Annotated in this window: 74 protein-coding genes and 1 pseudogene; 35 read left to right on the top strand and 40 right to left on the bottom strand. The window is 36.3% G+C overall.

Going from position 1 to position 54,105, the window contains the following annotated elements:
• Positions 1 to 168 precede the first annotated feature (168 nt).
• The gene (locus GJU32_RS05540; protein ID WP_155590949.1) at positions 169 to 324 is read left to right on the top strand and encodes a YjcZ family sporulation protein; all 156 of its coding nucleotides are present in this window, start codon (positions 169 to 171) and stop codon (positions 322 to 324) included.
• Positions 325 to 706: 382 nt separating this feature from the next.
• Here the strand turns inward: GJU32_RS05540 and GJU32_RS05535 are convergent, their stop codons facing one another.
• Together GJU32_RS05535 and GJU32_RS05530 are read right to left on the bottom strand one after the other, a co-directional pair.
• The gene (locus GJU32_RS05535) at positions 707 to 1,588 is read right to left on the bottom strand and encodes a gluzincin family metallopeptidase (RefSeq protein WP_155590948.1); all 882 of its coding nucleotides are present in this window, start codon (positions 1,586 to 1,588) and stop codon (positions 707 to 709) included.
• A 684-nt stretch (positions 1,589 to 2,272) separates the two neighbouring features.
• Entirely contained in the window at positions 2,273 to 2,995 is a 723-nt protein-coding gene (locus GJU32_RS05530; RefSeq protein ID WP_155590947.1) for a hypothetical protein, read from the bottom strand.
• A 702-nt stretch (positions 2,996 to 3,697) separates the two neighbouring features.
• On the opposite strand from GJU32_RS05530, the gene GJU32_RS05525 reads away from it, so the two are divergent.
• Entirely contained in the window at positions 3,698 to 3,844 is a 147-nt protein-coding gene (locus tag GJU32_RS05525; protein ID WP_155590946.1) for a hypothetical protein, read from the top strand.
• A gap of 89 nt (positions 3,845 to 3,933) precedes the next feature.
• Here GJU32_RS05525 and GJU32_RS05520 read toward each other — a convergent pair whose 3' ends face one another.
• Positions 3,934 to 4,518, bottom strand: a complete 585-nt coding sequence (locus GJU32_RS05520; protein WP_155590945.1) for a hypothetical protein — start codon at positions 4,516 to 4,518, stop codon at positions 3,934 to 3,936.
• Positions 4,519 to 5,302: 784 nt separating this feature from the next.
• Positions 5,303 to 5,785: an HXXEE domain-containing protein gene (locus GJU32_RS05515; protein ID WP_155590944.1), complete on the bottom strand. Its 483-nt coding sequence runs from the start codon at positions 5,783 to 5,785 to the stop codon at positions 5,303 to 5,305.
• 615 nt (positions 5,786 to 6,400) lie between these two features.
• Here GJU32_RS05515 and GJU32_RS05510 point away from each other — a divergent pair.
• Both GJU32_RS05510 and GJU32_RS05505 read left to right on the top strand, forming a co-directional pair.
• Positions 6,401 to 6,688: a hypothetical protein gene (locus GJU32_RS05510; RefSeq protein WP_155590943.1), complete on the top strand. Its 288-nt coding sequence runs from the start codon at positions 6,401 to 6,403 to the stop codon at positions 6,686 to 6,688.
• 67 nt (positions 6,689 to 6,755) lie between these two features.
• Complete coding sequence (locus GJU32_RS05505) at positions 6,756 to 7,226, top strand: DinB family protein (RefSeq protein WP_155590942.1); 471 nt, start codon at positions 6,756 to 6,758, stop codon at positions 7,224 to 7,226.
• 45 nt (positions 7,227 to 7,271) lie between these two features.
• Here the strand turns inward: GJU32_RS05505 and GJU32_RS05500 are convergent, their stop codons facing one another.
• On the bottom strand, positions 7,272 to 7,892 hold the full coding sequence (locus tag GJU32_RS05500) for an HAD family hydrolase (RefSeq protein ID WP_155590941.1): 621 nt from the start codon (positions 7,890 to 7,892) through the stop codon (positions 7,272 to 7,274).
• Between the two features lie 11 nt (positions 7,893 to 7,903).
• Positions 7,904 to 8,302 carry a pyrimidine dimer DNA glycosylase/endonuclease V gene (locus GJU32_RS05495; RefSeq protein WP_155590940.1) on the bottom strand — a complete coding sequence of 133 codons (399 nt, stop codon included), beginning with the start codon at positions 8,300 to 8,302 and terminating at the stop codon, positions 7,904 to 7,906.
• 81 nt (positions 8,303 to 8,383) lie between these two features.
• Here GJU32_RS05495 and GJU32_RS05490 point away from each other — a divergent pair, with 81 nt between their 5' ends.
• The 3 genes and pseudogenes from GJU32_RS05490 to GJU32_RS23740 form a co-directional block, all read left to right on the top strand.
• Positions 8,384 to 8,845 (top strand): GNAT family N-acetyltransferase, encoded by a 462-nt coding sequence (locus tag GJU32_RS05490; RefSeq protein WP_155590939.1) that lies wholly within the window; start codon positions 8,384 to 8,386, stop codon positions 8,843 to 8,845.
• A 276-nt stretch (positions 8,846 to 9,121) separates the two neighbouring features.
• A complete protein-coding gene (locus GJU32_RS05485) occupies positions 9,122 to 10,066 on the top strand; it encodes a bile acid:sodium symporter family protein (RefSeq protein WP_155590938.1) in 945 nt (314 codons plus the stop codon).
• 205 nt (positions 10,067 to 10,271) lie between these two features.
• A pseudogene (locus GJU32_RS23740) lies at positions 10,272 to 10,346 on the top strand (YjcZ family sporulation protein); the annotation flags it as partial.
• A 481-nt stretch (positions 10,347 to 10,827) separates the two neighbouring features.
• On the opposite strand, the gene GJU32_RS23095 reads toward GJU32_RS23740, so the two are convergent.
• Positions 10,828 to 11,202 (bottom strand): hypothetical protein, encoded by a 375-nt coding sequence (locus tag GJU32_RS23095; RefSeq protein WP_196426608.1) that lies wholly within the window; start codon positions 11,200 to 11,202, stop codon positions 10,828 to 10,830.
• Positions 11,203 to 11,339: 137 nt separating this feature from the next.
• On the opposite strand from GJU32_RS23095, the gene GJU32_RS23090 reads away from it, so the two are divergent.
• From GJU32_RS23090 to GJU32_RS05470, 3 genes are all read left to right on the top strand, one after another.
• A complete protein-coding gene (locus GJU32_RS23090; protein ID WP_196426607.1) occupies positions 11,340 to 11,510 on the top strand; it encodes a hypothetical protein in 171 nt (56 codons plus the stop codon).
• Positions 11,511 to 11,672: 162 nt separating this feature from the next.
• Positions 11,673 to 11,846, top strand: coding sequence for a hypothetical protein (locus GJU32_RS23085; RefSeq protein WP_196426606.1), 174 nt, complete (start codon positions 11,673 to 11,675; stop codon positions 11,844 to 11,846).
• 176 nt (positions 11,847 to 12,022) lie between these two features.
• Entirely contained in the window at positions 12,023 to 12,472 is a 450-nt protein-coding gene (locus GJU32_RS05470) for a DinB family protein (protein WP_155590936.1), read from the top strand.
• Between the two features lie 851 nt (positions 12,473 to 13,323).
• Here GJU32_RS05470 and GJU32_RS05465 read toward each other — a convergent pair.
• Complete coding sequence (locus GJU32_RS05465; RefSeq protein WP_155590935.1) at positions 13,324 to 14,181, bottom strand: PhzF family phenazine biosynthesis protein; 858 nt, start codon at positions 14,179 to 14,181, stop codon at positions 13,324 to 13,326.
• A 405-nt stretch (positions 14,182 to 14,586) separates the two neighbouring features.
• On the opposite strand from GJU32_RS05465, the gene GJU32_RS05460 reads away from it, so the two are divergent.
• The 4 genes from GJU32_RS05460 (at position 14,587) to GJU32_RS05445 (ending at position 17,202) form a co-directional block, all read left to right on the top strand.
• A complete protein-coding gene (locus GJU32_RS05460; RefSeq protein ID WP_155590934.1) occupies positions 14,587 to 15,459 on the top strand; it encodes a DMT family transporter in 873 nt (290 codons plus the stop codon).
• A 186-nt stretch (positions 15,460 to 15,645) separates the two neighbouring features.
• Positions 15,646 to 15,843: a hypothetical protein gene (locus GJU32_RS05455; RefSeq protein ID WP_230874946.1), complete on the top strand. Its 198-nt coding sequence runs from the start codon at positions 15,646 to 15,648 to the stop codon at positions 15,841 to 15,843.
• Between the two features lie 77 nt (positions 15,844 to 15,920).
• Positions 15,921 to 16,424: a DinB family protein gene (locus tag GJU32_RS05450; RefSeq protein WP_155590932.1), complete on the top strand. Its 504-nt coding sequence runs from the start codon at positions 15,921 to 15,923 to the stop codon at positions 16,422 to 16,424.
• Positions 16,425 to 16,671: 247 nt separating this feature from the next.
• A complete protein-coding gene (locus tag GJU32_RS05445; protein ID WP_155590931.1) occupies positions 16,672 to 17,202 on the top strand; it encodes a GNAT family N-acetyltransferase in 531 nt (176 codons plus the stop codon).
• Positions 17,203 to 17,247: 45 nt separating this feature from the next.
• Here the strand turns inward: GJU32_RS05445 and GJU32_RS05440 are convergent, their stop codons facing one another.
• On the bottom strand, positions 17,248 to 18,048 hold the full coding sequence (locus GJU32_RS05440) for an SDR family NAD(P)-dependent oxidoreductase (protein WP_155590930.1): 801 nt from the start codon (positions 18,046 to 18,048) through the stop codon (positions 17,248 to 17,250).
• A gap of 181 nt (positions 18,049 to 18,229) precedes the next feature.
• Between GJU32_RS05440 and GJU32_RS05435 the strand changes: the two genes are divergently transcribed.
• Positions 18,230 to 18,430 (top strand): hypothetical protein, encoded by a 201-nt coding sequence (locus GJU32_RS05435; RefSeq protein ID WP_155590929.1) that lies wholly within the window; start codon positions 18,230 to 18,232, stop codon positions 18,428 to 18,430.
• A 113-nt stretch (positions 18,431 to 18,543) separates the two neighbouring features.
• On the top strand, positions 18,544 to 18,771 hold the full coding sequence (locus GJU32_RS05430; protein WP_155590928.1) for a hypothetical protein: 228 nt from the start codon (positions 18,544 to 18,546) through the stop codon (positions 18,769 to 18,771).
• 442 nt (positions 18,772 to 19,213) lie between these two features.
• Here GJU32_RS05430 and GJU32_RS05425 read toward each other — a convergent pair whose 3' ends face one another.
• The 5 genes from GJU32_RS05425 to GJU32_RS05405 form a co-directional block, all read right to left on the bottom strand.
• Positions 19,214 to 19,510, bottom strand: a complete 297-nt coding sequence (locus GJU32_RS05425; RefSeq protein WP_155590927.1) for a hypothetical protein — start codon at positions 19,508 to 19,510, stop codon at positions 19,214 to 19,216.
• 44 nt (positions 19,511 to 19,554) lie between these two features.
• The gene (locus GJU32_RS05420) at positions 19,555 to 19,758 is read right to left on the bottom strand and encodes a hypothetical protein (protein WP_155590926.1); all 204 of its coding nucleotides are present in this window, start codon (positions 19,756 to 19,758) and stop codon (positions 19,555 to 19,557) included.
• 46 nt (positions 19,759 to 19,804) lie between these two features.
• Positions 19,805 to 20,356 (bottom strand): DUF1697 domain-containing protein, encoded by a 552-nt coding sequence (locus GJU32_RS05415; protein ID WP_155590925.1) that lies wholly within the window; start codon positions 20,354 to 20,356, stop codon positions 19,805 to 19,807.
• A gap of 94 nt (positions 20,357 to 20,450) precedes the next feature.
• On the bottom strand, positions 20,451 to 21,488 hold the full coding sequence (locus GJU32_RS05410) for a threonine aldolase family protein (protein ID WP_155590924.1): 1,038 nt from the start codon (positions 21,486 to 21,488) through the stop codon (positions 20,451 to 20,453).
• 41 nt (positions 21,489 to 21,529) lie between these two features.
• Positions 21,530 to 21,994: an NUDIX hydrolase gene (locus GJU32_RS05405; protein WP_155590923.1), complete on the bottom strand. Its 465-nt coding sequence runs from the start codon at positions 21,992 to 21,994 to the stop codon at positions 21,530 to 21,532.
• 217 nt (positions 21,995 to 22,211) lie between these two features.
• On the opposite strand from GJU32_RS05405, the gene GJU32_RS05400 reads away from it, so the two are divergent.
• On the top strand, positions 22,212 to 22,709 hold the full coding sequence (locus GJU32_RS05400) for a DUF2798 domain-containing protein (protein ID WP_155590922.1): 498 nt from the start codon (positions 22,212 to 22,214) through the stop codon (positions 22,707 to 22,709).
• Between the two features lie 80 nt (positions 22,710 to 22,789).
• Positions 22,790 to 22,912 (top strand): hypothetical protein, encoded by a 123-nt coding sequence (locus tag GJU32_RS23550; RefSeq protein ID WP_274381804.1) that lies wholly within the window; start codon positions 22,790 to 22,792, stop codon positions 22,910 to 22,912.
• Between the two features lie 379 nt (positions 22,913 to 23,291).
• Here GJU32_RS23550 and GJU32_RS23080 read toward each other — a convergent pair whose 3' ends face one another.
• The 3 genes from GJU32_RS23080 to GJU32_RS05385 are packed head-to-tail and all read right to left on the bottom strand — an operon-like array spanning position 23,292 to position 27,407.
• Positions 23,292 to 23,534 (bottom strand): hypothetical protein, encoded by a 243-nt coding sequence (locus tag GJU32_RS23080; RefSeq protein ID WP_196426634.1) that lies wholly within the window; start codon positions 23,532 to 23,534, stop codon positions 23,292 to 23,294.
• A 55-nt stretch (positions 23,535 to 23,589) separates the two neighbouring features.
• Positions 23,590 to 25,434: an ABC transporter ATP-binding protein/permease gene (locus GJU32_RS05390; RefSeq protein WP_155590920.1), complete on the bottom strand. Its 1,845-nt coding sequence runs from the start codon at positions 25,432 to 25,434 to the stop codon at positions 23,590 to 23,592.
• A complete protein-coding gene (locus tag GJU32_RS05385) occupies positions 25,434 to 27,407 on the bottom strand; it encodes an ABC transporter ATP-binding protein/permease (protein ID WP_196426604.1) in 1,974 nt (657 codons plus the stop codon). Before GJU32_RS05385 ends, GJU32_RS05390 begins: the two co-directional genes overlap by 1 nt.
• Before the next feature lie 340 nt (positions 27,408 to 27,747).
• Between GJU32_RS05385 and GJU32_RS05380 the strand changes: the two genes are divergently transcribed.
• Positions 27,748 to 27,936: a hypothetical protein gene (locus tag GJU32_RS05380; protein ID WP_155590918.1), complete on the top strand. Its 189-nt coding sequence runs from the start codon at positions 27,748 to 27,750 to the stop codon at positions 27,934 to 27,936.
• A 247-nt stretch (positions 27,937 to 28,183) separates the two neighbouring features.
• On the opposite strand, the gene GJU32_RS05375 is transcribed toward GJU32_RS05380, so the two are convergent.
• Together GJU32_RS05375 and GJU32_RS05370 are read right to left on the bottom strand one after the other, a co-directional pair.
• A complete protein-coding gene (locus tag GJU32_RS05375) occupies positions 28,184 to 29,656 on the bottom strand; it encodes a sensor histidine kinase (protein WP_155590917.1) in 1,473 nt (490 codons plus the stop codon).
• Positions 29,646 to 30,308: a response regulator transcription factor gene (locus tag GJU32_RS05370; RefSeq protein ID WP_155590916.1), complete on the bottom strand. Its 663-nt coding sequence runs from the start codon at positions 30,306 to 30,308 to the stop codon at positions 29,646 to 29,648. The genes GJU32_RS05375 and GJU32_RS05370 overlap by 11 nt, the downstream gene beginning before the upstream one ends.
• Before the next feature lie 316 nt (positions 30,309 to 30,624).
• Between GJU32_RS05370 and GJU32_RS05365 the strand changes: the two genes are divergently transcribed.
• The 6 genes from GJU32_RS05365 to GJU32_RS05350 all read left to right on the top strand — a co-directional run bounded on the left by GJU32_RS05365 (position 30,625) and on the right by GJU32_RS05350 (position 34,381).
• The gene (locus GJU32_RS05365; protein WP_196426603.1) at positions 30,625 to 31,236 is read left to right on the top strand and encodes a hypothetical protein; all 612 of its coding nucleotides are present in this window, start codon (positions 30,625 to 30,627) and stop codon (positions 31,234 to 31,236) included.
• Positions 31,237 to 31,397: 161 nt separating this feature from the next.
• Positions 31,398 to 31,619: a TetR-like C-terminal domain-containing protein gene (locus GJU32_RS23825; protein ID WP_476638807.1), complete on the top strand. Its 222-nt coding sequence runs from the start codon at positions 31,398 to 31,400 to the stop codon at positions 31,617 to 31,619.
• 37 nt (positions 31,620 to 31,656) lie between these two features.
• Complete coding sequence (locus tag GJU32_RS23545) at positions 31,657 to 31,791, top strand: hypothetical protein (protein ID WP_274381803.1); 135 nt, start codon at positions 31,657 to 31,659, stop codon at positions 31,789 to 31,791.
• 68 nt (positions 31,792 to 31,859) lie between these two features.
• Positions 31,860 to 32,567, top strand: a complete 708-nt coding sequence (locus GJU32_RS05360) for a DNA alkylation repair protein (RefSeq protein ID WP_155590914.1) — start codon at positions 31,860 to 31,862, stop codon at positions 32,565 to 32,567.
• A 147-nt stretch (positions 32,568 to 32,714) separates the two neighbouring features.
• Positions 32,715 to 33,206: a DUF2975 domain-containing protein gene (locus tag GJU32_RS05355; protein ID WP_155590913.1), complete on the top strand. Its 492-nt coding sequence runs from the start codon at positions 32,715 to 32,717 to the stop codon at positions 33,204 to 33,206.
• A 566-nt stretch (positions 33,207 to 33,772) separates the two neighbouring features.
• Positions 33,773 to 34,381 carry a stalk domain-containing protein gene (locus tag GJU32_RS05350; protein WP_155590912.1) on the top strand — a complete coding sequence of 203 codons (609 nt, stop codon included), beginning with the start codon at positions 33,773 to 33,775 and terminating at the stop codon, positions 34,379 to 34,381.
• 44 nt (positions 34,382 to 34,425) lie between these two features.
• On the opposite strand, the gene GJU32_RS05345 is transcribed toward GJU32_RS05350, so the two are convergent.
• Both GJU32_RS05345 and GJU32_RS05340 read right to left on the bottom strand, forming a co-directional pair.
• On the bottom strand, positions 34,426 to 34,710 hold the full coding sequence (locus tag GJU32_RS05345; RefSeq protein ID WP_155590911.1) for a hypothetical protein: 285 nt from the start codon (positions 34,708 to 34,710) through the stop codon (positions 34,426 to 34,428).
• Positions 34,711 to 34,825: 115 nt separating this feature from the next.
• Positions 34,826 to 35,602 (bottom strand): N-acetylmuramoyl-L-alanine amidase, encoded by a 777-nt coding sequence (locus tag GJU32_RS05340; protein ID WP_155590910.1) that lies wholly within the window; start codon positions 35,600 to 35,602, stop codon positions 34,826 to 34,828.
• A gap of 399 nt (positions 35,603 to 36,001) precedes the next feature.
• On the opposite strand from GJU32_RS05340, the gene GJU32_RS05335 reads away from it, so the two are divergent.
• Positions 36,002 to 36,928, top strand: coding sequence for a phosphotransferase family protein (locus GJU32_RS05335; protein WP_155590909.1), 927 nt, complete (start codon positions 36,002 to 36,004; stop codon positions 36,926 to 36,928).
• Here GJU32_RS05335 and GJU32_RS05330 read toward each other — a convergent pair.
• The 4 genes from GJU32_RS05330 to GJU32_RS05315 form a co-directional block, all read right to left on the bottom strand.
• Positions 36,909 to 37,727 (bottom strand): DnaD domain protein, encoded by an 819-nt coding sequence (locus GJU32_RS05330; RefSeq protein ID WP_155590908.1) that lies wholly within the window; start codon positions 37,725 to 37,727, stop codon positions 36,909 to 36,911. The two genes, GJU32_RS05335 and GJU32_RS05330, sit on opposite strands and share 20 nt — an antisense overlap.
• A gap of 100 nt (positions 37,728 to 37,827) precedes the next feature.
• The gene (locus GJU32_RS05325) at positions 37,828 to 38,247 is read right to left on the bottom strand and encodes a hypothetical protein (protein WP_155590907.1); all 420 of its coding nucleotides are present in this window, start codon (positions 38,245 to 38,247) and stop codon (positions 37,828 to 37,830) included.
• Positions 38,248 to 38,354: 107 nt separating this feature from the next.
• Positions 38,355 to 38,663 (bottom strand): hypothetical protein, encoded by a 309-nt coding sequence (locus tag GJU32_RS05320; RefSeq protein ID WP_155590906.1) that lies wholly within the window; start codon positions 38,661 to 38,663, stop codon positions 38,355 to 38,357.
• A 728-nt stretch (positions 38,664 to 39,391) separates the two neighbouring features.
• A complete protein-coding gene (locus tag GJU32_RS05315; RefSeq protein WP_155590905.1) occupies positions 39,392 to 39,676 on the bottom strand; it encodes a DUF5316 domain-containing protein in 285 nt (94 codons plus the stop codon).
• A 119-nt stretch (positions 39,677 to 39,795) separates the two neighbouring features.
• Here GJU32_RS05315 and GJU32_RS05310 point away from each other — a divergent pair, with 119 nt between their 5' ends.
• The 4 genes from GJU32_RS05310 (at position 39,796) to csaA (ending at position 41,320) form a co-directional block, all read left to right on the top strand.
• Complete coding sequence (locus GJU32_RS05310; RefSeq protein WP_155590904.1) at positions 39,796 to 40,281, top strand: NUDIX hydrolase; 486 nt, start codon at positions 39,796 to 39,798, stop codon at positions 40,279 to 40,281.
• 14 nt (positions 40,282 to 40,295) lie between these two features.
• Entirely contained in the window at positions 40,296 to 40,640 is a 345-nt protein-coding gene (locus GJU32_RS05305; protein ID WP_230874945.1) for a DUF7668 domain-containing protein, read from the top strand.
• A 77-nt stretch (positions 40,641 to 40,717) separates the two neighbouring features.
• Positions 40,718 to 40,894 carry an asparagine synthase gene (locus GJU32_RS05300; RefSeq protein ID WP_155590903.1) on the top strand — a complete coding sequence of 59 codons (177 nt, stop codon included), beginning with the start codon at positions 40,718 to 40,720 and terminating at the stop codon, positions 40,892 to 40,894.
• A 93-nt stretch (positions 40,895 to 40,987) separates the two neighbouring features.
• A complete protein-coding gene (gene csaA, locus GJU32_RS05295) occupies positions 40,988 to 41,320 on the top strand; it encodes a chaperone CsaA (protein WP_155590902.1) in 333 nt (110 codons plus the stop codon).
• 22 nt (positions 41,321 to 41,342) lie between these two features.
• Here csaA and GJU32_RS05290 read toward each other — a convergent pair whose 3' ends face one another.
• Positions 41,343 to 42,227, bottom strand: a complete 885-nt coding sequence (locus GJU32_RS05290) for an AraC family transcriptional regulator (RefSeq protein WP_155590901.1) — start codon at positions 42,225 to 42,227, stop codon at positions 41,343 to 41,345.
• Between the two features lie 393 nt (positions 42,228 to 42,620).
• On the opposite strand from GJU32_RS05290, the gene GJU32_RS23075 reads away from it, so the two are divergent.
• Positions 42,621 to 42,896: a hypothetical protein gene (locus GJU32_RS23075; protein ID WP_196426602.1), complete on the top strand. Its 276-nt coding sequence runs from the start codon at positions 42,621 to 42,623 to the stop codon at positions 42,894 to 42,896.
• A 155-nt stretch (positions 42,897 to 43,051) separates the two neighbouring features.
• Here the strand turns inward: GJU32_RS23075 and GJU32_RS05285 are convergent, their stop codons facing one another.
• The 3 genes from GJU32_RS05285 to GJU32_RS05275 all read right to left on the bottom strand — a co-directional run bounded on the left by GJU32_RS05285 (position 43,052) and on the right by GJU32_RS05275 (position 44,640).
• The gene (locus tag GJU32_RS05285) at positions 43,052 to 43,609 is read right to left on the bottom strand and encodes an isochorismatase family protein (protein ID WP_155590900.1); all 558 of its coding nucleotides are present in this window, start codon (positions 43,607 to 43,609) and stop codon (positions 43,052 to 43,054) included.
• A gap of 64 nt (positions 43,610 to 43,673) precedes the next feature.
• Positions 43,674 to 44,312 (bottom strand): O-methyltransferase, encoded by a 639-nt coding sequence (locus tag GJU32_RS05280; RefSeq protein WP_155590899.1) that lies wholly within the window; start codon positions 44,310 to 44,312, stop codon positions 43,674 to 43,676.
• The gene (locus GJU32_RS05275; protein ID WP_230874944.1) at positions 44,296 to 44,640 is read right to left on the bottom strand and encodes a hypothetical protein; all 345 of its coding nucleotides are present in this window, start codon (positions 44,638 to 44,640) and stop codon (positions 44,296 to 44,298) included. The genes GJU32_RS05280 and GJU32_RS05275 overlap by 17 nt, the downstream gene beginning before the upstream one ends.
• A gap of 150 nt (positions 44,641 to 44,790) precedes the next feature.
• Between GJU32_RS05275 and GJU32_RS05270 the strand changes: the two genes are divergently transcribed.
• Positions 44,791 to 44,991, top strand: coding sequence for a hypothetical protein (locus GJU32_RS05270; protein WP_155590898.1), 201 nt, complete (start codon positions 44,791 to 44,793; stop codon positions 44,989 to 44,991).
• Between the two features lie 192 nt (positions 44,992 to 45,183).
• Here GJU32_RS05270 and GJU32_RS23070 read toward each other — a convergent pair whose 3' ends face one another.
• From GJU32_RS23070 to GJU32_RS05260, 4 genes are all read right to left on the bottom strand, one after another.
• Positions 45,184 to 45,339, bottom strand: a complete 156-nt coding sequence (locus GJU32_RS23070; protein WP_196426600.1) for a hypothetical protein — start codon at positions 45,337 to 45,339, stop codon at positions 45,184 to 45,186.
• Positions 45,340 to 45,507: 168 nt separating this feature from the next.
• Positions 45,508 to 45,681 (bottom strand): hypothetical protein, encoded by a 174-nt coding sequence (locus GJU32_RS23065; protein ID WP_196426599.1) that lies wholly within the window; start codon positions 45,679 to 45,681, stop codon positions 45,508 to 45,510.
• A gap of 16 nt (positions 45,682 to 45,697) precedes the next feature.
• Positions 45,698 to 46,318: an NAD(P)-dependent oxidoreductase gene (locus GJU32_RS05265; RefSeq protein WP_155590897.1), complete on the bottom strand. Its 621-nt coding sequence runs from the start codon at positions 46,316 to 46,318 to the stop codon at positions 45,698 to 45,700.
• Between the two features lie 88 nt (positions 46,319 to 46,406).
• Positions 46,407 to 46,793, bottom strand: coding sequence for a hypothetical protein (locus GJU32_RS05260; RefSeq protein ID WP_155590896.1), 387 nt, complete (start codon positions 46,791 to 46,793; stop codon positions 46,407 to 46,409).
• 239 nt (positions 46,794 to 47,032) lie between these two features.
• On the opposite strand from GJU32_RS05260, the gene GJU32_RS05255 reads away from it, so the two are divergent.
• A complete protein-coding gene (locus tag GJU32_RS05255) occupies positions 47,033 to 47,641 on the top strand; it encodes a hypothetical protein (RefSeq protein ID WP_155590895.1) in 609 nt (202 codons plus the stop codon).
• Between the two features lie 114 nt (positions 47,642 to 47,755).
• Here the strand turns inward: GJU32_RS05255 and GJU32_RS05250 are convergent, their stop codons facing one another.
• Both GJU32_RS05250 and GJU32_RS05245 read right to left on the bottom strand, forming a co-directional pair.
• Entirely contained in the window at positions 47,756 to 48,115 is a 360-nt protein-coding gene (locus tag GJU32_RS05250) for a hypothetical protein (protein WP_230874943.1), read from the bottom strand.
• Positions 48,116 to 48,442: 327 nt separating this feature from the next.
• Positions 48,443 to 48,643 carry a hypothetical protein gene (locus GJU32_RS05245; RefSeq protein ID WP_155590894.1) on the bottom strand — a complete coding sequence of 67 codons (201 nt, stop codon included), beginning with the start codon at positions 48,641 to 48,643 and terminating at the stop codon, positions 48,443 to 48,445.
• A gap of 76 nt (positions 48,644 to 48,719) precedes the next feature.
• Here GJU32_RS05245 and GJU32_RS05240 point away from each other — a divergent pair, with 76 nt between their 5' ends.
• A complete protein-coding gene (locus GJU32_RS05240; RefSeq protein WP_155590893.1) occupies positions 48,720 to 49,016 on the top strand; it encodes a transposase in 297 nt (98 codons plus the stop codon).
• 2 nt (positions 49,017 to 49,018) lie between these two features.
• Here GJU32_RS05240 and GJU32_RS05235 read toward each other — a convergent pair whose 3' ends face one another.
• Genes GJU32_RS05235 through GJU32_RS05225 form a run of 3 tightly spaced genes read right to left on the bottom strand, consistent with a single transcriptional unit; the run spans position 49,019 to position 50,892 of the window.
• Positions 49,019 to 49,702 (bottom strand): DUF1963 domain-containing protein, encoded by a 684-nt coding sequence (locus GJU32_RS05235; RefSeq protein ID WP_155590892.1) that lies wholly within the window; start codon positions 49,700 to 49,702, stop codon positions 49,019 to 49,021.
• A complete protein-coding gene (locus GJU32_RS05230) occupies positions 49,692 to 50,267 on the bottom strand; it encodes a DNA-3-methyladenine glycosylase I (RefSeq protein WP_155590891.1) in 576 nt (191 codons plus the stop codon). Before GJU32_RS05230 ends, GJU32_RS05235 begins: the two co-directional genes overlap by 11 nt.
• A gap of 28 nt (positions 50,268 to 50,295) precedes the next feature.
• On the bottom strand, positions 50,296 to 50,892 hold the full coding sequence (locus tag GJU32_RS05225) for a class I SAM-dependent methyltransferase (RefSeq protein WP_155590890.1): 597 nt from the start codon (positions 50,890 to 50,892) through the stop codon (positions 50,296 to 50,298).
• A gap of 167 nt (positions 50,893 to 51,059) precedes the next feature.
• Here GJU32_RS05225 and aac(6') point away from each other — a divergent pair, with 167 nt between their 5' ends.
• A complete protein-coding gene (gene aac(6'), locus GJU32_RS05220; protein WP_155590889.1) occupies positions 51,060 to 51,494 on the top strand; it encodes an aminoglycoside 6'-N-acetyltransferase in 435 nt (144 codons plus the stop codon).
• Positions 51,495 to 51,556: 62 nt separating this feature from the next.
• Here the strand turns inward: aac(6') and GJU32_RS05215 are convergent, their stop codons facing one another.
• Positions 51,557 to 51,748 (bottom strand): hypothetical protein, encoded by a 192-nt coding sequence (locus GJU32_RS05215; protein ID WP_155590888.1) that lies wholly within the window; start codon positions 51,746 to 51,748, stop codon positions 51,557 to 51,559.
• Positions 51,749 to 52,205: 457 nt separating this feature from the next.
• Entirely contained in the window at positions 52,206 to 53,765 is a 1,560-nt protein-coding gene (locus GJU32_RS05210) for a right-handed parallel beta-helix repeat-containing protein (RefSeq protein WP_155590887.1), read from the bottom strand.
• Between the last annotated feature and the right edge of the window lie 340 nt (positions 53,766 to 54,105).

Here is a 54,105-nt window from a genome sequence, read left to right as displayed (position 1 = left end):
CAAAAAATGTTTTTTTGCATCTATTTCTTTACTTTAATGAAGTTAGATGGATGGCTATTTTTCTCTCTCATGCAATATTACCGAAAATTTTTTCATCACATAGGGTAAATAACATTTCCCTTTTCTACAACCATACATATTATAGGTTGTAGAAAGGGGGGATTTTCAGTGGGATACAATGGAAACGTAGGTAATTACAATACAAACTGCTATTATGGCGGCGACTCTGGTGGTAGCTATAACGGTTCAACATTCGTTTTAATCGTAGTTCTATTCATTTTATTAATTATCGTGGGCGCTTCTTTCATGCAGAAAGATTATTAATATTTCCCATTAGCACCTTCTACACTGCCAAAGTAGTGTAAGATACTTCTATCAGCCGATTAAGGGTCGCTTTACCAGCCTAGTGACCCTTTTACTTTTCGGCTACCGTCAAACTGAAGTGGAGAATAGAGATGAATTCATACTTGTTTAACTACATACTAAGAATGATAAAAGGAGTAATTGGAATTGTATTGATAATGATTGGTCCGATGTTGATCGTCATTCCTGTTGACGATACTGTATTGCTTAAAAATATCTGTTTAAGAATCTTCGGTGTCGTGTGCATTTTGATGGGTGTGAATTTAGTACATAGGCAATTTCATCCGAATCAATACAAAAAGTAAAACCAGGTATCTGGTTTTACTTGATGATCTAGGAAAAACTATTCCTTGGCAAAATATGTTGGATCTAGTTGAATAATTATTGTATTTTTACCATAAAAATAACCCGATTTTAATTTTTCTTCATGGGTAAATCCTTTTTGAATATGAATAAATGCTAACCAGTCCTTCTCTAATTCACGACTATTTTTTCCGTATACTTCCTCCATTTTATTAGCTAGGTCCTTCTCGTTGTATAGTTGTTCAAACTTTTCTAGTCCATAGGTATCAATTAAATATTTTATAAATGAAGCAGCATGCGTATAGCTCATCCACCTAAGGGTGTCCAGCTCTTCTATATTTGTAAGGTCTGGACGAAAATAAGCATCGTCTTGATTAGGATCGATCAACTTGCTAATGGGAATTAATTTGTCTGAATCCATAAAATGCTTCATGTACTTTTCGAGATATAAGTCATTTTTTCCATATTGATCTTCCATATAACTCGCAAAACCCTCTTGTGTAAAATAACCACTACTTGCATCAAAATTGTTGCCATAGCCAAGTAAAGAATGTGTCAGTTCATGGACAAGCGGATATTGATCTTCTTTAACGCCAGTTAACTCGATTTTTGACGCAAGCCCCCAGGAATTTTGATTGCCTTCATTGAGGTATACTTTTATCTTCTCGGATGGAACATATGAAGTATGTATTGTCTGCTGAATGTCATCATAGGCCGTCAGGAGTTCATCTTTTATAGCATCTACTTTGTCTTGCGAAACATTAATTTTATTAATAATCTCGAAGGTTAGTTTTCCATCCTCTGTCACGACCATATTATTATCTTTTTCTTCTTGTATTTGTTCTTTAGGATCAACGGTTTCCTCTGTACAGGCAGTTAATAACAAAATACTTAGAAGAAAGGAGCCTCTCAATTTAAACATGTTTACCTCCAGAAAAACGTATTTTTCTGTTTATACGAGACTTAGAATCCAAAAGTTTCATGTTAAAAAGAAAAATAAGGAAAAATAGTAAAATTAATTATATGAACTCTTTTTCTATGCTATCTTTATTAGATACTAATTAAGGGAGCATCCCATGAACAAAAGTAAATATATTCATTACAACGCTCGTTATGGATGGGATTTAAATGATGATGCACAACGAAGACAAGTGACCATTCTCAGCTATGGTTGTGACTTAGATAATGGCACCATCAAAAAATTGTTCGGAAATACTTGACTTCAAAAAGCTCAGACGTTGCAGAAACAACAGCAGAAATCAGATAGGATACATATGATGCCAATGCGAATCCAACAAAAGGGCCAGATTGTTGAATAACGTTTTTCCAGGGGAGTGTTAGAAAAACTGTATATTCATAGCGATAAGAGATTTACTATACAAGTTTTTATGCAAATTAAAGAACAAGCCTAGCAAGCACAAACATCGTTGCATCAACCATTTGTGCCATCTGTATAAAATGCTGCATAACCAATGTTCGAAAAAAAGCCCAAACGCTGATTTAACAACGTTCGTGGCTTTTTCGTGTATTCCAAAACTTGCATTTGGGAACGTTTATTAGGTTTATTTTGTATGCTTTATAAATCCTTGTTGCACTAAAGTGCCCGTTAGCGGAACATTACCTCTGAAGAAATCTTTTCATCGTTGGTAAAGAAATCCACAATAGGGATTTGGATAGGTGTTCTATATGAACGCAAATGCACTTCTGCTGTTGATGATATTCTTGGTTTTAATGTTACTACGTCCTTTGTAACACTTATTGATGAAACCAAAAAGTAAATATCTTTATACTTTTTAAGTTTAGTAAGTACTTTCTTCATACTAACACCTGTAATTTTATCAGTATATTCAACAAATGAAATAGAAGCCTTGTTCAATGGTCTTATCTGATGGCTAATAACGACTTTATATTTTGCCGTTTCCTTTTCCTTATGAACAATTTCCAATTCGGTTTTATATTTTAGCATCATTTTCTTGACCTTTTTTACTATTTCAAAGTCAAGTCCGTCTCTTTCACAAAGGGCACGTAGGACTTCCGTAGTCAATTCAATTTTAAAAATGAATTTTTCATCTGGGTTTAACCTATTGAATTTATTAACGGAAACACCGATGTTAACGTAAATAAACCAATTATCATTGAGATTTGGTGTAATCTCTACATGACCTTCTTGTAATGAATCAACAAAATTGATGTAAATATGGTCATAATCTCCTGTTTTAAAATCGAATTCACGCAGTTTTCTTGCATATCTGTCTCCAATGTAAGGAATATCAAAGTGATAATCTTCTACCCCATAATACCTTATATCAATTATTGTTTTGTTTTTCATAAGAACTCCTAATAAAATTTTTGCCGTGCTTCAATGCTTTCGTTTCAACTATTCTGCCAGTTAACTCAACGAGGCACCGATCCCTATCCCTATATCGGAGCAGTATCGAGCTATCGTTCTCCGTTAGCGTAACGTGTTTTTTATCTCACTAAGTTCCTTTAACAGATAGTTGGATAATTGTTTATTTTGGGGATCGTCTCTATCCTTGAAATTAGCACCTCCAAAAAAATCATAGTGAATATTCATAATCCGCTTTTTTACTTCTTCTTCCTTTTGAGTGCATTTTATCTCATAAAAATCATTTAATCGTTACAGCTCTGACTGAGGGAAACCAATGAACTCAATACCTACCTCAAAAAGAAAAATGATTTCTAAGGCATTTTCCTTGAACTCATCGTTGTAAGTTGACTCATCATGCGATCTCATCATACACCCCACTTCAACTATCCTGCATCGTTCGTATTATAAGGTCAGCCAGATATTTCTGGTTGACCATTTTTTATATAGTTTTATTATAGCAGTAGCCAGGGTAGAACGTACCTGCTCGTGGGGCATGATCCCGTCAACTAAACCGTTCGCCCCCTACTTGCAGAAACATGATTGAGGCTGGTTGGGACTTAGCTCTCGTATAACAAGCGAAGCTATGACACTGCATGGAGGATTAGGGGTAACTGCAAATATGATTCTAGGAGGAGATTAAGAATGAATCCAGTCGTTGGTCTGGATATTTCAAAAGGAGAAAGCCAGGTTCGGGCATTCTTAGATAAAGGCAAACCGTATCGTAAAAGTTTTAAGGTTACGGGTGGGGATTTCTATCACCCACGACTGGGTGGCTTCGCCGCCACTTAGCCTTGCAGGGTTGTCTGCCTGATAAATGCCTTGGGCAGACGCGGTGTAGATATGATGTTAGGCGATGCTCTCGTCCGTTTCAATTACTCCTACATTGAATCTATCCACATTACAAATTCCCTTATACAGTCTTCTGGATTGATATCCTGGTTAATTTCTATAAACCTTTCATAATACTCTAGTTCATGAATAATTAATGGTAAGACTTTATTGAATTTTCCAATAATCACACCTTCATTGTGTAATCGTTTAACAACATTTTTAATTATTTCATAGAAATCTTCTACTATTCTTTCTCCTAATTCTAAAGTTCGATCAAAATCCTCTTCCTCATCTGTATCCGTATAAAACCATTGTGATTCTCCGACCCATTGATCCCTTAATTGTAGTTCTTCTTTGTTAGTACCCTCGTTGTTCTCTCCAATCACGATTTCTTCATTTTGTAGCCAAAAAGCATAATTCCACTTCGCTTCACATTCATCAGTGGCTTGTGAAATATTAAACGTCAAATTAGAGTTTGTATTGTACCCCAAAGTAAGCCTAGGCTTTCTCATATCGTCTAATTCACAATCAATATAAAACGACAATACATAAATATCTTTGATAATATCATCACACCAACCATCAATCCGTTTCTTAACTTTGTCATAAATTATTTGTTCTAAATTATTCATTTCTGTCCCTCCATAATATTTAAGGTCTTAGAACTTCACTTCATTTTTTATAATGTCCTTCGAGAGTTTCGCCTAACGTTAGTGTATCTACGAACCCGAAAGGCTTAAAGGAGCGTAGCGACTGGGTGGCTTCACCACTTAGCCTTGAAGGGTTGTCTGCTGAATTTTCTTCCCCGAAAATTCTCCGGCAGACCAAGGGGGCTCCTTTATTCCAATTACTTTTCTCAAGTTTAGACATTTTTCTAAAGAATTTCATTTTTCCCCTCCACAATATACCTTGTATCCGTACAGTTCTATTAATGCACTTTAGCCATCCCACTATACTTAAATATAATACCATTATTTTACCAAAAACTATGATTCCTTCTTCAACTAAACTGCTGCGTTAGTTGAAGTATAACCTTCTCAAAGCGTCGTTTGGTACCATCTTTTTACCTAACATTGTATATGTATAAATCTGATGCCACCCTTATGCAACGATTGGGCGCGATTGTTGCATAAAATTTAGATTTGTAAACGACTTGATTGTTATATTTTTTAGTGTAGAGAAGTATCTACATCAAAAATTAAAAAACTATATTATTAACCTCGTCCTTGCTTAGAACGGGGTTATGCTTGTTTGAGGTTTTTAGATTAAATGACTTGATTGTCACGTTACACTAAATGGTTTAGAATTTTCCACACGTGTATTAAGAGCGCTCGATTTTCCATCTAATTATAAGCAGGAACTAAAAGGACGCTATCTATTAAGTTTTGGCACCATTTAAACTAGCTCTTTATTTGATTAAAAATTTATTAAGCTACCTCCGAGAGTAAATAGTAAAGGAATCATTGCTAATAAAAGAATCCCTACAATAACTGTTGAAATAATAATTTCTTTTAGTTTAATAAAATTTTTCTTATGTAATGAATGAAGAATTACAGTATTAATAGGTACATTCAATAATAAAGCTGTAATAAGTCCTGGGGAATATGTTTTCATTACTATTGTGACAATTAGATGCGGAAAAAATGCATTAAAAATCATAGAGCCTAAAAATCCAGTAAATGCCCATTTTATTAATTTTGACTTTGGAAAACTTAAAGTTAAAAATGAAACTAAATAGGCTAGTGCAGTAATAATCAATACTGCAAAATGAAATTCATTTGGTGTTACAGGTTTTTGAAATGATGAATCAATTTGAGACCATTGAGGTAACCATAACGCTTCTTCTAAATTGTGCAATGTGACTGCTAAACAGAAAAATATAACATAAAAGGCTTTCATACAACCCCCCCTTATCAATAATTGTCCATTAAACTTTTCTCTTTAAGCTAAAATATAGAACTTTAATTTTGGATAAAACTACCTATATTATAGTATAAAAATAAAATAAAGAAATGGGAACTACATGTAAGGAATTGGGTGCAGCTATCTTTCAAATACGAGCTGTAATTTAGCTTATTTATTTTTTAAAGACGATGGTCTACAAAACCAAGTTACCCTATCATATAAATAGTATTGTTAAGCGCATTTCGTTTAACATGATACCTCCCGATTTGTTACTAAGGGGCACTTCCAACAAGTGCCCCTTCCATCTTTTTAAAGCAATAAAATGTCTTCAACTGCAAGACATAAAGAATGCCGTAGCACCTATTTCCAATAAGGGACGAATTTAATTAATTTGATTTGGTCCTTGTTACTCTTCAACATATAGGTAATGCAAATATCGGCTATAAATACACTCCCTACTATCGATTCTTATGGAACACCTCGCTTGAGTATTCTCTGTAGAAGCATGTGTAAAACTATATGTTTGTTAATGTCCCATTTTTTAACTATTGAATAACCCATCCCCTTCTATTAGTATAGTTAAGTATTTTTAATGGAAGGGTGTATAACTTGTTGTATTTTATTTTTGAAATTTTAACTGATGCTTTTTCTGTAAGTACTACCACTCTACATACAAGAAAAATCGATCGTAATATTGAACGTTTACAGCAATATGACTGGTTTAAAGACATTTACCACGATGATCAGTATCGCAGATTATTTTTTGCCAACCGTCACGTCAGAAAATTCCTTGAAAGTAATGTTCGTGTGAATCGGATGATAAAGAAAAAGCAAGTACAAGAGAGGTTTATCTATTTTTTAAGTAAGCAATTGAAAAATCATCCTCGAAGTTCATAGAAAATGCTTCCAAACGAACGTATATTCTTATATAATTTTATTACTATTAACGAATGGAGGATGAATGATGAGCGCAATTGATTTGATTATAGTAAATTTCAACGAAGTGCGAAGACGTAGTATCAAGGTGTGGATGTCTATCCCCCAAGAGAAATTGCATTGGAGACCTGATGATGAAGCCATGTCTTGCATTGAAATGATAAGACATGTTCTAGAAAGTGAACATTATTACCACCTGGCAATAAAAAATAAAGGAAGTTTAGCTGCATTTGATTCGCCTTTTGAAAAACAACCCTACTCCACAGTGGAAGCAGAATTATTGTTTGCAGCACCTTTTAGAGAGGAATTTATCAAAACAATTCAATCTTTTTCTGCTGAGGATTTAGCAGAGATACAGATTGACCGCTCAGATGTTGGATACATACGAGAATTGGGAGATATGTTGCTAAGAATTGCGTATCATGAGTCAGTCCATACGGGCCAATTACTGGATTATTTACGCACAGCGCAAGTTGCCATCCCAAATATTTGGGATTAATGTTTTTAGGTGTAGCACTGAGGTGCTACACCTTTTTAACTTCTCTTAAAGGATGTTCAAAATATCCTGTGGCTCACGTAAAACGTAATCTGCCTCCCCAAATCCATTTGTGGTTTTGGCACCCCATAGGGCAAGGGCAAATTTGGCTCCTGCTTGCTTTGCACATTGTAGATCATATTTAGAATCCCCAATATAAATGGCTTCTTCTGGTGCTACTTGTAATAATTCTAGACATTTTAAAAGTGGTTCTGGATGAGGTTTATGTTTCTCTGTATCACTGGCACTCACAACCTGCTTAAAATAATCACTTAACCCAAACGGATCAAACTCATCTACTACCTCTTGTTTTGTTTTAGAAGTCACGATGCCTAGGTGTACTGGTTTTGTTGCTAAGTATTGTATGATTTCTGCTAGATTGGCAAAAACAGAAACTTCCTGTGAAAAATCAAGAACAGCCGCAGACCACTTTTTATGAACAGTCTCTATGTTGCTGACTTCTAGTCTCTGTAATGCATCTAACCCCGGAATGCCTAAAGCAAATCGTAATTCCTCAAACGTATAATCTTTTTGCGTTTCTTCTCGTAACGTTCTTTGTAAAGACTGTAAGATGGCTTGCTCTGTATCCAAAATAGTCCCATCTACATCAAAAATAATCGCTTTCAACATAATGAACCCTCCTATTTAAGCACGCCATTAACGTATGTGCATAATTGTTGATACATTTCTTCTTCATAATCTTTCTGACCACGTATAAATTTCTCCTTTAAATTATAAAAACAAATTTCAAGATATTCCTTATCATGATGATGCTGAAAAGGTTGTATATGCTGAACTTGTCCTAAATCTTCAAAGTATTTATTCATTTTTTCGTATGCTCTAATTTGATAACCACGCTTCTTCATTTCACCGATGACTTTTTCTGTATACCTATACAAATCGTCTTTAGGATATTCGTAAATATAATTAATAAGAATATGTTGGTCTTCTTTGGCAAATATGCTATTTAGTTCTCTCCACTGTGAGAGTAGTTGTCCTTTTGGTAAATAGGCAATTATATCAACATGCCATAGTCTCATTCTCGCTCTCCCCTTTCTATTAATCACCCAATAATGTAATATATTACTTAATACTATTCTAATCAAAGACGGAGGGATAGGATGGAAATTAAAATCGCTACATTAGATGACATTCAACAAATTGAGGTTTTATACCAAGAGCTTTTTTTAGAAATGTCAATTCTACAACCTAAATATATCAGACCTGCTAAACAAGATGTGAACTTTATCCGATATACCATAATTGAAGACGATTCAGATATTTTCATTGCTTGCATCCATAATCAAATCGTGGGCTTCTTACTAGTTCAGGAAACAACCACCCCATCTTATTCCTGTTTGGTTGAACATAAATATGCTTTTATTATTGATGTTATCGTCGGAAAGCACTACCAAAGTCAAGGAATTGGGTCCGCATTATTAGCAGAGGCAAAAAAATGGGCTAACGATCGGAAATTGGATTACTTAGAGTTAAATGTTTTGACTGAAAATAAAGGGGCTAAAACTTTGTATGAAAGACATGGGTTCAAAGATACGAACCAGACTATGCGTTTAGAGTTCTAGGAAAAAGTAGTCCCTGCTAGTGTATCGTATCGTGGATTGCGATGGTTGCAAAAAAAAAATTAAGCTTAGTCCTTGCCTTATGTTTTCAGCCCTAACAAGTAAATAGTTGCTCCATCAAAAAGTCGCCCATTTTAGGATGAGCGACTTTTCTTTATTTATTGAACGAATTGGTTTTTAATGCATGAAAACTACTAATGCTAGGCATGAAATTTAGTTAGCATTTTATTAAATAATTATGCTAAAGTTAAAAAATAATCTAAAAAAGAAGGTCTTTGTATGTTAGAAAAACTAAATGTATTTCTCCAAAAATACATTGCGATCCTGACACCAGCAAGCTTAGTTTTAGGTGTTTTCTTAGAAAGCGTTGGACATCATTTATTATTCCTTGTGGCCTGGCTATTTGCTTTCATGACATTCTCAGGAAGCTTAACGATGAAATTTAAAGATGTAAAAATTTTCATGAAGCATCCAGCACTGATTGTATTCTCCATTATTTTTCTTCATCTATTGATGCCTTTATGGGCTTATTTCTTATCCACTGTTATCTTCGATGACCATTTGTTGACGGTTGGTTTTGTATTAGCTGTCGCACTCCCAACTGGCGTAACAAGTGTGATTTGGATTAATATTTGCAAGGGAAATTTACCATTAGGCTTATCAATTATTTTAATTGATACGCTACTTTCTCCGTTCATCCTCCCTTTCATACTGTATATCGTTTCGGGTGAAAAAATTGAACTGGATGTTGCTTCACTGATTGTGAACTTACTGCTGATGATTGTGTTACCTACGATTTTAGGCATATTGGTGAATGAACTTTCAAAAGGGGAAGTACCAAAGAAATTTGGAAAGAAGCTTGCTCCATTCTCGAAGCTGTGTCTATTTGCGGTCATTATGATCAATAGTAGTGCGATCTCTCCCTACTTAAAAGATATCAACTTTCACCTATTTTTTGTGATACTTTTAGTGTTTATGCTAGCTGTATCAGGCTATATATTTGCTTTCATCATTGGTCGGACGATTTTAAAGGACGATCCTCAAATGACGACCTTTGTCTTTACAGGTGGCATGCGAAATATTGCTGTTGGTGTCATTGTTGCTACAACATACTTTCCAGGTAAAGTAGCAATGCCTGTTGTGTTCGGTATGCTTTTTCAACAAGTTCTCGCTTCCGTTTTCAGTAGAGTAATAACAAAAAGAACAGTTATCCAAAATAATTAGCATAGTAGTTTGTTCAATGACTTGTGGACACCGTTATTCTTTTTCAAACTAAGTAATAGAATATTTATTTTTACAATAAGGATCGAAGGAAGGATTAGATGAATAGCATCTCTCCTATCTATAACATGACATATTCTAGATTATAGAAAGGAGGGAATTTACTATGGGAAATGAGCTTTATGGTACGGACCATGGCAAGCATGATAAATTATCATTCGCTTTAATTGTTGTCCTATTCATTCTTCTAATCATTGTCGGCGCTAGTTTCAGGCATAAATAACATCTTCATTACGAACAACAGTAAAAAATCTCCATAACACCTTCTACAAACTATCATAATAATAGTGAACTACTTATTTATCACCCTTATTCACTCTTGTTATGACCAAAGGGTCGTCGCTCATCCAGATGACCCTTTTCTTTTATTTCTTGAATACATAGTCACAACAACTCATTGCCTGTACATTTTGCTCGTATTGTTCAGAAGTTTGCTGTAGTGTGTGACGACGTTGCGGCTTAATTATGATAAAATTTACATATATTGCACAATGAGGTGATATTTTGGAATTTGTCAGGAAATATATCTATATATTCTACTTTTTATTTCTGTTTTTAACTTTATTGGTCCGGGATTATGTCAAAAATGGTACTTGGGATTTGCTTAATAGCCTTTTCTTTTCTTTATGGGCAGTATTTTTCTATGCTTTCTTTAATTGGGCATGGAATAGTAAAAAAAATGAAAAGAAATAGCAAACTGTTCATTAACCTTCACACATTAAAACGTGTTCTACATATTTGTCATCTTCTTCATCTATATCATTCATTACGAACGTTTTTCCACAATATGGACATTTTGCACTACCCCCTAACCCAAACGCTTGAACTGGCATATCATTCACCTCAAATTGTGCAGATAGAAATTGTAAACATCCGTCTTTAAAATAACGCTTTAGTTCTCGTTTGCTAACAACAATTTCTCTACTGTCACTTTTTAAAATAACATGCGTACTATTCTTCGTTAGTTTGAAGGTAAACACTTCGTTCTCTACTCCTTTAAAGCCTATCGAATACGTTTTGCGGTACTGTAATTTACTAGGTAACCAACCGATTTTATGGTGAATGATAAATGGTTTCATAAACATATCTCCTTCACTACATTTTTTTATCAACTAATCCTTAAAGTGTTCAGTAAATGCACAATTCATAGTACTTGAAACTTTTTAACTATGTTATCCTTTTATAACCCACACTCCAAATATTAGGAGGTTTCAGAATGACTCTAAAAATTGTTAAAACTCTTTTATCTATCATTCTTGTATTCATGTATTATTTGGGCTTTTGGACTGCAAACGCTACTACAAAAATTGCGCTTTTCTTTCTCATGGTCATCTTTATTTTCGAAGTAGGCGTTGCAAATGGGAAGAAGCAAAAGAACCGTAACTAACAGGAGTTCCTTGACCATTTTTTTATCATTTGTACTTACCTATATTCGATTACTTTCTCATTGTCGAATATTCATACCTCATAACTACCAATTTTATGAATAAATTTCTTTTAATTTATCCATACAAACCATATAATTAATAAACTAAAAGGAGGCTAAAAAATGAAACATCATCCTTTACATCAATGGCAAAAAGAACATCATAAACGAGTAAAAGATTTCCATAAAAATCACGCTTTAGAATTAGAAAATGGCGAGAATGGAAATGGATTTTTAGCTAAGTGGGAAAGATTTGTATACAACAAAGGGAAAGTTTTATTAAAATCTGTCAAATAATTTTTTTATTAATTAGCTGTTCATTTCAGAGCAACTCTTTTTTGATTTCAAATCCCCTTGTTGAACATATACTTTTCGAACTGTGAAATACAGTATTTTTTAATTTCCAAACCCCTTCTTATCTATTGTTCATTCATTTAAAATAAATTTAATAATATATGAAAGGATGTATTTATTTGCTGTTTTCATATCGTAATGATATTAGGAAAACGTTGATACCTTACCTAAACAAACTTGATGAGGAATTTTGGTTTAAGAAATCAGATGTCTATCCAACTAATCTAGCTTGGATTATTTCACATATATCAAGTAGCGAAGACTATTGGGTTAATGAAATTGGACTTAAAAAGAGTTGTTTTTTAAAGCTTAACGATGATTGTTCGCCTAAAGAAATAGTAGATAGCTATATTCAAATTAGACATTATACTGATGACATTCTACATACGTTAGACGATTCGCAACTCAATCAATTAGTCGAAGTTCCTAAGTTTTCTGATGGATGGACGCCACCTTCAGTACCTACTCTCAATTGGTTGTTTAATCATGTTTACACGCATGAAGCATACCATGTTGGACAAATCTCTATTATCGCCCGCATTAATGGGTTTCAAAAGCCATTGTTTTAATTAAGCTTTAGGGGAAAATTAAATACAGTATGATTGGAGTGGCAACAAAAAAAAACAAGCGAAAGGTATTATTCCTTTTGCTTATTTTTTTTGTTGTCCTTGATCGCTAAATATAATGAGAAACTTATCGCCACGACCATTATTACAGAAAAAACAACCGAGAACGTGGCTTTATAGTAGACGGATGTAATAGCCATGACGATTGAACTGATGATAAGGGCTATACGTAATAATCTATCTGTTTTTTCACTGAGATTAAAAAAATCTTGAAGAATACCAAATAAATAAGCTAATCCGAAAAATATAATGTACTCATAAACAAAGATAGGCTTCACATAATCTGGAATTCCAAAATACAGTAATTCAACTATGAGAAAAAATAATGCTACATATTTATAATATTTAGAGGAGTTATTCGACAAAATATCACCCTTTTTTATACTATATTAATATTATTAAACAATTATTGTGATAAATTTTTTTATTGTAGAGACTAGCGTAAATTGTTGATAACAACTAATCATTTAAATACTCCTTTTCATAGCTGTAATATCAATGATACTTCCATATCTTGTATTTTACTAAATTATATAATCATTGTATATTTTGGAAGGTGATTAATTATTTGCACTTTAAGCATAAGCTTTTGTGCTATTTCGATAAGCTTCCAATTGTTTTATAATCAGCATCTGGTTAAGATTGAGGATTGGTCTGCTCTAATGGATACAACTAGTAGTTCAGTATTTGCTGTAACCATCTTACTAATCAGCACGATTAGGAGATCACGTAGTAGTGTGGAGCTACTACGTGTTTTACTTTTCATCAATCTCCTTTATCCAGTTGGATAACACTCAGTATAGTTCACCTTTTGTCAATATTACTGCATGCCCACCTACCATCACTCTCGGATTATTTTTATTAATTAATTTTGTCATGATCGTAGAAGGTCTGCCCATACTATACCCTTGCTTGAACGTATACTCTTGATAAAATGTATTCAATACATGGTTCTTAAAAAGATAATAGGTTAATGCCCCATTAGAAGTACCTGTTGCTGCTTCCTCGTCAATACCGTAGAGTGGACAAAAGTTTCTACTCTCTGCTAGGGCATTGTTTGTGTCAAGCGTAAATGCATGGAAGCCCCCTACTTTATTCATCTTTGAATATTCAGCAAGTGCTTTAAAATCCGGATTTAAACTATACAAGGTTTCCTTTGTTTTTAGTGGCAGCATGATATCCCAAAGACCAGTGCTTGCGGCTTGAGGTACTAGACTGAAATTTTCATCTCCTATTTGACTTTTATCAATTTTAAAAAGGTCAGACAAATAATCATAATCGTCAACTATTTTTCCTAGCTTAGGTTCAGCTTGCTCCATCATGATAAAGGATTGATTTACTTGAACGGAAAGTGTGCCAGCGTGTGTTTTCATATAATAGGTATTGTTATCTTCTATAAGATGGCTGTCCAATAGGGCTTTGAAGGATGCGACTGTAGCATGTCCACAAAGATCAACCTGAGCAGTCGGTGTAAAAAATTTAATTTCAAAAGTTTTATTGTCTATCTTCTTAATAAATGCTGTTTCTGAAAAACGAACTTCTGCAGCAAATTTCTGCATAAACTCCTCGTTTAAATTTTCATAGATTACAATGCCAGCTGGATTCCCACCAAATTTTGTTTCTGTAAATGCATCAATTACATAATATAACAAATCAAATTCCCCCATTTTTTAGACCTTCATCACATTAAAGCAATACTTTTACTAGTGAATGTCATGTTTTTATATGTATCGTATCATTTATTATCTCACTCTGTAGTCAATTACGATAATCACATATGTTTCTCCTGGTTAAATGCTCGATCGTCCGTTTGACATATAGATTTTTTCATCTTCCCCTTTAAACACTAGGTTTCAACTAGTAAATGACCATAATAGCCTCTATGAAAACTATGAATATTCCATTATACTTATAAAAAATGAAAATAGGATGGTGTGATAACTATGATGTTTGCTCCATTATTCGAACAGGACGTACCAGCACTTCTTCTTCCTTAACGGTAGAAGCGCTTTTTCTCCGTTAAGGACATAGGTATCTATGAAAACGGAGGAAAAAACATGAGAAATAAAGTAATCGGCGCCATCTTTTTATCGCTTGCAGCGAGTATATGGGGTGCTATGTATGTGGTTGTTAAAGTAGTGGTGGATGTTGTGCCGCCATCGGAACTAGTTTGGATGCGCTATTTAATTGCGGTGGTGGCCCTTGGCATTATTGGCATCGTCATGAAGCAATCTTGGAAAATAGCTAAAAAAGATTGGTTGTTCATTTTCCTTGTAAGTTTAATTGGAAATACGATTTCGATTGTTACGCAAGAAATGGGCACGATGCTATCCACGGCTCAGATGGGAGCGATTATTACAGCTACAACTCCTGCTTTTATGGTTGTATTCGCACGTTTGATTTTGAAAGAAAACATAACCCTAAAAAAATGCTTGTCCATTGTTCTCGCAACGATTGGCGTTGGTATCATAGTAGGCAATGGTCAAATCGACATGACACAGCAATTAGGTGGCATCTACTTACTAATTGCAGCATTAACCTGGGCATTGATGTCTGTGTTAGTGAAAAAAGTTCCGAGCCATTATTCGCAAATTGTAGTCACGACCTATACATCTACGATTGCCGTTTTGTTATTGACACCTTTAGTACTTCCAAGGTTAAAAGATTTGGATATGACAAGTGTGTTGCAGCCAACTATTTCAGGTGGCTTACTTTACTTAGGCATTGTTTCAACAGCGGGTGGGTTTTTATTGTGGAACAAAGGGCTTCAATTAATGAATGCTTCTAGTGGAGGGTTATTTTTCTTCTTTCAACCAATTGTCGGCACATTTTTAGGCTGGCTTTTATTAGGAGAGACGATCGGTCTATCCTTTTGGTTGGGTTCCCTATTAATTTTTAGTGGTGTTTTTATTGTCATTCGAGAAGAATAAACGAAAGTGCGTCTCTATCATGTATAGAGGCGCACTTTTTATTTTGATGGAAGCAGAAGACACCTTCCTGCTCAAATGCACGCAAAATCAAGACACATATCAACGGGCTCGAAAATGAGGCGTGATGGATAGTCATGTTACCATAGGTTAGCTCATATATTGCAAAAGCCTAAAGGAGCTGATAATTTGATAACCTTTTTAGGTAACTTAAAGGATCTAGCTTTACTACTCATTTTGTTTTCTAGTTTTGTGTATCGGAGACAGCTTAAATTAGCGAGATGGCAAAGAAAACTGACGATAGGTGAATGGACTATGTATATCATGATTTCTATCGCCATTCCTATTTATGCGATACTTTATGCTGTCTTTCTTTTGGGAACATAAATAATGGAAATGGAACCCTATTAACTAAAAAGAGATTATAATTGGATGGAAGACTTTATTTTCGGGGAGGATTTGTTATGTTTCAAACAGTAGATCATTTTTTACAATCCTGGACATTTGAAGCTGCAGCTACGCAAAAACTACTCAATCATCTCACGGACGAATCACTTGATCAGGCAATAACGCCAGAAAACTGGACTTTAGGACGCATTGCTTGGCATACTGTCGCTGCGATACGTATTATTACGGCTAATACAAACATAGTGTTTGAAGCGCCAGCGACAGATTTTCCTGTTCCTACTTCTGCGCAGTTTATTGCTGATAGCTATCTTCAAACAAGTAATGCCTTTGTGGAAGCATTAAAGACGCAATGGACTGACCATACAATGAATGAAACGATTGAATTTATTGGTCAAGCAATACCCAATGGCTCCCTCTTATTATTTTTATTACAGCACCAAAGCCACCATCGAGGGCAAATGACCGTTTTGATGCGCCAAGCTGGATTAACTGTCCCTGGTATTTATGGTCCAGCCAAAGAGGAATGGGCACAGTTTGGATTGAAAGCCCCACAAATGTAGCGTAAGCAAAATATGTATCAATTAACACTTCTGCCGAAGAGAAAGCATATGTATCAATAGCTGTATTTACCACTCTTCTCCACCATTGACCTCTACAACTTTTTCTCGCTATACTATGAACATACGACATGGGAGGTTTTTGTTTGTTCAACTTATGTTTAAGCATTGTGAGTAAGCTTTCTTCATGCAACCAATGTATGAAGAGGGCACCATTTATAGGATCATTAAAAAGAACAGGAGACTACAAATGGATAGTATGATTAGACAAGAACTCACAGCAGATTATCAAACAACGGAGGCTGTCGTTAAAAGCGCTTTTTTGAATGAACCATTCAGTGATAAAAAGGAGCATTTACTCGTACAGCGTATACGCCAAACAGATGCCTTTATCCCGGAGCTATCATTAGTTGCTATTTTCCAAGATAAACTGGTTGGCCATATTCTTTTATCTAAAATTCACATCATGGACGGTGACAAGGCTGTGGAGTCATTGGCACTTGCCCCTGTCTCTGTCGTCCCTTCCCATCAGAAGTTCGGTATAGGAAGTCAATTAATTCGTGCTGCACTGAAAAAAGCACAAGAACTGGGCTATCATTCCGTCATTCTATTAGGTCACAAAGATTACTACCCCAAATTTGGCTTTCAACCAGCAAGCAAATGGCATATTCGAGCGCCGTTTGATGTGCCAGACGAAGTATTTATGGCGATTGAATTATCGGAAAATGCGCTTGCCAATGTACAAGGTGTTGTACAATATTCAGAAGCTTTTACAGCATAACGAAAGAGGTTGTCCATTATGAGGACAACCTCTTTTGTTGGTGATTTATAAAGTTGCTAGCCAGTTATTTGTATCTGCTATCGTTGGGTTTGCAAGATAGTGCCCGCCCTCAATTTGTAGCGTTTGACCCGTCATAAACTTCGATTCATCAGAGGCTAAAAATACGACTGCATGGCCGATATCATCCGCTTCTCCATGGTATGGTAACGCATTAAATTTGGCATAGATTGCAAGCATTTCATCAGGCATATTGTTTTTGGCAGCTGGTGTTAAAATAAGACCTGGTGCGACCGCATTACAACGAATTTGATCTTTTCCGTATTGTGTGGCAATGTTTTTGGTCATGTTCACCACGCCTGCTTTTGTGGCACCATAAGCTGTACGAATTTGATCACTAGCGAATGCAGCCATGGAAGCCGTATTAATAATCGAACCCCCACCTGCTTTTTGCATATGCGGAATCGCGAAACGGCTACCAAGTAATATAGATTTTAAGTTCACATTAACTAAACGATCCCACTCATCTAAATCAATATTTACCACATCCAAATCCTTTTTCAAGTTTGTTAGCCCCACATTGTTAAACAGAACAGTTAATGTGCCGTATTGTTCAACTGTGAAATTCACCACTGCTTCTATAGATGATGCATCTCCAGCATCAAGGAAAATGGCTGACGCCTCATACCCTTCTTTGACTAGAGCGTCTGCCGCTTCTTTTGCACCATCTACGTTGAAATCAGCAATGACCACTTTTGCCCCTTCTTTTGCTACTAATGTAGCGGCTGATAAACCAATGCCAGAAGCACCCCCAGTCACTAATGCTACCTTATTTTTCAGTCGATCCATTTCAATTCCTCCTCAATTCAATCAATACTATAAAAGAGCAATAGCTCACTTTTTTATCGTAAAATAGTTTAACATTAAACTATTTATTTTTAAACTAACAACACAAGAAAATTGAATTATTTTTGAGTTACTTGAACGCACTATGTTAAAATTTACATATATTTCATAAAGAGGTGATTACGTGGAAAACAATAAACCAGTTTGCAAGGCGTGTGGGAATGACCTATTTGCAACGGGACAAGTTGGTAGTATAACGAGTGAAGGAAACGTCCGCCCAATAGGCTCTATTATTGCTACAGGCTCCCCTCTTATTTTAACGTTCTGTAAAAAATGTGGAGAAGCTGCTTCTATCAAAGTAGCCAAGCCTGAGAAATTTAAATAAAAATGACAAGGAGCATAAGATGATCGTTTTCGATACGGTTACAGATTTTGTTAAAAATTATCAACCTACCGTAAAATATTTGACTGATTATTATGCTAACAAAGAAAAACATTATGAGGAGTATTTTCAATATCATTGCCACCATTTGGAAGAAAAAAAAGCAAGCTGCATTAGAAAAGCATACATTAAAATTACCAGATTTATTGCCAATAAGAGACATGTTTCAAGCATCGATCCCAATCATTACTGTTCAATATGAAAAAATGTATGACATTCATTTTACAAAAGATGCTCATTTACTTGTTGGTTTATATGGGAGTAACGCCTTTACTAAAAGCTAACTAGTTAGGATCATCCATAAGCTTTTCACCTATCTATACAGTCAATAAATAATTATGCTATAATACATGAGATTACCTCAAAGGGCATCAACCAATTCTGAGCTGTAGTGATTCATATCGCTACAGCTTTTTTAGATGTTATGGTTTACCTAAAAGTAAATAATAAGGTGTAAACATGGAAAGTATGTGGTGGCCATTCATTTTCAGTATGGCTATGCTGCCCTGAAACCAGTTGACGCCCTATTTTCTCCTGGCTCTCTCCTTATTTTTTTCAGTCTGTAAACAATGTGGAGAAATTGCCTCCATCAGAGCCACAAAACCCGTAAAAAATTAAAATAGGCGCTTTTTCAGTAAACCTATTCGTAACCTATGTATGTGCTATGACCTCATTGCATTACGAAGTAAAACATTCAATTATCTACTTGACTCCAAATTTAAAATGTTAGGTGGTCATCCACCTTAACATACCAACTATTTTTTTATAAATCCAAATGAACAGTTTAATCATATAATAGAAAAACATTATATTGAGAATAAAACCTATCCAAAGAAAGCTGAAACGATTATTAGGGTATAAATGTAACCAATCAAATGGAAATCCATAGATTGCCTTTAAATATTCTCTGTCACCATGAACATTTAAATTTTCTCTGCTTCCCAAAATAAAAGGTAGACAAATCACTAAAATAATACTAATCAGTAATAGCCATTTATTTATTTTTTTGTTTTCATCTACCATACTTTCCTCCCTACTTTTGAAGTGAAACAATTAAGGGTTTTTACTCATTTTGTCTTCTTTCCCCATTGATAAGGCTTTTTCGCCCAATTCCACATTATAATAAAGATAAATATGAAGATTATCGTGCCAATCATCATCATGACATTTTCTCCCCATGTAATCGGCTCTTGTTTCCTCCATTGATTAATCGTTCTTATAATGAAATAGACAAAAGGATATATGAAATAACTTAATTGATTTCGTCTCATCCTAACACTCCTTTAAACCGCCCCTATCATAAGCGTTATTCTCCTCTTACTGGTCAATTAAAGTAACTAGCTTCATCATCGTTTTCCAATTGCGTACCGTTGTTGGTACCTCCAACTTGTGTAGCTGTTGACTTAGCTTGGCATTGCGGATACTATCGTTAAATAACAAATAAACATCTCTGCCATTGATGATACAACGCTCTTTTTCACTCTCATATGCTAATAACTTAGCACCACTCTCTTCAGTTGGTGCGACTGGTAATAATGCTACATGGAGACTTTCCCCTACTGCTGTGGAACTTGCTACTGCCATGTCTTGCGCTGAAAAAGGACAGTTGTTCACGATATATTTTAGTTCTTCGGCTGTTCGAATAATGACTGTACTCGTGATATTGAATGCTGTTTGGATGGTTTCTTGAATTTTCTGTTGCAAGAGTTCCTCAGATTCGCTCGATTCAAACAGAATATTCCCACTTTGAATATAGGTCCGAATGTTTTGCAGCCCAAGTGGTAACAGGGCTTCTCTTAATTCAGCCATTTTCAATTTATTGTGCCCACCTACATTAATGCCTCTTAAAAGTGCTACATAGTTTGTCATACGATTCCACCTTTCATTTCATCTCTAGTATAACAATAATTAGGGAATAATAGGAAAAAACTGCACCCTAACCGGTTGGGTGCAGTTTGATGAATTATACTAATTGATGGATGTCTTTAATCAAACGATCCACATTTTCTTTTTTTGTAGCCCAGCTTGTGCAAAAACGAACAACCATATGAGTATCATCGAATGTTTCCCAAATAGAGAAAGAATAAGTTTCCCCCAAAGTCGTTAGCATATCATTTGGTAATATCGGAAACTGCTGATTGGTTTTCGACTCATAGCGAAGTGCAAAACCTTTGTCGATAAACGCTTGTCGAATCATCATTGCCATTTCTACAGCATGATGAGAAATATCCATGTATAGGCTATCTTCAAATAACGTTTCAAACTGGATGCCTAATAATCTCCCTTTGGCAAGCAGCCCCCCTCTTTGCTTAATCATGTAGCGGAAATCATTTTGATAAGCGGGATTGACAATGACGACCGCTTCGCCAAACAGTGCACCCATTTTAGTGCCACCAATATAAAATACATCGCAAAGCTGTGCAATATCTTCTAAGGATAAATCACTATCTTGCGCTACTAGTCCGTACCCTAAACGGGCTCCATCTAAAAACAATGGCAAGTTACAATCTTTACAAACTTCACTTAAAGCTGTTAATTCTGCTTTACTATAGGTTGTACCGTTTTCTGTAGGATGAGATATGTACACTAAGCCTGGCTGCACCATATGCTCATGTGTGCTGTCTTGCCAATGAGCATCATAGTATGCTTTCACCTGTGCGGCTGTTATTTTGCCATCATCGCTTGGCAATGTAAGTACCTTATGACCCGTTGCCTCAATGGCTCCTGTTTCATGCACTGCAATATGCCCCGTATTTGCTGCTATTACGCCCTGATGAGGACGCAAGATAGAGGCGATAACGGTTGTATTCGTTTGCGTACCACCAACTAAAAAGTGAATGTCTGCCTGCTCGGCTGCAATCGCTTTTTTTATATAGGCTCTAGCTTTTTCAGAATGCACATCCGTACCGTAGCCTGGTGATTGTTCTTCATTCGTCGCCACTAATTGTTGCAAAATCTGTGGATGTGCACCTTCGGCATAATCATTTTCGAATCGTATCATATCTATTCCCTCCAAATTCTCTCTTTATCTTACTATAGCTCTCACTTATTTTCTTTTACAACCTTATTAACGTAATAATCTAGGATTTGTTGGTCTGGAGGGCTCATCCTCTTGGGTAGCTGATGTAGAGGAAAGAAATCGATAGCAATCGCCTCTTCTACATCAAACTTTAAATCACCAGTAAAACTACGGCATTCATAGGCAGCCACGACATTAAAAACTTCATCCCCATGAGGATATTGATAATAAAATGCCTGACCAGAAAAAACCTTTAGCAGCTCTAAATCATTAGGTGTTAATCCACTCTCTTCATACATTTCCCGAATAGCCACCTCTTCAAGTGACTCGCCTAATTCCATCGAGCCGCCTATCAGACCCCAACATTCATTATCCTTACGTAACTGCAGAAGTAACTCGTTATTTTCATTAATAATGAGGACACTCGCGCCAACCATAATGAGTGGCTTTGTGCCGACATCTTGTCGTAAATCCATTATATAGCCCATATTTTCCCTCCTAATATTGCGTCTCTTTAATCATATATTACGGCATTTTGTTCCAATAGCCCTATTTGTTTATGGAAAAAAAAACTGATATACTAGGAATATCAATGCGCAGTAATGGGGTACATGCTTATTAAGCTTTACCCTCACGCATAGTGTACAAGCCGTCTTGTGTCACAAATCTCTGCCATCTGAAATAAGGAAAATGGAGAGGATATACATGTACAAAGAAGATCGGCTACCACAAAATGCAAAAGAGGGCTTGCTATTTTTATTGATTATATCAATAATTTCAGTTAATACCATATCGCCCATTATTGTAGGACTTGAACGTGGATTCAATAAAGAAGTTTATCTCGAAACGTTAAAAATAATTCCGATTATGTGGATTATCGTTATAATTTTAGTCAGAGGAGTTGCTGGACCAGTGGTTGGAAAAGTAATGCCTCTTTTTGTAGGACAAACGGATGGATTTAATGCCCGAGTGCTATTGAACACATTATTAAATGTGACCGTTTTATCTTTTTGCTTATCCATTATTGGTACATGGGTTGGTACAAAACACATTAGTCTGGCGCCTTTTGAAAACTTTCTTCATATTTGGCCAAGAAATTTTGCTGTAGCCTTTTGGATTGAACTATTGCTGGCACAACCTATTGCCCGTTTCGCAATGAAAAAGCTACATCAAAAACAGGATTTAAAAGCTGAACATTCTTAATAATGAAAAATGCCTAATGATGACGCAGTCACCATTAGGTTTTTTTGTACATTATAGTTATAGGAGGGGTTGCATGAACAATGAAAAGAATGGTAAACCAATCCTCGTTACAATCGGCTCTTTCAGCAAATCCTTTTCAATTATCACTGCTTTTTCATTCCCCAGATGAGCCACATGAGGAATCACTAGTAGTTGAGCTATAATCAGCACAATGATTGTTATCCTGTGAAGAAATTTGTGAATCATTTGTAAAATCGTTTGTTGAATGCATATAGTGTGTGTGCTCGTTCGTTTTGTTGTGGTTTTTACCTACATTGCTAACTATACTAACAATGATGATGATTCCAATAAACATAATAAATAAAGTCATTTATTCCAACTCCTCTCATTTATTATATTAATTGTAACATATATTTTTTTCTCAAATTCCATTACCTACAGGGCCTATCGGACAAGGGGCGTAAAGTTTTTGGTCTATTTTATTCTATGTATTCATCTTATCCCTTCTCTTTGGCATTGGTCTAATGAATATGAAATTAAGGGAAAAATAACACCACAACCAATATGATTGTGGTGCTCACATTATGATTCAGATTTACGTGCAGAGGATTTTTTCGAACGATTGCCTTCGCTCGCATTTTTCTTTTGTTCTTGCGTTAAAGCATTATCTTCACGTACGTCTAAATCATCTGGACTTAAATCTGTCGATAATTCCGCCAACTCTGACTGGCGTTTATATTGTTTGCCCTTTGTCAAATGATCACCTCCAAGTATTCTTACATTGCCCTTTTTAAGATGATCTATACTTGGTTTTGCTAATGCCATATGTCATTATTTGTCTATACAACGCATTTGACGTTACATTGCGTTCTTTCTACAATTACTTTCTTATGGCACTAATTGTTTCGGTTTTCACTAGCTTCTGGTTAATAATAAATGAAATAACTATGCTTACGAACATATTCATTGCGATAAGGAGACAATACGAATACAAATTTAATCCCAAACCATAATTAAATTGGGCCTTATATAACAGATTTAAAATATGAACTACTATTAGTGAAATGATTGTAGACAGTCCACTGAATAATAAAGATTCTTTGAACAGGATTGATTTGATATGCTTCCTTTTAAAGCCTAACGCAGATAAAAGTCCAATTTCTTTATACCTTTCTATAGAAATTTTATAAAGCATAATCGTACTGATGAATAGGGCAACGGCAAGAACGAAATAAGAGACAAATGTAAATAATTTGATCAAACTCGTAAATGCTTGATTAAAATTTTCGACTTGTTTATAGTTCGTATAAACAGCTACTTGCTTGTCTATTAGCAACTTTTGTACCTTTGGGATTTCATTGAATCCTTTTACATCAAAGCTAATCGATGTTGCATTATTTATAGTAGTGTTTTTATACATATCTTTTTCTACTGATGCACTTACAATGAAATCATCGTATTGCGTATCTGTTATACCAGCTATCGTTAGCTCAATCGTTACTTTCTTCCCCATCTTATTGACATACGATAACGCCATTCTCTCCCCTACTAGCTTTTGAATTTGTTTTTCAAATTTACTAGCTAAACTTGGAGAAATGACCATTTCTTTTTTGTTATCTTGAGGCATATTTCCGTAGACCATCGAAACGGTTGATGGTGCAGTTGGCATTTTCACTTCGTTATTAATCGTTACATCCTTCATCGTTAACGAAATGTTTTTCAAGTCATATTGATAATAAACATTTTGAACTTGCTTCATCGAAGATAATCGTTCATAGGTTAAGGCTAAGTCTTTATTGACTTCTATTCCTTGATCATATTTTGGAATCATACCTTTATTAAAATAAGCATTCTTTTCTTTGAATTCGCTTATTGAATGATTCATAATTTCCTTCGAGCCTACTGTTCCTAAAAATGACGCTGAACCACAAGCGATTAAAATGGCCGCTATGACATACTTGATCAAATGAATTTTAAAATTTTTAAATCCGATTCTAAAAAAATCATTTGATTGCAGTTGTAATGAATCACTTTTGGTTGTCGTATTTACTGTTTTTTGCGATATACTAGCTTTTTTGACAATCAGCTGTTCATCTTCAATTTCAATTATTTCATCCCCAAAAGTCGCTAATTCTTCATCATGGGTAATCATAAGTACTGTTTTAGTAGTTGAAATCTTTTTCAAAATCTTCATAATTGACAGAGCTGATTCTTGATCCAATGCACCTGTAGGCTCATCTGCTAAGATAATAGCTGGATCATTTATTAAAGAGCGTGCGATGGCTACTCTTTGTTTCTGTCCACCGCTTAAAGTTTGTACCTTTTGATGAATTTGTGGCTCTAAGCCTAATTCAACAAGCAATTTCTGTGCTTTTTGTACATACTCCTTCGCCCCCGCATTTTTAGCGCTATAAACAGCTAACAAAACATTCTCTAATGCAGTATACCCATCTAATAAATGATACTCTTGAAAGATAAATCCAATGCTATTCAATCGATAAGAGGGTAATTCATCAGGTGATAAATCTTTTATATTTGTTGTACCAACGACAATTTCACCAGTGAAATCTGAATCAAAACCAGCTAAAAGGTTAAACAACGTACTCTTCCCAGAGCCACTCGGCCCTAGGAAGCATGTTAAAGACGCATCTTTGAATTCATAATTCACATTCGAATAAATCGTAGTATCACCATATTTCTTTGTTACATTGCGAAGCTGAATCATTATCGATCTCCTCCGCTTTGAAGACTCTTCATTGGCTGCACTCGTCCAATCAGGAAAGAAGCGATGAAGGTCATCAGCAATCCTAGAGAGACAATAATCACCATTGCTACTAAGATGGCCTGTTGATTTATGAGCGAAGATTGAAATAGTGCCATTGAAAATTTATTTACTAATGGCATAACTACAAAAAATAAAACCATTGTTAAAACAGAGATGATAGCATTTTCAACCATCGTTAGTTTCGTAATATGGCCAATAGAAAAGCCATTCATTTTTAATATGGCATATTCTTTTTTACGGACAATGGTATTCATTACTGTTAACACAGTGGTCATAATAATAGCGAGTGCCCCCATAATATACGAAATCGAATTCGATTGATGATCTGTTGTAGCATTTAGTTCCGAAATATCTTTGACCATCATAAATTGCCCTATTGGAACAATGCCCTTCCCTTGTAACTCCTTCACTAGAGATAGTACATTAGGAAGTGTGGTTGCTCGCATTTCAAGTGGTGTTTTATCATTATCTTTCCCAATCGCTTGATTAAACTCCTCTACAGCCTTTTTGCTGTAAATAAAGGAATCTTCATTTTCAATGGACATTTTTTCCCCAGTCATAGCATTGTCTATTTTCATCGTAGAATCGATGACACCTACAATTTTCAAGTTCAGTGTATGCGATTTTTCTTCAGGAACATCTTGATTCCAAACAAACATAGTCCCAGTAATTTCAATCTCTTTATTTAAAACCTTTTCTGGCGTAACATCTATTTTTGATAGAAACGCTTTTGGAACGACTACTTCTTCTTGATCATTATCAGGCATTCTACCTGCTAGTAGACCATTATTTACGGGTACTGTATTGGATTGTTCTAGTTGAAGATGATCCGTTACCCCTTCAATCGTTACTTCCATTTTATTAATTGTAGCTATCGGATACATCGCTTCTATCCTCTTGTCATCCTGATAATCTTTAAAAATAGACGAGATATCTTGCTTAACATCTCTATTCGGACTATTGGCGTCCTCACTGCCACCCATTCCTGCTCCTCCCAACATTTCCGAAACAACAGAAATATTAAAGAGGGATTGTCCATATTGCTTCACAAGATGATTCATGGCCTTATTCCCTTGATTTGTTACCTCACCGCTGACATTGAGTAATAAAAAATAAGAGGCGAGTACGAGAACAATTGAGGTCAATATGGTCTTGAAAAGCATGCCCTTCACATTTTTAATACTTTGACTAAGTGTGTTTTTCGCAGACAAGATTGGTGGATTTTTTTTGATAGACAGGCTTTTTCGACTCATACTTTCGCGCTTTTTATCGTGAACCAATTCTCCGTCCTTCAATACAAAAGCATTGGAGTCATCATCAATGAGTGATTGATCATGCGTAACGATAATCACCATTCTTTCTTTTGCGATTTGCTTTAGCGTGTTGATTAATGCCTTTGTATTATTCTTATCTAAAGCTCCAGTAGGCTCGTCTGCAATAATGATTTCAGGATCTTTTACCAAGGCTCTGGCAATGGCTACTCTTTGTTTTTCACCACCTGAGAGCGACTTCACATTATGTTTTGCTAATCTTTGAAGACCTAATTTTTGTAGTGTACTTTCGACCTTGTGACGTTTTGCTTCTTGGTCTAAATTAGAGAGTCCTAGAACAACCATGACATTATCTTCAACTGATAGGTGGTTAATCAATTGAAAGTTCTGCCAAATAAATCCGATTGAATTGTAATAATAGTGATTGAGCTCAGACTTTGAAAATTGTTTGATAGACTTATTATTAAAATAAACCTCACCATCAAACATAGGATCCATACCGCTTATTATCTTTAATAATGTCGATTTACCGCTTCCAGATGGCCCAATAATGAAATTTAAACCTCCTAAAAATTCTGCGGTTATGTTTTTTAGGACAGGTTGATTGCCAAATTTTTTACTTATATTCTTTAGTGTTAACATCGTCATATCTCCTCCTTCAATACTCCTCGATAGTACGCTTCCAATGTGTAGTTTGTGTGTAGTTAGGATGTGGTTTAATTGAAGATGCGTACGTTAATAGGTGTGATGCTGAAATGGATAAACTCCTGCTAAAACAAAAGCTCACAAACAACCTAACGGGTTCGGTTGTTGCGTACAAAATGTAAAAAAGTAATATTAAAGGGAGTTCAATTCACAAACGAATTGGACTCCCTATTTTATGTTAGGCTGATTTCGAATAGATTGTTGCTTTTTTATAAATCTCCAGAATATATAGTATAATAGTATGTGATATAAAAAGAAGATTGAATGGAGGATAACGATGACAAAACTATCCTATAGTGGTGTAAAATATGGAGAAATTGATGTTGAAATAAAATTATTGGTGGATATACAAAATGATTGGATTGAGATTACGCATACCAAGCAAGTGTCTCAAGTAATGAATAAATCCACAGGTGAATATATCATCGTAAATCGACACTCTTTGAAATTTGAGGTTGTTTCATAATACGAACAAAATATGAAACAAATTAAAGTCCCAAAAATGTAACTGATTATTTCAGTTGCATTTTTTTGTTGGGCAATAAGCCAAGCATTAAAGGCAATCCGTTTAGATGTTAACCATGACTTAATTCAAAAATTAAATGCTAAAAAGGCAGCGGTTATTGACCGATGCCTTTTATTGTGCTTTTTATCAGGTTCCATATGGTTTGATTTTGACTTCTGAATTGAACCCGTTAACGAGAACTTCCTTTTTAAAATCGGATAATGAATTTTACTCCATCATCGGTGTTTTGAATACTGTATTGTAGTTTGTGGGCATCAAAAATTTGTTGAGCGATAAACAAACCGAGACCGTGGCCACCAGTATGACGATTACGTGACTTTTCAATGCGGTAGAATGGTTCAAAGATGTGTTCTAGATTGTCGTTATGAATATGCGCTCCTGTATTTAACACCTCTAATACACTGCCGCTATTTTGACGCTGTAGTGAAATAAATACTTCCTTACCTTCCTGTGTATAGGAATACGCATTATGAATGATTGTTGATAATCCTTTTTTTACTAATGGTTGATCAGCGGAAAAATATATGTCTTCTTCTAAAGACTTGACCACTTTCAATTGTTTAGCGTAGCTAAAATAATCAAGTTCTTCAAGGATGGACTGCATTAAATCGGTGAGATTGACATTTTTTTTGTTTAATTGCAGAACTTCTGATTCTAACTTACTGAGTTCAAGTATTTCTATTACAAGTGCCTCCATCCCATTCATCGTTTCATACGATTTTTGCAAATAGCGGTCACGGTTCTTAAAGACACCTATGTTCAAAAGCATCCCCTCTAGCTGACCTTTAATGATGGTAATGGGCGTTTTTAAATCATGAGAGATGGCGATTAAAAATTGGCGGCGCTTGGCATCTAGTTCGCGCTCTTTTTCTATATCGTCTTTCAATTTATCATTTGCATTGTTTAATTGAATCATTGTTTGTTGTAAATTATCGGACAAATTATTTAAATTGGTCGACAGCTCCCCTAGCTCATCTTTTGAATCAATCGTACTTTTTTGAGAAAAGTCTAGCTTTGCCATCTTTTTTGCTACCGTATTTAGCTTAATAAGTGGCTTAGCAAGTAGCTTTGAATAAATTATCGCACCAGCAATTGAAATCACAATGATGATGGCAAGAACATATGGCATGAATAACGAAAGAACACGTGTAATTTCATCTATTGGATAGAGATAAGAATAAAAGGTTATATGGTATTTCCCTTCTTGTAATTGAATTTCTTTATTAACTGAATAAGTAGAAGGTACTTCTTGTTCATTTATTTTATTTTCTTCTTCATTTTTCTCTGCATTGCTTTTGGCAGGTTGGACTGGCAACACAGGAACACTCTTGACAGCCTTTGTCTTTTCATTATTAGGAATGTAAACTGAAGGTAAATAAACAATATTTCCTTCCAAATCCGATACAATCAGGCTAACATTTTTTGTTTTAGTAGTGAACTTGTCTAAAATCCTTTCAACAGTAGCGAAAGATTTTCCTTCTATTTGATCGACTAGCATAGTGACATTGTCATTAAGGTTATCTTGTTTGTACTTATAATAGAATTGTGGTAGTAGGAAATATAAAAGTAAGTAAATCATGAAAGCTGATATGATTAATAATAGGGTTGTGATAATAAAGATTTTTCTTGTTACACTGCCTTGTACAAAGTTAAATTTCAAGTTTATACCCTACTCCTTTTATCGTTTTAATGTATGGCACATCTAATTTTTTCCGCAAGTTTTTAATATGTGTATCAACCACTCTTGTGTCACCGAAATAATCAAAGCCCCATAGTTGGTCGAGTAATAGTTCCCTCGATAATACCTTCCCTTCATTTTCGATGAATAGTTTTAAAATATCGAACTCTTTTGTTGTTAATTCAATGACTTCTCCATTCATTTTGACAGTATAGGCTTCATAATCTACAACAATTTCTTTAAAACTGGCTGTTCTTGTGACATTCTCTGGATAGGCACGACGTATAACAGCTTGGACTCGTTTAATGAGAACATTAAAGGAAAACGGTTTCGTAATATAATCATCCACCTGCAAATCAAATGCCTTCAACTCTGATTTTTCCTCACTTAATGCAGTTAATATAATGATTGGGACTGATGATTTTCGTCGAATCATATTGCATAAATGAAAGCCATCCATATTTGGCATCATGATATCAGCGATGACAAGATGATAATTTTCTGTTTGAAAAAGTTTTAGCCCCTCCACCCCATCACTTGCCTTATCAACATGATAATTTTGGGTTATTAAAAATTCGGATATTAATTCTTGTACATCCGGATCGTCTTCAATTACTAAAATATTGTAAATCATCGTTTCACCTAGCTTTTAAAATATTTATATTGATTTTCTTATAGACAATAATTATAGCTGAAACAACTATTCTGTTCTCGTTTTAATTTCTTTCTTAGTGAAACTTCTGCCGTAACAAATAAAATCACACGCTAACGCTTACTTCAAGGACTTTTCTTGAACGCAGTCTTTGCGGCCGTTCTTCATCGGCTGTTAGAAAAAACGATGGACCTAAGCCTTACCGCAAACTTCTTCATATAAATTTGATCTTTTCAATATACTATTAATCTACAACAGGTGTTTTTTTATGAAAGAAGGGTGATGTAAAGTGGCGATTATGACAAAGCCATCCATTGGCTTAACACAGTTTACAGACTTCACAATGAAGGGTAGTGCTGCAAAGACAAAGTTTGTCAAAGACATTAAGTATCAAGAAGATTATCATCCAATTAAAGATTATTGGAAAGCTTTACGAGAGGGTTTAAAAAAATACCATGAACATCATTTTAATGACGCCTATTTACTCGACATTGTAGACAATGCCCTCCCTGCACGTCAAAAGAATTACCAAGAAGTTGTAAAAGCCTATTTAAAATTTTTAAAAAATAAAAATGTTCAGTGGTTTGAACCGGGTAAGGCTAATTGGTATTGTGATGAATTAACAGTGCGTTCAAACCCTGAGCTTGGTTTAATTATCGATGATACCCCCTATTTGATAAAACTATATTTCAAAGGAAAAAATGAGCGCATCGATAAACATAAATGTCGATCTGCCTTAACCCTTTTGAAAGATTCCACCTATTCGATTGAACATCCCGATTCCGTAAAACATGCCATATTAAATGTACAAAAAGGTCGCTTGATTACTGAAGATGAATCAACTGAATATCATCAAATTGCCCTCGAATCGGATGCGGCTCAATTTATGTTTATCTGGAATAGACTTTAGCTATTATTAGACCAAAAAATGTGGATTTGGTATCTACCAAATCCACATTTTTTCATGGGTGTCATTAATTATTATCTTTTCTTTTTGCTACAGACCGAACCAAGCTGGAAAGATCGGCCTACTATCATTTCGAGGACATTTATGATTTAGTAAAGTGGACATTGGAGCAAGAGGCAATTGAGTTACTGGATGATTATCAAGATGAAAGTCTTTGTCAAGGAGGCTATAGCGATTTATTATTATACTTAGAGAAAAATCGAGTGTTTGCGTTAAACGCTATAAACTCCCTTGGTCATGAGCATTTTAATCGTTTTTTCCATCAAGCAGTATATAGTATAATCGAACACATCGGAAACAAATTGGTGAAATGTGTGAAGAAATAGAAGAACAATATATGAATTTTGTGACCCATTTTTCACCGTGTCCATTACAGCCGTGACAATTAGTAGGCTCCAAGGCCAACTTGATTTAACCGTTGAAGAACTTATTCAGATGGAGGTTCGATTATTACGTGATCATATTGGCGGTATAAAGATTTTATATGGCAACCATTAATCCTTACAATAGAAACATGGTAAAGTAGTGAATGAGCAAATACGAAAGAAAAAGGAAGTGCTACGACAATGAATGCAGAAATGGTGATACAGGAGCTGGAGGCTCTGGGCAAGGAACGTACGAAAAAAATGTATATGTCAAATGGTGCGCATGAGCCGCTTTTTGGCGTGGCAACAGGTGCCATGAAGCCCATTGCGAAGAAAATTAAAATCGATCAGGCTTTAGCGGAGGAGCTATATGCCACTGGCAACTATGATGCTATGTACTTTGCAGGAGTTATTGCAGATCCAAAAGCAATGACTGCGGAAGATTTTGATCGTTGGATAGATTCAGCTTATTTTTATATGCTGTCTGACTATGTAGTAGCGGTCACTTTAGCGGAAGCCCCTATTGCACAAGAGGTAGCAGATGCGTGGATTGCCAGCGGTGAAGAATTGAGAATGTCAGCGGGCTGGAGCTGCTATTGTTGGCTTTTAGGGAATCGCAAGGATAGCGAATTTTCTGACAGCAAGTTGGCTCATATGCTGGAATTAGTGAAAAACACAATTCACAACGCACCAGAGCGAACAAAATCTGCAATGAATAACTTTCTATACACTGTAGCCATTTCCTATGTACCGCTTCACAATCAAGCAGTTGAAACAGCTCAGGAAGTTGGTCCAGTGGAAATGAAGCGAGATAATAAAAAAAGCAGTACATTGCATGCTTACGAAAATATTCAAAAAGAAGTAGCACGAGGCAGGCTTGGTTTTAAACGCAAATATGTAAGATGTTAATCGTCACATCTTAAAAAGTATCGATCCGAAAAGGATTGATGCTTTTTTTGTTAGTTAATAAAAAAACAATGAATTTTAATATTTTTTTATTGATAAACGATAAATATTGATTTAAAATCAATGTACCATAACCAGTGAGGTGCTTTTATGAAAAGTAAACAAGGGTCAACTATTTTCTTGAAGGTTGTAATTATTTTGATGGGCATTCCCATTTTAGCTTTAGGTCTTTTTTGGTTACCTGGGATGGCCAGCAGAGATGCAGCGGCACATCCCGAATCGGCTTATTTGTCCTATCTATTTTTAGTCTATGCATATGCACTATGTATTCCATACTACGTTGCATTATTTCAAGGTTATCGCCTATTAACTAACATCGACCAGCACAAAGCGTTCTCTGAATCATCAGTAAGAGCCTTGAGAAAAATCAACTATTGTGCGCTCACAATCATCCTCCTTCTTGTGCTAGGCATTGCAGCATCGATAGTCATGTTTTCTGGAAAGGAAGATATTACAGGTATTATCATGCTAGCACTTATCAGCATCTTTGCATCTAGTATCATTGCAACCTTTGCAGCCATTCTGCATCGGCTGTTACAAAAGGCCATTGATTTACAATGTGAAAATGACTTAACAGTATAATCTAACTACGCCTTGGCGTAATTGCGGCTTTTACGCAGATAAACATTGCGTCCATATTTTTCAACATCTATGACATCCTTCAGGGGCTATGAGACAACTGATATTGGTCACACCGTCATTGCCACAGGGCGTGGTGCTTTTAGACGATGGTGGTTCCCCTATCTCAGTGTGCTTTTGAACACCCACTACATCAAGAATAGGCGCTAACAAACCCTCACTGTTAGTGCCTTTCTATCTATTGCACAAATTGCTCATACTATTTTTATTCACGATCGCAACCATAAAGGCAGAAGGCTTTATAGCAAATTTAAATTTCTCGCTCATTTTGCAACTTTTACTGTTGCAAAAGTATCTGTTAAAACAAGGAAGCACGTTGAATTGTATTCAACACTTTTCCCCTTTCCAGTGAAACGCAAAGGGCTACTTTTTTAGGTTTCAACTTTTGACCAACTGGTTTTTTATGGCATCCTTCCTCCATCTCACCCCTCCTTTTTTACTATAAAAACATGGAAAAATTTTCTTTTATATAGTATAATAATTACAATTTGAGAATTAGGAGGATACTTATGAAGAAATTGGTATTTTTAATAGCGATGCTTACACTATTTTTTACTACAACGAGTATTGCGGACGCACATCCTGGACGTCTTGATAGTAATGGTGGTCACAATTGTTCAGAAAAGTCGAAAGCAAAAGGTCTTTGTTCAGGCTATCATTATCATAATGGCAATGGAGGAAATAATGCTGGATCTACCTCAGGTGGTCAAAGCATTTCTACACAGACACCTAAAGCAACTATTGCACCAGCATTGACAAAAGTAGCTGTCTATTTGAATAATATGAAGCAAAATTATACGCCTGGTGCTTATATGAAAAATGGTACAACATTAGTGCCGATGAAGGCCATTTTTGAATCACTTGGGGCAACAGTTGCCTATGATAGTGCAACAAAAAAAGTGACGGCAATAAAGGACAGTAAAAAAATTGTGATTGGTGTGGGGAATAAAACGGCTTATGTTGATGCGAATGGTACAACATCAACAATTAACCTCAGCCATCCAGCTGAAATTTATCATGGAACTACCATGGTGCCTTTACGATTTGTCAGTCAAGCACTTGGCGCAAATGTAACATTTGATGAGGCAGCATTGATTGTCTATATCTCGACAAAATAATGGACAGGCTTTACAGCAGCATTCTTATTTGGGTGCTGCTTTTTTTAATGTTGTTTAAAGTCAAAGTCGTATTTCTTGTTAATTTTACTAGCAATTGTTTCTAAAAATAAGGCCACAGTCATATTCTCAACTTCATTTGTATACCATGCTAGTTTAGCTCCATAGTTTTTTTTATTATAATTCACTTCTAGTGGCCAGAAGTTTTTCGTTTTATACGTATAATCAAATTTCACATATAGTTGATTACCCTCTGGACACTCCATTATAACTTTGTATAATGGGTTTTTTCTTTCTTGTTCAAATTTCACTTTTCTTATTTTCGTTAACATTAAAATCCCTCCTCTTTTCTACTACATTCGACAAAAGTTTAAAAAGACCTCTATTTAAAGTAAAAGGATAAAGCTCGCTATTGCTTACGAGCTTTATCCTTCGAATTTCATCATGTTAATTGACTATAAATTTGTCGTAATAACGTTTGAGCATTGTCGCCATTTGTTCCCGTGTGAGAACGCCTGCTGGATTCATGTTCTTGCTGCCATCGCCACGGATAATCCCTTCCTTAATGGCCCATTCCCATGATTCTTTATGTGCTGCGCCTACTTCTCTGTTTGATTGTAAGCTAGCTTTTTCAGCTAATAAGCTTTTTAAAGCCTCTATTTCCTGTTTTAGCTCATTATATTGTGACACTGTTAATCCCTCCTCTAGTCCATTTTTAATATCTCGCTGGAACTGAGCTTCTGTAATCCCCATACTTTTTAAATAGGTAAAAGGATCATTGTGTGTGGTGCCGCCCAAATTATCGGCTATCCAACGATGGGACTTAATGCCGTTACCGTTTCCATCTAAAGTAGTAGGAATTCCTGCTTCTATAGCCAGCTTGCGTAATAACCAAATATAAGCAGCATAATCCTTTTTAAATTGTTCTTTATCCGAAGTCCGTGCTAACTCCACTTGGGCATAGCTATACGGATTACCTTTCGGACCACAACCATATTGCACTCGATTAACAGGAGCTACTTGTACGATTCGTCCACCACCGCCTACCCAGTGAGATACGAAGGCATTGGCTTTATTTTTATTCATATAGGCAATCTCGTTTTCCAATGCGTTTGGACCTGTATTGTTGCTATTACCCGATTCATGAGCCACTACGTATTTTACTGCCGTGAGCGCTTGATTAGGTAAACCTGACATGATCTGTTTTTCGATAACATAACTCATACTGCACCATCCTTTCCTATCATTTTTTAGTGAATGACAGCTATGTTATTCTTTCCTTCTATTTACGGTTTTAAGGGAAAAAAGATAGTTGATAAGAGGCTATTCCATAAGGGGCTTTACAGGATTTTTACTTGCACACAACTAATGCACTAGCTACTATAGCTCACCTCACTTTCTATAATGTAAGGGAAGTTAAGAAGAGTGAATGATCCTTGTAAACAAAGACATTCACTTATTGTTAGTAAATGCTAGCTCAACTATGATTTCTAGTTAGTTGTGCTCTTTTACTATTTTTAAATATGATTTTTTTACCCCTTCATACTATCCAAGACATTGACAAAGCATTACTTCATATAGTATTTTGTAACTTCTAAAATATTGAAAGTGAGGGGAAATAATGTGCGTATAGTAGATGTAATTAGTCAAGTACCAAGCTTACACGGTTTTACGCAGATAACAAAAGTCGACAAAGGCTATTCACCGGATACCAAGTACCTTGTAACGGTTGATGAGAAGTGCTATTTTGTACGGTTATCAGATCTAACGTATCACGAAAAGCGCAAAAAGGAATTTTCGTTGCTACAAGACTTAGCGCTACAAGGGGTTCGAACGCATAAAGCGATTGACTATACTTTGCTTAGTAACGACAATCTATCAGCGATGGTTGTTAGTTATTTGGAAGGCACCCCTGCGGATGAAATCATCCAGGAACTCTCTGACTCTGAGCAATTTCATCTCGGTCTTGTAGCTGGAAAAGAATTGAGAAAAATACACCAAGTGAGCCCTCCCCACATGATTAATTGGGAAGCGACACAACTAAAGAAATTCTCTCATTATTTCAAGTCATATCAACAAGATCCCTATCAAATTCCGCAAGAAACTAAACTTCTGAGCTTTATTGATAAGCAATTACCACTTTTAAGACAGCGACCTATTACCCTACTTCATGATGATTTCCATCTTGGACATATCATTTGCAAACAGCGGTCTTTCAATGGGGTTATTGATTTTAACGGTTACGATGTGGGGGATCCTTATCATGACTTTTATAATCTTGCATTATTTAGTAGACGACATAGTATTCCCTTCTGCATCGGGCAAATCAATGGCTATTTTTCATCTGCACCAGACGATACTTTTTGGCGTCTCTATGCCCTATACGCAGCAATGACGGTTTTCTCAACCATTGTTTGGACACGCCAATACGATCCTCAATCCTTTGACGATGCGTTGGAAAGAATTCACTTAATTTTACAGGATCATGATTATTTTTCATCGGCCAAGCCTTTATGGTATTCAGAGGAGTTTACACACTCCCTAGCATAGCTAAAATTTTCTGACGTTCCGCTTCAAAATCAATAGTTGACTGTGATTGCGGTTCATCTTCATGACGTTGATAAAACCACTTCGGTATAATCTCTCGACGTCTTTTTGTTTGACTCTGTGTTACTTGTTGCTTGCGCATTTGATATCTCTGTTGATCTATTGCTACATCTGCCAGGCTCTTTATTTTTTTACTGAACCAATTTTGTAAGATTTTTTCTACATACCTCCAGCGTAATACATTGTGTTCCACAGCTAGTTTCATGGCATGGACCACCATTTCCTCTGAAAAAATAGCGTGCCAATAGCGAATTTTGCTCGTAATATGGGCAGTTTGTGAGCCAAAGCCTTGCTGTTCATAAAAATGATAGGCAGTGGTAGCCGGCTGTTTATTATCATCATCTATATTTTTTAGTAATTGGTTATTTAGTAATTCATTATTTAGTAGTGTGGGCTTTTCCGTTTGTGGTGCTACCGTTGACGAATTTCCCGTTGACGGCATGGCAGCACATTTTGGTGTTTCAAAAACAAAAAACTCAACCTTACCAAACTTTCCATTCTTTGTTCTCTCTTGAGCTTTTTGAAGATAACCAGCCTGTATAAGTTCATCAACAATGCTCGCCGTTGCTTCTCGTCCACATTTACTGCGCGTTGCTAAATCGGAAAGACTAAAAGACCAATCATCCGGTAAGGACAGCATATAAGCAAGAAGTCCCTTCGCTTTCCAGCTTAATTGATCATCATTTAAAAAACCCTTATCTAATACTACGAAATTCTCCTTTTTCGTTACTCTATATATCATCTCAATCCCTCTTTCCATCTAGTATCCTTTATTACTATATAAAGATTATTTTGAAAAAAGGGACAAAAAAAAGACATGCCACAACAGCATGCCCGGAATTTTATTGGTAAAGCTCTTTATAAACGATTACTTTTAAAGCAGCAATCTCCTCATCCGACAATTTTCCTTCAACCATTTGTAGAGCTTCTTCTTGCGTCATTGATCCGTCTTGCAATTTAACACGCATATCATTCAAATCTGTGATACCCACTTTTTGAATTAATACTTTCGTTGCCTCTTCTTTCGTAGTAAACGGCAATGTACTGCTATCGACCGTTTTTGCCTCTTCCATAAAGGCTTTTAATTGTGGGTCATTTTCAATAGTGTTTTTTATTTCCTCCATTTGTCCACTGTTTTCTAATTCCGTGGATACTGTTTCTACGATTTTTTCAGATGCAAATTTTGTGCCGAAATGTACCACACCGTACCCGATTACACCGAGGAAAATAATAAAAACAACTAGAAATTTAATCAATCTCAAATACGCTCACTCCTTTATACACGTTCATCATACTACATGAAGTAGGTAGTTGAGAAACAATTCTCCCTAGAAATTATGGAAAAAAACCCCATCATTGCAGATGAGGGTTACTTGACATATTTCAAATACTTACGCACAAATTCCACCACGTACAGAACTTCCTCTTCTGACATGCTTAATAGCTTGCAAACCCGTTGTAGCCTAGCAGGTGATGTGACTTGCTGGCGGACTTGATGGATATACATGTATTTGCATTTACGTGGGTTTACTTTGTCACGTATTTGCTTGTATCGAAGGTAGGCATAGCGAGCAAACGCATTGAGCATCTCCCGCTCCTGCTCATCACGTTCTTTCTTTCTGGCAGCTTCATCAATGATGTCCGTTTCAAATGTCCGTGTACCATCTGTTAATTGCATAGTACCACCTCTCTATTGCAAATGTACTCATTACTATTAAATGCTACAAAAAGCGCCACACCTAGGGTAGATGTGACACATTTTTTGATTAGTTATGTAACGATTATCAAGAGCGTTTTCTTCTTTGTATTTTTTGCTACAACATGCGGCGGATTGAATGGGTAAACTGATGGATAGAACTCTTTTTGTGACGGATAGAATTGTTTGGATGGATTGTTCTTCTATACTGGTGGATAGCATTCAAATTGTGGTGGATTGAACGCTTAAACTGACCGATAGAACTCTTTTTGTGACGGATAGAATTGTTTGGATGGATTGTTCTTCTACACTGGTGGATAGCATTCAAATTGTGGTGGATTGAACGCTTAAACTGATGGATAGAACTCCTATTGTGACGGATAGAATTGTTTAGTTGGATTGTTCTTTTACACTGGTGGATAGCATTCAAATTGTGGTGGATTGAACGCTTAAACTGATGGATAGAACTCTTTTTGTGACGGATAAAATTGTTTGGATGGATTGTTCTTCTATACTGGTGGATAGCATTCAAATTGTGGTGGATTGAACGCTTAAACTGACCGATAGAACTTTTGTTGTGACGGATAGAATTGTTTGGGTGGATTGTTCTTCTATACTGGTGGATAGCATTCAAATTGTGGTGGATTGAACGCTTAAACTGATGGATAGAACTTTTATTGTCACCGATAGAACGGGTCAGACGGATTATTTCACATATAATACGCAATGAAGGCCACAATAATATTCGGTAATGCTAGCAATAAAGCATTATTTGTCATACGATTGCGTTCGTTCCTATCTTCCTTCAATTCGGATGCTAAATTGGCACGCAATCTATCTCCGCTAACTGTTGCTCCCGACATTAGCATGGCGAAGATGATGAACATTCCTCCTAGCATTCCGGAAAGGAAATATGCTTTTTGCGTACCCCATAGTAGGATTGAAAAGATAACCCCTAGGATCGACAATATCGTTCCAATGCCTACATATTTCATTTCCACACACCCTTTCTCTAGTGCATCGATGATCACTCTTTTCGTTTCAACAATCCACAAATTGTCATATACAAAATTTTCCCTATTCTCTACAATAGCTATATGGGGAGGGAAAGTGGATGGTGCATTATTTTGTTAATTGGAGCGGACATCATGTAAAACTGACATGGCGTCCACAACACACCGTGCAAGATTTAAGCAACGTAACAAGTGTACACGGTATTTGCTTTCATCAAGGTCGTGTTTTATTAGTCCATGTAAAGAATCGTGGCTTTAATTTTCCAGGTGGCCATGTAGAACATGGTGAAACGCCTGAAGTAACCCTTCATCGTGAGGTTTTGGAAGAGGGTTATGTGAAAGGTCATAGTCAATATATTGGTTCAATTGAAGTTAGTCACGAAGAAAACCCTCTATTTATTGAAGGGGGCAAATACCCTATGATTGGCTATCAGCTATTTTATAAAATGGCGGTACAAGAGTGTCTACCGTTTTTACGAGAGCATGAAACAATTGCTCGTATATGGGTGGAACCAGAAGAAATTCCTTATGTAATTAATGATCATGAATTGGCACAAGTTATTTTGCAGGAGGCATTGACTAGTTAAAATGGAGGGAAACGATGGTGCTTATTGAAGACCAATTAATTGCGCTAACAAAAAATACGCTGGATGATTTAGTACATAGACGATATGAAAAGCTTCAGCAGGCGCATCTATTAACGGATGAGACTGCCGCATTTTTGCAAGAGGTTTTCGACTTGCAAGGAACATTAACATGGCCTCTCGATGAAGCATTAATGGCTATTGATGTTTATGAAGTCTACGATCACAGTTACTATATAACAGAAATACGCTATTTATGGTTCGATGATGAAGAAAGTGCCGTTGTTCTTTTTTGTAAGGCAAGCACAAATGAAGATAAATCAAAAGTTACTGCATTTATGATCGATTCGGTTGATGCATAGTATAGTATGATCGCGAAACGTTCATAGTAAGTATGGTGTGAATTACACACCAAATCATACGACGGAGGGATCAATTTATGAATAGTATTCGTGAAGGTTTAATCCCAACTATACTAGGGTCGGCTGTCACTGCAGCAGGATATGCAATGAAGCAAAAACATGGTTCTAACAAAATGGTGGCCAATACCATCTTTGGCTTTGGCTTAGCACATATTGTGTTAGGAGCGATTGACCTTGTAGAACATCGTCGTTAACGAGAGAAGGGCACAGCAAGTGCTCTTCTTTTTTTGAATTATTTTCTATCAGATGATAAAATTGTAATAATTGATGGATAAAGGAGTCTTTTTATGGCTACAATAGAAGATTTTACAGCACTTGATATACGGATTGGCACGGTATTAGAGGCAGATGAACTTCCTAAGGCACGTGTTCCTGCTATTAAATTGAAAATTGATTTTGGTGAGGAGCTTGGCATCAAACAGTCTTCTGCACAAATTACCAAGCGCTATACACCAGAAGGAATGATTGGTAAGCAAGTAGTGGCTATTGTTAATTTCCCACCACGACGTGTCGCTGGTTTTAAGTCAGAGGTGTTAGTGATTGGTGGCGTACCAGTTGAGGGCGATGTTATCCTGTTAACGTCTGATCAACAGGTACCAAATGGAACAAAGATTAGTTAACTTATAGGGAAAGCCCCTCGCTTTAAGCTAGAGGCTCCTTCTTGTAAATCGGTATCCATATTTCACTTGTAAAGGTTGGCGAAGAGAAATCGGTGCTTGTATGACGGACGATTTCTGGGCCCTCTACTTGCTCATAGCCAGATGAGGGGAACCATTCTGCATAGATGCGCCCCCACGTTTCCTGAAGTGTTTGTGGAAATGGCCCGACCGCTTCAAATACTGCCCACGTACATGCGGGCACATTCAACTGTGAAAAGTTATGTGTGGCTGTTTCTGTTGTTGCCACACCAATGTAATGGTCGAGTTCTCCCTTTTCCTCCATTCTACCCTCTGAAAAGTTTGTGGAAGCTTGAATCATGCCCATTGGTTCTATAGTGGACAGTTTTTTGAGTTGCGCAATATCCTCCATTGTTAAAGCGCGTGCCATCTCCGTAATTGCTTGATTTTCTCCTTGAAAAACGATTGGTACTCTTTTCATGAGACCAATGATGTGAAATGCTTCTTTTTGCTCAAGTCTGTAATTCATTTCACAACCTCCTTTGATTGTTAGTTGGAAGGTCATTCGGGGGAAAGCTATTAAATTTTGACCACTTTGTCTTGCCTCTGATGGTGTGATCCCATGCATTTGCTGAAAAGCTCTTGTAAAAGCGTCTGCTGAACGATAGCCAAAATGAATCGCAATATCGAGGATTCTCATAGAGGAGTTCGACAGTTCCAGAGCTGCAAGTGTCAAACGCCTACGACGAATATACTCGGACAACGAGAATCCTGCTAGAAAGGAAAACATTCGTTTAAAATGATATTCTGAGCAATAGGCTATTTTCGCCACTTCCTTTAAGTCAATATCATTTGTTAGGTTTGCCTCAATATAAGCAATAGCCTCATTCATTCTTGTTAATGACTCCACATCCATAACCTCCCTTATCACCACAATAACAGGAATAGAAGTACCTCATCCGACAATTCGTGCACCATTTTGTCGCCTTTTTAAAAAATAATCTATCGAACAGGCAAATAACTATCTTTCGAAGCTACTTTCTCATACATATAATAGTGTAAAGCTAATTTTAGCCTTACACCTCCTGACTTGATACTTAGGGTCACTGCTCGCACAGTGGCCCTATGAAGATGATTGACTGTTGTGTCCAACAGTAGTTTTCGTTACAATATTTGTAAATGCAAATTAACAAGACGCATCCTTAGAGCTGGGGGTATCATCATAGAAATTAAATACCAATGGTACAAGTATATAAAATACATAGCCATACTAGTATTCATTTCAAAATTCCACACCACCGATATGTCCGATGTGCAACCTCTTTTAATTCTTGAATATGCTCTCCTGTTCGGCTTGAGCTTTTTACTCATTATTCTACAGGATTTTTTCACGATTAGTCAGAGAACAAATCTCCTGCTGCGTATCCTCATGCTGGTTGTTTTACTTGTATTATTCATAACAGCGATTGTCTATCAAGCTGTCATGTCTATTATTTTTTCAATCATACTACTAGGCGCGTCAGGTTTCGCACTTTATTTACACGTAAAGGATGACAGAAAAATAACAGGAAAACAATAGTAAGCGACTACTTTTGATCATCAGTTGGGGCAATGGTTTGTAATAGCTCTATGTATGAGGGGCGTAAGCGACACAGGGGCGACGTGTACGGTGTATTCTCAATCATTTATTGATGTAAAAATGACCAAGAACCTATATTCTTGGTCATTTTTTTGTTAGCGATAACGATTATGTGAAGGTTCAAATAATGCTTCATCGGCGTTTCGCACTAGTGAGAAATGATCCACATTGTAATGGCCATGCAGAATGTCATTATGATGCGTAACGATATCTTCTGGTGATAAGGAACGGGAGCCGTTTGTTGAATGACCATCTGCCACCAATGTGACATCAAAGCCATTGACAGTAGCTGTTCTTACTGCCGTATCCACACAATGCTCGGTTTTGCAGCCCATCATAACCAAATGTTGAACTTCATTGGCCTGTAAATAGTCAAGTAAACCTGTTTGGTAAAAAGCATTTGTAGCAAGTTTATCAAAATAGACAGCTGACGTCGGAACATGAATCGTTTTATGTACCTGGAAGCCTTCTCCTTCGCCACCTGCTACATCTTTATCACGTACAAAAATAATATGAACTTTGGCCTCAATTGCCTTACTAATGACGGCATTGATTGTCTCAAGCAACTCATCTTTCCTATATACTGCCTGTTCATCCTCATTACCCTCTATTAATTCTTGCTGTGCATCAATCACGACTAGTGCTTGCTTCAAAAGCATCTCTCCCTTATTGTTTTCTATGAATATGTTACCATAAATAGTAAACTACTTACATTCACTATTTTTTGACCCTCGAAACGGTCATGCCATCCCCTATTGGTAGAAGCACAGATTCTAGCTGTGGATGATTGGCTACCAGCACATTAAATTTTTTCATAATGGCCGTGTAACGCTTTGGTGCAGCTTCAGGATCTGCTACACTGCCCGCTGCAAGGACATTATCAGTCACAATTAATGCCCCCGGATTTGCTAGCTTGATGCAATAAGCTAAATAATTTTCGTAATTATCCTTATCTGCATCAATAAAGAAAAAATCAAAACGTCGTCCATCTACTACAAGCTTTTCAAGACTTTGAAGTGCAGGGCCAGTCAAATAAGTCACTTGCTCAGCAAAGCCTGCCTTGGCAAGATTTTCAGCTGCAAGCTTTGCATATTTTTCCTCTAACTCTAGTGAGGTCAATGCGCCCTCCCCTTCGATACCTCTCGCCAAACATATGCCACTATAACCACCTAGTGCACCGATTTCCAAAATATCCTTAGCCCCTGTAATTGACACGAGCATCGTTAACAGTTTCCCTGAGGATGGTGACACTGAAATTGCTGGCATTCCGTTTTCCGCAATTGAGGAGATAACGTTCTCTAAAATGGCATCGTGCTTATAGAATACCGTATCAATGTAATTATTCATTTGTTTCATGTACGTTATTTCCCTCCTCCTCTTGTGAACTGTCAGGTGTTTCCGCTGTTTCATTTTCATGAATATCAAACAACTGGCTAAATTCTTGGATGACCATATCGATGGCCTTTAATTCCCCTACTAAAATTTGCTGAATGGATTGAAACTCTGGTTGTTCTAATTGCTGTTTAATCGTTGCACGCTTGACATGCAGCATCTCTAAAAAGGATAATGCTTTGCCTCTTCGGAACGTTTTCGCTCCTCGCTGTGCTGCCCCATCCATGCCTCTGTGACGCCCTCCACGGTGATGCCCTTCTCTCATATGTTCTCTAAATCCTGAATCTCTCATCAAAAAGCCCTCCTTTTGTATACAAACGTATACATTAATTTAAAATTCATTGTATACAACCGTATACAAAATGTCAATTAAACATAATGCTTTAATGGTCAAACATATGCTAGAGAATGGGAATGACTTAGTGAAATGGAGGTAAGATTATTGAAAAGGGTTATAAAATATGTTTTGGCAATCGGGACTTTATTGATACTGTCGGGCATATTTTTAATAGGTGCGCAATCCCACTATAATCAAAAGGAAATTAAGATTGCTAGCAAGCAATGTCTTGAAAATGGAGGACAGCCAAAAATCATACGAGATTATTTAGCTTTAAATTACTCTTTTTCATGTCAAAAGGATTGAGGTTGTACATAATGGATTTGGGCACTGATAGGAACCCAAGTAATTTTATTCTATCTTTCGGGCAAATGGCTAGCTTACAAAACTACCTCCACATAGTATAGTAGTGTGAAGCAAACCTAGCCTTTCCCAAACTCTCCTGTTTTGAGGTCACTTTCCCTTGGAAGGTGGCCTTTTCGCCATGAAAAAAAGACGTCATGTAGACGCCTTTAATGTTTGATCGATATCCTCAATCAACCTATCCACTTGTTCTTTTGTTATCTTTATGACATATAATTCTGTCGTTTCGATTCCCTCATGGTTTATTAGGTGTTTAGGATATTGATAGTTATTTGATATCTCCTTGTCCATACAATCACCTCTTCAATGATATATTCGACATAAAGTATAGCAAACCTTCTATAAAAAGGAAAATATACATATATTTTTTCACCCTTTATGTTATATGTATGGACTATTGATATCAAAACAGACCAATTCCATAAGTCCATTTAGACTATCCTTCCATAAAAACGGCTATTACTTACCAAATTTAGCAATTTTTTTGAGATAGAACGTACCAACGAAAACAATGATACCCCCATATACTTTCAGCATCACATTTCTAACAGGTGCGTCAAAAATGGTTGTACTAATAAAGGCAATGCCTATGAGAATAATGACCATACCAACGATTGTATGTATAATTTTCATTTCCGCATCCCTTTTCCTAGTAGGCAATACCAACGCGCGTCTTCAAAAATTCCTCGCTCAAGATTTGTTGATAGGCAAAGTCCGCTGTATCTGCTACTGAAATTTGGGTGCCTCCCTCTGGCAAAAAGTTGCGTTCAACTCGATAGATCCCTGTATAGCCCCCATCAGGTAAATAGGTAGGACAAACAATGGTCCAATCCATGTCAGATTGCTGTAATTGTTCAAAAACGCGCTGATGCTCCTGTGCCGCAAAGGTAGATTTTTGTTTAGATTCCGTGGATTGATAACGAAGAATCGTTGGTGTAACACGACTTTGTAAGATACCTGCTGTCCCAATTGTAATGATTCTTTTCAAATTTTGCTGTGTCATGGCCTCTAAAATCAATGGTAAAGTAGCCGATAATGTATCGCCACCATCTGTATTTAACGCACTTACAACTACATCCACATTGCCCATAGCCCTCTCTACATCCTGCTTGTTGTATGCATTTCCTTGGATCACACACAGATGTTTGTGATGTAGCTGCAATTTATGTGGGTCCCGTACCAATGCTGTAATCGTATGTTGATCTTCTAATGCTCGTGCAACAATATAACTTCCCACTCGTCCTGTAGCACCTAAAACTAAGATTTTCATGAATCCTCACCTCTCCTCTCATTATAGCACGCCACATACTTCCTCTATATGTAAAAAAGACACATATAGAATGTGTCGCAAGTTTGGATTATTCAGCCCCCAGTAACTGGACATTAACGATAAATAAATGGATATTATTCTTTTTGGCCAGCTCGTCGATGATGGATTGTATCTCACTTTCTGTGCTTATATCAACTTCTTCTCCATCGTGTAATTGAATCGTGATAACTTGATGGTCTGGAGAATCAATTAAATAACCAATTGTACTATCTGGAGAGTAGCCAGCCTCTCGTATGGCTGTTAGTACCTTTTGTGTAAAATTAGTAGCCTGTAATTTTTCACCAAGCTCCTCTGCATATGGGGATGAATTATTGGAACTTGTGGCTACGGGTAGCGGCTGCTTTTCTTTCACTAGCAAGGAGACCACTATCACGAAGCATATTAACAGGAAAAAGATGTGAAGTATTGTCTTCATACATTCGCTCCATTTCATCTTAATTTTGCAGGCGGAAGTCTAGTAATCTTTTGCCCTGAAACCTGTTATTTTTATCATTATTATGTATGGCTATTTCTATATTTATTTTTCAAAAAATAATTTTAATTGGTTGCAGGGGGCAAATTACCAAGAAGTATTTTTGATTGCTTCATAGATTATAAGTGTAAAGGTTAGCGCTACCATTACTAAAATAAACTAACAAAAAGGGAGATTAAAAGATGCAAGATAGTAGATTTAGCAATTATATGAATTGGAATAAGAAGAAAGAAGAGTCCTGTGAACATTTTGTAAAATGCTATTGCCATTTAGAAAAGAAATGTGAGCACAAACCGGATCGATGCAAGTGCGATCATAAGTGGGAACATAAACATGATAAATGCAAGTGTGAGCATAAATGGGAACATAGATATGATAAATGCAAATGCGAGCGTAAATGGGAAGATAAGCATGATAAATGCAAGTGCGAGCATAAATGGGAAGATAAACATGATAAATGCAAGTGGGAACATAAGGAAGAAAAATGCCATTGCAAAAAAGAGGATAGATATTATGATGATGAAGACTACTATTATGAAGACGATAAATTTAAAAAACACAAAAAACACCACTGTAAAGGCTGTATCTGTCATCTCTTAAGATGTTTATCTACTGGCGCGTTTGTTGACGTAATTTTAGCAGGTGGCGGTAGTTTCGCAGGAGTTTATTTCATCAGCTTAGATTCTAAAACTTGCTGTGCAACGTTCTTTGAGGTAGATGATGCAGCAGCGTCACCACTCATCATTGATTGCCAACAAATTATTGCGATTAGAAGCGCTCATCCAGCTTAAATGTTCAAAATATCCTTATGACACCAATTCATATACTATAAATCTTAGCACTATTAGCTCATTTTATCTTCTGCCAGGTTAAGTCCATACCTGGCAGAATTACTATTTTTCTTGTTATTCACTAACAATCACTTTGACAATAGGCTCTAGTTTTCCTCTATTCACATCGCCAAGATAATCCACATCCACTACGACAGCTCGTGGCTCAAAACGGTGGATACATTCAATTAGATGTTTCGTGTTCAGTTTCTTCATACGTTGGAAGGGTTTACGACTATCAGACCTTTTACTATACTCCCTAAGCGGACAAGGTATCGTAAACGTTGATAAAATAAATGCTACATTTTGTAAAATACTTTCTACTCCCTTAGCATTACCATTAACATTACTTAAAGCCGTTACTTGATGTGTCATTCTATCAACCTTTCTACTACGTTCATACAACAGATCAATTACGCCAAGGCGTACTTGCATCCAGATTTTTTCGACCTTACTCGAAAAGCTCCTCTTCAAATCTGTGACATCCTCTGGAGGCAGAATCTTGATTCAGCTGACATTTGAACACCTACTGGAATAAAGAGAGATTGGCATTCATCTCCTTCGATAGAGGAAAGAGTCTTCTGAACCTGACCCTGCCGTCGGTACAAAAAACAGTGGCTGAATCAAAATCAGTTTGTTCTTTGGAAAAAGAGCACCTTTGTTATTTATGTTTGCTGCTCAATAATTATGAACGTTAGTTTTTATGTACCCTAAGTTATTTTTATTCAAACAAATACTTAGTTGATAGGTTGACATTCACGCCTAGCGCGTAATGGCAAAGTAAATGACATACAGCCAGCTAAAACAGCCATGGATGATTGCCCAAATGATGGAATGATGGACACTCCATGAAATGGTAATCGCTAAAACCGAACCAAAGCCAATGCCATTTTTCACGACTGTTTTATGCTCCACTTTTTTCACCTTCTTTGTTCTTTTCACTTCTCCATCTTGCCATCTCAACGCGCTCTCCTCCTATACGTCATCTATGTTTATGTAGCAGCGAGCAAGGACATCCTGAGAGAAAGGATGTGACTTGATGAAAATTTTCATGTTAGCTACCACCATCGTTATACCGAGCCTCATGGTTTATCTTCAGCACAAATGGTATACCTTCCGCCTTCTTTTTAATGTTTTAGGCGTAATAGCTGCCATTCTATTTAGCTGGATTGCCGCTACATCTATAACGCAAATTATTCTTGAGGAGGCGGTCTTTATGACAACGATTCATGCCGTTTTCTTAAACCCAATTTTTCTGATTACTGGAGCATATCTCGGCTTATTTCTTATCCACCGAATAATGGAGATTACGATTCATGAGAGACGCAAGCGCTAATCCTAATAGAAATCGCAATAGACGTGCCAAGTCTGTGTTGTTGGATTGTAGAAAAAATAAAAATTGCCATTATCAACAATGTTCAACTTAGCTTTTGCATCCGAAGCAATTTGGAAGACAAAGGGCGTATCTTCACCGAAATCAAAGCCACTTTGACAAAAAGTTGGGTAGCCACCCATTTTATGAAGCGGATAAAGGTCTTCTACGATATCATCAAAATAATCTAGCTCTTCTTCATGCTCCAATGACAAAATCTCTTCCTCAATTTCAGCGGGAATACCTCCCCCATCCCATAGTGGATAGTCATTGGTTATTAGTTTTGGAATAAGGGGAAAGGCACGTATTTGGTCATGCTGCCAGTCTCGCTTTACCAAACCTTCCAAATCTGAATAAGTTCTGATTTCAAAATAGGGACGAAGATCATCCTCCATTAGATGATCAAATAAATCCTCATTGACAAACAACGTCACTAATTGAAAAGATTGGAGTGCTGTAGGTACATATGGCAAATCTTTTAGAAATAATGTAGCAAGCGGCTGATAGCCAGTTGGTTGATGTTCCTCTGGTAAAGACCAGCCTACAGAGCCAATCCAGCTTTCCAATAAATCATGCGTTGGTCTAATGCCCCCCGTTTGAAAAATGGTTGCCTGCTTGGCTAACCGAGCCCGAATGTGTTCAATTGCCATACGCAGTCTCCTTCTGTCGACAGACGCAATCCGTTGTATGATCATTCACCATACCAACTGCCTGCATAAAGGAATAACAAATCGTACTACCAATAAATTTAAAGCCATCCTTCTTCAATTGTTTGCTCATACGATCACTAATTTCTGTCGTCACAGGTACATCTTTTATGGATGCCCACTCATTTATCAGTGGTTTATGGTCAACAAACCCCCAAATATAATCCGAAAATGAGCCATGTTTTTCCTTTATCTGTAGATAAGCTTTGGCATTTGTCACTACGCTTGCAATTTTCAACTTATTGCGCACGATACGTGAGTCTTGCTGTAATTCCTGTAACTTGTCCTCTGTATAAAGTATAATTTTTTCAACATCGAATTGATCGAATGCCTCACGGTAGCCTTCACGCTTTTGTAAAATAGTCCACCAGCTCAGTCCTGCCTGAGCCCCCTCTAAACAAAGCATCTCGAACAAATGCTGATCATCATAGACCGGCACTCCCCATTCCTTGTCATGGTACTCCACATACAAAGGCTCATTTAGCTTTACCCAATCACATCTTTTCATATCTAGACCCTCCAATTTTATGTATTCCTTACTTAATGGCTGTAATACATAGCCACCCTTTACTAGATTTTTCAGTTACATAGACTGTTTGAAAACCAGTATGTTCCAATAATTGTTTCATGGCAGCTGGTGTTTGATAGGCTTCCATATGGTAATTCATTTTGTATAATTCCGCTATAATAATAAATTTCCCGCCACTTTTCAGCACCCTATATACTTCCTCGACATTCTGTTCGAGTGAGGGCCAAAAATAATGCGTTTGAAAAGCTGTAATGGCATCAAAGAATTGTTTCTCATACGGAATGCTCGAAACACTCGCCTCTTTCACAATGACGCTCCCATTAGCGACATGTGCTTCATTCTTTTTAATCGATTCCTTCACTGCCTGCGCGGAAATATCTATCCCATAGATTATACCATTTGGATTCAATTTGGATAAAATTTGGAGTGTTTTTCCTCCTCCACAACCTATGTCTAACACACGATCTCCATCATTGATGGCCCCTTGCCTAATGAACCATACATTCATACCTCGATGTGCCATATTCATAATCCGTAGCATCCATGAGCCAATCCATCCATTTGGTCTTTTTGCTTGCTCAATTAACGTTTGTAATAGTGACAATTTTAGGTTCCTCCTCTTTAAGGCTAAAGTTAGAAGTGCTGAATTGAGAGTATTTGGTATAATAGCATAAGTGACAGTACAGCGATAATAGAAGCTCTTATATGTTTGTACGTGTATAAAATAATTTTGTTTCATTTTTTACCATATTTGAAATAAGGAGGATGGTTATGATACAACAAGCAAAGCAGCAGGATGCCCGAGTGGCAGCCACATTAGCATTACTACTTTGGCCCAATCATACAGTTGAGGAATTTTCTGAAGAAATTTCACAGATGCTAAGGGGTGAAAATGCAGCTATTTTCCTTGCCTATGACCATGACAAAGCGATTGGATTTGCCCAATGTCAATTGCGAACGGATTATGTAGAAGGTACCGACTCTAGCCCAGTTGGCTACTTAGAAGGGCTTTTTGTTATGGAAGATTATCGACAGCAAGGCTATGCAAGACAACTTGTGGAACGTTGTGAACAATGGGCAAAGCACAAAGGTTGCATAGAGTTTGCAAGTGACTGTGAATGGCACAATGAAGAAAGTATACAAGTGCATCTTCAACTCGGTTTTACGGAAGCCAATCGCATCGTTTGCTTCACAAAAAAATTATAATCGGCTTCTAAAAAAAAGCACAAGTGTTCTATACAAAACACTTGCGCTTTTTCGACATTTATTTAGTTTAGATATGTATTGTTGGAAATATTTCGTTCGCGCTCATCTAATAGTAAATGGATCATTAATGCGAGTTGTTGTTCAATTCGCATATTGTTCAGATGTAAGATATCAGCAATTACATTCTTTTGTTTTTCTGCTAATTCAATCTCCTCTAGCAGTAACATAATTTCTTCTTTTGTCAGCCCAAACATACTCATATCACCCCAATATCTCTCTAAATTTATTATTGTAAAATCATTACATACATTTCGCAATTAACGAATAATTATCCTATACCATGAACCATTTTTACTAATTATAGGATAAATCATCGGAAATAATCAATCAATTATCCATAAATATTTAATAATTTTTTTACATTCAATATTAATTTTATTATTTTATTTATAACTTATACAAGAAATAGTCTAGCTTTTCTAGGTGCATATTTCAAAATATTCCAGTAATTGCAGTTAAGACATCTATACTATTATAAAAATATTCATGCATTTTGTCGAATTATCATGTTTTTTTTATAAAACTAAAGAAAATCAACAGCCAAACCTATTCTTTTATCCACTTTTTATATAAATGAAACGTCCTTAATTGACTACATAAAAAAAGTAATTTCAAAATTGAAACTACTTATCTTATTTGTATAATCGGCTTTTATATTATTTTTTTAATATTATGTTTCGACATTTCTATTTTCTTTTCTTCATTCGTTTGCATGCCCTCAATATGGGTAACCTTTGATGTAGCATCCTTTTGCCATGTCGCTGTATGAACATGCCCTTGAACAAATAATTGACTGTTTTCTTGAAGCACGGCAGGAGCCTTTACTGCACTAATATCCGTATAACGCATCTCCATTAACGATTTATTGGAAAGGGCTAAAAATGGACGTGCTGCCTCTTCTACTGTACAATGCTCGATGCGCCCCATGGATTGATCTGACCAGATCATGGCATAAGAACTTTCTTGACCATCTTTAAAATAGCTGTTAGCCACTTCGAAAATAGCATCAATGCACGTAACGCCATTACCCTCCATTCGTTCAAACGTGCAATACTGTGTAAACAATCGGGCATTGTTAATGTATACATGATGGCTTTTCAGCTCTCGAATGTTTGTATGATGCATCATAATCTTGGCATGATCATTGCCGTAAATGCCTCCCGATTGTCCAAATTGAATGGTGGATTGATGAAGCTGAAGTCCACTTGCATCGACAATGATATGAAATTGCTGATGGTTTTGGATTTGACATTGAGTCATCGAAACATCTGCTTCATCGACAATCGAGATTCCTACAGCCATGCCGTTTCGGACGTGACATTTACGAAGTTCTACCTTGCTATTTTCTATCAAAACCTGATCCTTGACATGACGATAAAATTGGCAATCATATAATTTGGCCTCCGTTTTTTCTCCAAGGTAAAGTCCATGACCTTGCCCATCTGAAATAATAGAATCGGAAGCCATTATCTCACTTCGGTGTACAACCATGTTCGTGTCAAGATGATCCTTTATTTCACAGCCGTCCATCCTGAAAATCGTGCTGTCAAATAGTTGGATGCCTACCCCTTGCCCTTGATGAATCAGACAATTGGTCATGGCAATCTCACTAGCTGCCGCGATAATTTGTGCCTTGTCATGTCCATGTATCTCACAATCCTCTATAGCCATCTTCACATGACGAATCGCAAAAATACCATGTTTTTTCCCTTCTAGCAGTATACAATTCGTCAAGGTTAACTCACAGTTTTGGGCAATAATTTGAGCTTTCACATGATGCTCCAGCGTTGTGTCAACTAAAATAACGCTTGAACCATTCGTAACACGTAAACCAAAGTGATTAAGTGGTGTAGCAAGAACAGCACAATTTTTCATCAGCAAACTACCATAGCTCACCATGATCTGTGTACGTATCAATTGCTCCTCGATGATACAGTTTTCTAACTGTAAATCTCCCTTGACATAAATTCCTTGACCTTGTCTAAAACGTAAATTACGCATATCGACATGTGTTTGGTAGCGAATAAAAACGCCGCCTTTTATGGTCACATTGCCTACCCCATACAACGTCAATCGCTTGGAAATGTCCAAGCTTTCCTCATAAATGCCATCCCGAATTTCAATCATATCTCCTGGTGCTGCCTCTTCAATTGCCTGCCCTATACTTTGATAACGATGCATAATACTTCTCTTTACCACAAGTACTGCCATTTACACACTCCTCAGCCTAAAAAATAATCGTACCCTATTTATATACCGAACATGCTTGTGGTTATTCAATGTTGTGTAAAATTGCTGTATTATGCATGCGTTTGCGCTAAATGTATGAAATTATAATGAATGTGTATGATTTTAGGCAACAAAAAATGAACAGCGATTGTAGTCGCTGTTCATTTTTATTATGTAATTTCCATTTAGATATTCATATGGGAGCGAGCATTTACTCTTTTTAAAACATAGTTCCATTCTGTTTTTTAACTATAATTCAACATCTAGTTATTAAGAATCGATACAACTACTGTAAAACGCACTATTTGAATAAAACCAGCAA

The organism is Lysinibacillus cavernae (genome assembly GCF_009724685.1).
In the GTDB taxonomy this organism is placed as follows: Bacteria; Bacillota; Bacilli; order Bacillales_A; family Planococcaceae; genus Lysinibacillus; species Lysinibacillus cavernae.
Note: the sequence above shows the minus strand (reverse complement) of the source record. Positions and strands in the feature narration are given on the sequence as shown.

What these genes read in the sequence shown, in the direction of transcription:
- GJU32_RS05420 (WP_155590926.1), bottom strand. Translation starts at nt 19,758, where the DNA reads ATGAGACGAAATCAATTAAGTTATTTCATATATCCTTTTGTCTATTTC.
- GJU32_RS23065 (WP_196426599.1), bottom strand. Translation starts at nt 45,681, where the DNA reads ATGAAAATTATACATACAATCGTTGGTATGGTCATTATTCTCATAGGC.
- GJU32_RS05365 (WP_196426603.1), top strand. Translation starts at nt 30,625, where the DNA reads ATGACAAAGCCATCCATTGGCTTAACACAGTTTACAGACTTCACAATG.
- GJU32_RS05280 (WP_155590899.1), bottom strand. Translation starts at nt 44,312, where the DNA reads ATGAAACAAATGAATAATTACATTGATACGGTATTCTATAAGCACGAT.
- GJU32_RS05460 (WP_155590934.1), top strand. Translation starts at nt 14,587, where the DNA reads ATGAGAAATAAAGTAATCGGCGCCATCTTTTTATCGCTTGCAGCGAGT.
- GJU32_RS05235 (WP_155590892.1), bottom strand. Translation starts at nt 49,702, where the DNA reads ATGGCAATTGAACACATTCGGGCTCGGTTAGCCAAGCAGGCAACCATT.
- GJU32_RS05440 (WP_155590930.1), bottom strand. Translation starts at nt 18,048, where the DNA reads ATGGATCGACTGAAAAATAAGGTAGCATTAGTGACTGGGGGTGCTTCT.
- GJU32_RS05425 (WP_155590927.1), bottom strand. Translation starts at nt 19,510, where the DNA reads ATGGTAGATGAAAACAAAAAAATAAATAAATGGCTATTACTGATTAGT.
- GJU32_RS05330 (WP_155590908.1), bottom strand. Translation starts at nt 37,727, where the DNA reads ATGATATATAGAGTAACGAAAAAGGAGAATTTCGTAGTATTAGATAAG.
- GJU32_RS05535 (WP_155590948.1), bottom strand. Translation starts at nt 1,588, where the DNA reads ATGTTTAAATTGAGAGGCTCCTTTCTTCTAAGTATTTTGTTATTAACT.
- GJU32_RS05215 (WP_155590888.1), bottom strand. Translation starts at nt 51,748, where the DNA reads ATGTTTGGGCTGACAAAAGAAGAAATTATGTTACTGCTAGAGGAGATT.
- GJU32_RS05350 (WP_155590912.1), top strand. Translation starts at nt 33,773, where the DNA reads ATGAAGAAATTGGTATTTTTAATAGCGATGCTTACACTATTTTTTACT.
- GJU32_RS05240 (WP_155590893.1), top strand. Translation starts at nt 48,720, where the DNA reads ATGAAAATTTTCATGTTAGCTACCACCATCGTTATACCGAGCCTCATG.
- GJU32_RS05360 (WP_155590914.1), top strand. Translation starts at nt 31,860, where the DNA reads ATGAATGCAGAAATGGTGATACAGGAGCTGGAGGCTCTGGGCAAGGAA.
- GJU32_RS05430 (WP_155590928.1), top strand. Translation starts at nt 18,544, where the DNA reads ATGAGGAGTATTTTCAATATCATTGCCACCATTTGGAAGAAAAAAAAG.
- GJU32_RS05485 (WP_155590938.1), top strand. Translation starts at nt 9,122, where the DNA reads ATGTTAGAAAAACTAAATGTATTTCTCCAAAAATACATTGCGATCCTG.
- GJU32_RS05340 (WP_155590910.1), bottom strand. Translation starts at nt 35,602, where the DNA reads ATGAGTTATGTTATCGAAAAACAGATCATGTCAGGTTTACCTAATCAA.
- GJU32_RS05300 (WP_155590903.1), top strand. Translation starts at nt 40,718, where the DNA reads ATGAATAGTATTCGTGAAGGTTTAATCCCAACTATACTAGGGTCGGCT.
- GJU32_RS05250 (WP_230874943.1), bottom strand. Translation starts at nt 48,115, where the DNA reads ATGCAAGTACGCCTTGGCGTAATTGATCTGTTGTATGAACGTAGTAGA.
- GJU32_RS05315 (WP_155590905.1), bottom strand. Translation starts at nt 39,676, where the DNA reads ATGAAATATGTAGGCATTGGAACGATATTGTCGATCCTAGGGGTTATC.
- GJU32_RS05520 (WP_155590945.1), bottom strand. Translation starts at nt 4,518, where the DNA reads ATGAATAATTTAGAACAAATAATTTATGACAAAGTTAAGAAACGGATT.
- GJU32_RS05260 (WP_155590896.1), bottom strand. Translation starts at nt 46,793, where the DNA reads ATGAAGACAATACTTCACATCTTTTTCCTGTTAATATGCTTCGTGATA.
- GJU32_RS23090 (WP_196426607.1), top strand. Translation starts at nt 11,340, where the DNA reads ATGACTCTAAAAATTGTTAAAACTCTTTTATCTATCATTCTTGTATTC.
- GJU32_RS05405 (WP_155590923.1), bottom strand. Translation starts at nt 21,994, where the DNA reads ATGGGCTATATAATGGATTTACGACAAGATGTCGGCACAAAGCCACTC.
- GJU32_RS05530 (WP_155590947.1), bottom strand. Translation starts at nt 2,995, where the DNA reads ATGAAAAACAAAACAATAATTGATATAAGGTATTATGGGGTAGAAGAT.
- GJU32_RS05305 (WP_230874945.1), top strand. Translation starts at nt 40,296, where the DNA reads ATGGTGCTTATTGAAGACCAATTAATTGCGCTAACAAAAAATACGCTG.
- GJU32_RS05355 (WP_155590913.1), top strand. Translation starts at nt 32,715, where the DNA reads ATGAAAAGTAAACAAGGGTCAACTATTTTCTTGAAGGTTGTAATTATT.
- GJU32_RS23070 (WP_196426600.1), bottom strand. Translation starts at nt 45,339, where the DNA reads ATGGACAAGGAGATATCAAATAACTATCAATATCCTAAACACCTAATA.
- GJU32_RS05370 (WP_155590916.1), bottom strand. Translation starts at nt 30,308, where the DNA reads ATGATTTACAATATTTTAGTAATTGAAGACGATCCGGATGTACAAGAA.
- GJU32_RS23095 (WP_196426608.1), bottom strand. Translation starts at nt 11,202, where the DNA reads ATGAAACCATTTATCATTCACCATAAAATCGGTTGGTTACCTAGTAAA.
- GJU32_RS05210 (WP_155590887.1), bottom strand. Translation starts at nt 53,765, where the DNA reads ATGGCAGTACTTGTGGTAAAGAGAAGTATTATGCATCGTTATCAAAGT.
- GJU32_RS05320 (WP_155590906.1), bottom strand. Translation starts at nt 38,663, where the DNA reads ATGCAATTAACAGATGGTACACGGACATTTGAAACGGACATCATTGAT.
- GJU32_RS05255 (WP_155590895.1), top strand. Translation starts at nt 47,033, where the DNA reads ATGCAAGATAGTAGATTTAGCAATTATATGAATTGGAATAAGAAGAAA.
- GJU32_RS05500 (WP_155590941.1), bottom strand. Translation starts at nt 7,892, where the DNA reads ATGTTGAAAGCGATTATTTTTGATGTAGATGGGACTATTTTGGATACA.
- GJU32_RS05515 (WP_155590944.1), bottom strand. Translation starts at nt 5,785, where the DNA reads ATGAAAGCCTTTTATGTTATATTTTTCTGTTTAGCAGTCACATTGCAC.
- GJU32_RS05310 (WP_155590904.1), top strand. Translation starts at nt 39,796, where the DNA reads ATGGTGCATTATTTTGTTAATTGGAGCGGACATCATGTAAAACTGACA.
- GJU32_RS05275 (WP_230874944.1), bottom strand. Translation starts at nt 44,640, where the DNA reads ATGAGAGATTCAGGATTTAGAGAACATATGAGAGAAGGGCATCACCGT.
- GJU32_RS23550 (WP_274381804.1), top strand. Translation starts at nt 22,790, where the DNA reads ATGAAAAGAATGGTAAACCAATCCTCGTTACAATCGGCTCTTTCAGCA.
- GJU32_RS23080 (WP_196426634.1), bottom strand. Translation starts at nt 23,534, where the DNA reads ATGGCATTAGCAAAACCAAGTATAGATCATCTTAAAAAGGGCAATGTA.
- GJU32_RS05505 (WP_155590942.1), top strand. Translation starts at nt 6,756, where the DNA reads ATGAGCGCAATTGATTTGATTATAGTAAATTTCAACGAAGTGCGAAGA.
- GJU32_RS05495 (WP_155590940.1), bottom strand. Translation starts at nt 8,302, where the DNA reads ATGAGACTATGGCATGTTGATATAATTGCCTATTTACCAAAAGGACAA.
- GJU32_RS23085 (WP_196426606.1), top strand. Translation starts at nt 11,673, where the DNA reads ATGAAACATCATCCTTTACATCAATGGCAAAAAGAACATCATAAACGA.
- GJU32_RS05415 (WP_155590925.1), bottom strand. Translation starts at nt 20,356, where the DNA reads ATGACAAACTATGTAGCACTTTTAAGAGGCATTAATGTAGGTGGGCAC.
- GJU32_RS05525 (WP_155590946.1), top strand. Translation starts at nt 3,698, where the DNA reads ATGAATCCAGTCGTTGGTCTGGATATTTCAAAAGGAGAAAGCCAGGTT.
- GJU32_RS05230 (WP_155590891.1), bottom strand. Translation starts at nt 50,267, where the DNA reads ATGAAAAGATGTGATTGGGTAAAGCTAAATGAGCCTTTGTATGTGGAG.
- GJU32_RS05265 (WP_155590897.1), bottom strand. Translation starts at nt 46,318, where the DNA reads ATGAAAATCTTAGTTTTAGGTGCTACAGGACGAGTGGGAAGTTATATT.
- GJU32_RS05400 (WP_155590922.1), top strand. Translation starts at nt 22,212, where the DNA reads ATGTACAAAGAAGATCGGCTACCACAAAATGCAAAAGAGGGCTTGCTA.
- GJU32_RS05445 (WP_155590931.1), top strand. Translation starts at nt 16,672, where the DNA reads ATGGATAGTATGATTAGACAAGAACTCACAGCAGATTATCAAACAACG.
- GJU32_RS05345 (WP_155590911.1), bottom strand. Translation starts at nt 34,710, where the DNA reads ATGTTAACGAAAATAAGAAAAGTGAAATTTGAACAAGAAAGAAAAAAC.
- GJU32_RS05385 (WP_196426604.1), bottom strand. Translation starts at nt 27,407, where the DNA reads ATGTTAACACTAAAGAATATAAGTAAAAAATTTGGCAATCAACCTGTC.
- GJU32_RS05390 (WP_155590920.1), bottom strand. Translation starts at nt 25,434, where the DNA reads ATGATTCAGCTTCGCAATGTAACAAAGAAATATGGTGATACTACGATT.
- GJU32_RS23075 (WP_196426602.1), top strand. Translation starts at nt 42,621, where the DNA reads ATGTCCGATGTGCAACCTCTTTTAATTCTTGAATATGCTCTCCTGTTC.
- GJU32_RS05490 (WP_155590939.1), top strand. Translation starts at nt 8,384, where the DNA reads ATGGAAATTAAAATCGCTACATTAGATGACATTCAACAAATTGAGGTT.
- GJU32_RS05380 (WP_155590918.1), top strand. Translation starts at nt 27,748, where the DNA reads ATGACAAAACTATCCTATAGTGGTGTAAAATATGGAGAAATTGATGTT.
- csaA (WP_155590902.1), top strand. Translation starts at nt 40,988, where the DNA reads ATGGCTACAATAGAAGATTTTACAGCACTTGATATACGGATTGGCACG.
- GJU32_RS05450 (WP_155590932.1), top strand. Translation starts at nt 15,921, where the DNA reads ATGTTTCAAACAGTAGATCATTTTTTACAATCCTGGACATTTGAAGCT.
- GJU32_RS05410 (WP_155590924.1), bottom strand. Translation starts at nt 21,488, where the DNA reads ATGATACGATTCGAAAATGATTATGCCGAAGGTGCACATCCACAGATT.